Here is a 52333-nt window from a genome sequence, read left to right as displayed (position 1 = left end):
TGTATTCGAATGTCCTTAGACGGCGATGCGCCAACCCTAAGTCCGGATCGCTCAGAACGCTCGGAAGGTCAGCGTCGTCAGCGAGCGGATGATGCCGGGGATATTGGCGATATGGTCGTTGATGAACTTGCCGATATCCTGCTCTTCGGCGATGTAGACCTTCATCAGCAGGTCGTATTCGCCGCTGGTGGAATAGAGTTCCGATACCAGCTCCGTCTGGTAGATTGCGTCGGCGACTTCGTAGGTCTTGCCGGGGGCACATTGGAGCTGAACGAAAATGGGCTTCATGAGATTGTCCTGATTCTGTCGGCGACCGCGATGGCGGCCAGCGTTTCTCTATAATGGTCGAAAGCCCCGTGGCCATGCAAGTTTTTCTCCAGAGCCGGATGTTTTTTGGTCTGTTCGACCTGAAATCCGAATCCGCTCTGGAACCAAAGACGTGGAGCCTGATGTCGTCCGAAAACTGATCACACTTTTCGGCATCATGCTCTGTCCACCGGATGTCGTTCTTCCCGCTTTCGCAATGGCAAGCGTGACGCTAGATTACGCCGATTGCCTCTGTCGATTGGACCGATTTCATGCTGAATGATCCCCGTTCCCACGGTCTCTGGGAAAAGACTGCCCCGCAACCGCCAGCGACGAAGCCGCTCTCAGGTCAAGTTGCTGCCGATGTCGTCGTAGTCGGCGGCGGTTATACCGGATTGTCGTCAGCGCTGCATCTTGCCGAAGCAGGCAGCAGCGTCGTGTTGCTGGAGGCCAATGAGATCGGCTTTGGCGGGGCGGGGCGCAATGTCGGCCTGATCAATGCCGGCATGTGGGTGATGCCGGACGATCTGCCGGGCGAGCTTGGCGCCGTTCATGGCGAGCGGCTCCTCGAGCTTCTCGGCAATGCACCGAAGCTGGTGATGGAGCTGATCGATAAGCATGGCATCGCCTGCGAACTCGAGCGCAACGGTACGCTGCACTGCGCCGTCGGGCCGCAGGGCTTGAAGGAGATCGAGGAGCGCGCTCGTCAATGGAGCAAGCGCGGTGCGCCGGTGACGGTGCTCGATGCGCGGGAGACGGAGCGCCGCGTCGGTAGTTCCGCCTATGCCGGCGCCCTGCTCGACATGCGCGCCGGCACGCTGCAGCCGCTCGCCTATGCGCGCGGTCTCGCCCATGCCGTGGTCAAGGCCGGCGTCGCCGTTCACACCGGCAGCCGTGTGATAGCAACGGAAAAGAGCGGCACGAAATGGATCGTATCCACCGCCGGCGGCAAGGTCAGCGCCAATTGGATCATCGTCGCGACGGACGCATACAGCACCGGCCCCTGGGAGCAGGTGCGAAACGAACAGGTGCATTTGCCCTACTTCAATTTTGCCACCGTGCCGCTCGGCGATAACCTCAGCAAATCGGTGCTGCCGGGCCGCGAGGGGGCCTGGGATACCAAGGAGGTTCTGTCGTCCTTCCGCATGGATCAGGCCGGCCGGCTCGTTTTCGGCAGCGTCGGCGCGTTGCGCAATACTGGCCTTGCCGTGCACAAGAGCTGGGCTCGCCGCTCCTTGAGGAAGCTTTTCCCGCAGCTCGGTGACATTCCCTTCGAATGCGAGTGGTACGGCAAGATCGGCATGACCGACAATGCGCTGCCGCGCTTCCACAAGTTTGCGCCCAATGTCGTCGGCTTTTCCGGCTATAATGGCCGCGGCATCGCGCCGGGCACCGTTTTCGGCAAGGTGCTTGCCGGTCACATCCTCGGGCACATCTCGGAAGCCGATCTGCCGCTGCCGGTGACCGATATCATCGAGCCAAGCTTCAGGACGGTTAAGGAAATGTGGTACGAGGCCGGCGCTCAGGCTGCGCATTTCGTCGGCGCCAGGGTCTAAAAGAATAATCGAGCCAGGAGGAGGAAACGAGATGACCGCGACACTCGATCTTGCCGCTGAAACCAAGGCGATATTGACGGAACTCGGCGTTTCGGCCGATCGCTATACGGGCGGAACGCTCTCCGTCACCTCGCCGGTGACCGGTGCCGAGATCGGCCGGCTCAAGGAGCATTCGACCGCCGAGGCGAAGGCTGCGATCGAGAGGGCGCACGAGGCGTTTCTCTCTTGGCGCAACGTGCCTGCGCCGAAGCGCGGCGAGCTGATACGCCTGCTCGGCGAGGAGCTGCGGGCCGGCAAAGCGGCGCTCGGGCGCCTGGTTTCCGTCGAAGTCGGCAAGATTACCTCCGAAGGCCTCGGCGAAGTGCAGGAGATGATCGACATCTGCGATTTCGCTGTGGGACTTTCGCGCCAGCTCTATGGCCTCACCATCGCCACCGAGCGCTCGGAACATCGGATGATGGAAAGCTGGCATCCGCTGGGGGCGATCGGCATCATCTCGGCTTTCAATTTCCCCGTTGCCGTTTGGTCCTGGAACGCAGCGCTTGCCATGGTTTGCGGCAATTCCACCATTTGGAAGCCGTCGGAAAAGACGCCGCTGACGGCGCTTGCCGTGCAGGCTCTGTTCGAAAAGGCGCTGAGGCGCTACGTCGCCGAGGGCGGCGAAGCACCCGCCAATCTTTCGACGCTCTTGATCGGCGGCCGCGATCTCGGCGAGCTTTTAGTCGACCATCCGCAGGTGCCGCTGGTGTCGGCGACAGGATCGACGGCCATGGGCCGGGCCGTCGGCCCGCGGCTGGCCGGCCGTTTCGCCCGCGCCATCCTCGAGCTTGGCGGCAACAATGCCGCCATCGTCTGCCCGACGGCCGATCTCGATCTCACTTTGCGGGGCGTTGCCTTTTCCGCAATGGGCACTGCCGGGCAGAGGTGCACGACGCTGCGCCGCCTCTTCGTTCATGAAAGCGTCTACGACCAGCTCATACCGCGCCTGCAGAAGGCCTATGGTTCGGTCACGATCGGCAATCCCCTTGAAGCGGGAACCCTCGTCGGTCCGCTGATCGACAAGCAGGCTTTTGATCGGATGCAGTCCGTCCTTGCTGCTGCGAAGGCAGCTGGTGGCAAGGTCACTGGCGGCGAGCGCGTCGAAAACGGCTCTACCGACGCCTTCTACGTTCGCCCGGCTCTGGTCGAAATGCCCGAGCAGACCGGCCCGGTCGAGCAGGAAACCTTTGCGCCGATCCTTTACGTGATGAAGTACGGCGATTTCGACAGGGCGCTGGCGCTGCATAATGCCGTGCCGCAGGGCCTGTCATCCTCGATCTTCACCAACGACATGCGTGAGGCCGAGCTGTTCGTGTCGGCCCGCGGCTCGGATTGCGGCATCGCCAATGTCAATCTCGGCCCCTCCGGCGCCGAGATCGGCGGTGCTTTCGGTGGCGAGAAGGAAACCGGCGGCGGCCGCGAATCCGGGTCGGATGCCTGGAAGGCCTATATGCGCCGGGCGACCAACACCATCAACTACGGCCGCACCTTGCCCTTGGCACAAGGCGTCAAGTTCGACGTGGAATAATAGCACTTTGCTGCATTGCGATGAGGCGGTTGAAGGCGTAGAAAACCTTTATCCGCCTCATCTTTTTCAAGGTCTCCTCTCATGCACCTGTCGCTCGCCGAAGCCGAAACGCTGGTCGTGGAGGCGCTGCAGCGGAGCAAGGTTAGCGCGGAGAATGCCCGCTCCGTGGCTGTCGCGCTCGTCGCGGCGGAGGCTGCCGGGCAGGGTGGTCACGGCTTGCGCCGCGTCCCCGCCTATGCCGGCCAGGCGAAGATCGGCAAGACGGATGGCTTCGCTCAGCCGCAGCTCACTCGGCCCTTTCCGGCGGTCCTGCGCATCGATGCCGGCAATGGTTATGCCTATCCGGCTCTCGATCTCGCCGTTGCCGAACTTCCTGGCATCGCCCGCGAACAGGGGATCGCGCTTGCCGCCATCAGCCGTTCGCATCATGCGGGCGTCATGGGCCTGACGGTTGAGCGTTTTGCCGATCAAGGTCTGGTGGCGCTGATGGTTGCCAATGCGCCGGCGGCCATGGCGCCCTGGGGCGGCAAGGTGCCGGTCTTCGGCACCAATCCTATCGCTTTTGCCACGCCGCTTCCCGGCGAGGATCCGATCGTCATCGATCTGGCGCTTTCGAAAGTGGCGCGCGGCAAGGTGATGGCGGCACGACAGCAGGGCGCTCCCATTCCCGCAGACTGGGCTTTCGACCGCGAGGGAAAGCCGACCACCAGCGCCGAGGAGGCGCTTGAGGGCACGATGGTTCCCTCCGGGGATGCCAAGGGCGCGGCACTTGCTCTCATGGTCGAAATTCTGGCAGCCGGCCTCACGGGCGCCAATTACGCCTTTGAGGCCTCCTCGCTCTTCGACGACAAGGGAGCGCCGCCGGCGCTTGGCCATACGATCATCGCCATCAATCCCGCCGCAACGAGCGCCACCGACACCGCAAAGCGATTTGCGCTGCTCGCTAGCGAGATTACTCGGGATCCCAATGTCCGCTTGCCGGGCCGGCGCGGGCAGACCTCACGCCGTCTTGCGCTAACCGAGGGCATCATTGTCGAGGATGAGGTGATCGAGGCGATCAAGCGGCTCTGAGACGCTGAAGGCGATGGTCGGGTGAGTGATGTTTTTGCCGTGTTGTTAGATATGGCCCCTCACCCCAGCCCTCTCCTCGCAAGCGGGGCGAGGGAGTCACCGTGCAAAACAAGGCACCGCATGTAACCGGTCAGTTGCTTGGCTCGATCGTCCCCTCTCCCCGCCTGCGGGGAGAGGGTTACGGTGAGGGGCAAAGTGCGAGCACCGAGAGACTGACTAATGATCTTCAAATCACGCGACAGCAGGCTTTTCGTCGAGCCAGCCGCCGGTGAAGCCGGCGCGTTCAAGGCCCGTGCGAAGGATCGGCGACTGGCGCATCAGGTTCCAGATCATGCCGGTGCGGGCATTTTCGATCATCATGACGAGCAAACCTTGGTCGAGTGCGACCGAGCGGTCGTCCACCCAGCCTTCGGGGCCGGGACCTTTGACGCTCGGATTGAAGCCACCGGGGAAGCGGCCGTCGAGCAGCAGATTGGGGTAGTTGGAAAGCAGCGCCTTCGTGCCGTCGAGCGCGGCTTGACGGTCGAAGGGCAGGCAGGACAGCGGACCCCAGGGCGCGATCGTGCCGTCATCCGGTCCGAGCGGTGCGCCACGTGCGGCATAACCCAGGAGTTTCGGAGCATATCGCAGGCTATGTTTCGTGCCCGTCTGATTGGGGCCATCGCAGGCTGAAAGGCCCCAGATGTCCTTCCCATAATCGACGAAATGGTTGGGATTGCGATCCGTGTAGTCACGCTGGACTGATATTGCCGTCTGCGTATTGCGGAAATAGTCGATGCCCTTGTCGGCAACGTGCTTGTCGCGGATATCGCGGAAATCGATCCAGGCGTGGGAGAAGAGGTGAATGAACAGCGGCCCGGCATAGAGATAAGGCGTTTCCTGGAACATCATCCAGGTATAGGTCGAAGCGAATGCGTCGTAGCTCGACGACGGGATGGGGTGCGTCGGCGAGCCGAGCGCCAGCACATAGAGGAAGATCGCCTCGTCATAACCCTGATAGCGCCAGCGCAGGAAACCGCTTGCCGGCTTCCAGCCCATGCTGATCGTCGGACCCTTGTTCAGGGCCCAGTGCCAATCGCAGCGTTCGTAGAGGAACTTCGCCTGTTTGCAGATATCACGCTCGGTTTGGCTGTTGCCAGTGAAATAGGCGGCAGCCGTCAGCATGCCGATCAGAAACAAACCGCTGTCGATGGTCGAAAGCTCGCTGTTCCAGGCGCGCTTGCCGGTCTCCATATAGAGGAAGTGATAGTAGAAGCCGCGATGGCCCGTGGCGCCGCGTTCGGTGCCCTGCTGGCTGTCGGCAAGGAAATCAAGCGTGGTCAGCACGCGTTTGGCGGCGTCGGCCCGGCTGATCCAGCCGCGTTCGACGGCAACAGGGTAGCTCGACAGCGCGAAGCCGACTGCGGCGATGCTGCAATGGCTCGTCTTGATCGAAGTATCCGCCACCAGTCCGTTTTCCGGATTGGTATGAAGCATGAAATACTCGAACGCGGATCGTTGCAAGCGATCGATCAGCGCGTCGTCGGTCTCGTTTACTTGCTGCAGCATCGTCTATCCGTCTCCTCGGCCCCTGCTTCCTGCTGAACACAGGAGCTTGGATAGTTGCAAATCAAACATGGTTAATATTGCCATGCATTTATGGAGAATTGTTTAAGATCAGAGCCTTATGCACCATTCGCAGCCAATTCCCATTGTCGGCAATATGGTTTCCGGCGGTCTTCCGCCTCTTTCAGTCAGTGCGAATCATCGGTCCCGGACGGGTTTTACCATGTGAGATGCGCTGATTCGCACTGGTCGGATGGCTTTATCCGAGCGCAGTTTCCAGCCTCCGTTTCAGTCTCGCCAGGGTTCTGCCAAAAATCGTGTCGTCTCCAAGTGCCCTTGCGAGCGTCAATGCACCCTGGATGCCGATAACGGCTTCTTCAGCCAGCGTTTTCGCTTCGGGGCCGGGCAGGCCGGCTTTGACCAGAGCGCCGGCGAGCGCTTCGATCCAGCGATAGAAATAGGCCCGGATGGCGGCAGAAAAACGATCACGCGTTTCGTCCAGCGCAAAGGCGCCGATCAGGCAGATGCGGCGGCCGGAGCGGAAATAGCTGTCGGTCGTCTCCCACATGCGGGCAATGGCCGCGCGGGGCTCACCCTCTTCGAGCGGCCTGAACATCTCCGTCACGAACCAGGCGTCGATATTGGCCATGATCTCCGCCGCCATCTCCTCCTTGCCGCCGGGGAAGAAGTGATAGAGGCTGCCCTTTGACAGCCTCGTGCGGGCGGTGATGTGGCTCATCGACGCCCCCTCGTAGCCGAGCTCGCGAAAGACTTCGGCAACGAGGGCGATGGCATCGGGTTTTTCGAAAACGGTGCGTGCCATCTCAAAGGCCGAGTTCCGACAGGCCGGGATGATCGTCGGGCCGGCGGCCGAGCGGCCAGTGGAATTTCCGGTCCTCTTCCTTAATCGGCATGTCGTTGATGGAGGCGAAACGGCGCTGCATCAGGCCGTCGGCATCGAATTCCCAATTTTCGTTGCCATAGGAGCGGAACCAATGGCCGCTGTCGTCGCGCCATTCATAGGCAAAGCGCACGGCGATGCGATTGCCGTCGAAAGCCCAGAGTTCCTTGATCAGCCGGTAATCCAGCTCCCTTGCCCATTTGCGCGTGAGGAATTCGACGATTTCCTTGCGGCCGCGCGGGAATTCGGCGCGGTTCCGCCATTGGCTATCTTCCGTATAGACCCTGGAAACGCGCTCGGGATCGCGGCTGTTCCAGCCGTCTTCGGCCATGCGGACCTTGGCGATCGCAGTTTCGCGGGTGAATGGCGGGACAAGAGGGGTTGTCATGAAATGCTCCTTCTAAACCTTTTGGTCTTTAATAGACCGATCGGTTTAGAAGGTCAAGTGGCGAGGTTTTGACCCGCTCGATGGCTCAACGTGCGAATTTCCTGGCGCCGGCGACGCAGCCGACGACAGCGATCGTTACGACAAGCATGGACCAGCTGACGCTTTCCTTGAGCAGAGCGGCGGCAAGCGCAAAGCCGAAGAAGGGCTGCAGGAATTGCAGCTGGCCGACCGCTGCGATGCCGCCTTGCGCCAGCCCCCGATACCAGAAGACGAAACCGATCAGCATGCTGAAGAGCGAAACATAGGTGAGGCCGATCCATGCCGGGCCGCCGATGCCGTCGATCGTGTGCGGCATGGTGACGACGCAGAGCGCGATGGTAATCGGCAGCGACAGAACCAGCGCCCAGCAAATGACCTGCCAGCCGCCGAGCCTGCGCGACAACACCGCCCCTTCGGCATAGCCGAGCCCGCAGATGAGAACTGCCGACAGCATCAGCAGATCGCCGGTCGGCGAGGCCGACATGCCTTGGGCGAGGGCATAGCCGCTGACGAGGGCACTGCCGATCGCAGAGAATATCCAGAAGGCGGGGCGCGGCCGTTCGCCGCCGCGCAAGACGCCGAAAATGGCTGTTGCAAGCGGTAGCAAGCCGATGAAGACGATCGAATGCGCCGAGGTGACATGCTTCAGCGCCAGTGCCGTCAGCAGCGGAAAGCCGATGACGCAGCCGAGCGAAACGATCGCCAAGGAGACGATATCGCTGCGGGCCGGGCACTTTTCGCGAAAGGCGAGCAGCAGGACAAGGCCCAGCAGACCGGCGATCACGGCGCGGGCGACGGTCAGGAACAGCGGATCGAAATCCATGACGGCCACCCGCGTCGCCGGCAGCGATCCACTGAAAATCACCACCCCGGTCAGTCCGTAGATCCATCCTGTCGTCGTCTTGTCCATTGCGCACGCTCCTTCTGCCTCACGCGGTATCGGAGAGTTTGTCTGGCCAGACCAGAGACAGTGCAGTACAATTCGTGCAAACTGTTATGGTGAGAGGGGCAGTACGGATGGACGATCTGTCGGTGACGAGCGCCGTCGGCGGCACACGTATCGAAGGGGTCATGGCGGCGATTTCCGATCGCATCGCCACCCGCAGCCTGATGCCTGGCGCGCGGCTGCCGTCCGTGCGCAGCTTTGCCAGGACGATGCAGGTATCGGTCTCCACTGTGGTCGAGGCCTATGAGCGGCTTGCCGCCGAGGGCGTGATCCGCTCCCGGCCGGGCTCGGGATTTTATGTATGCGGTCCGCTGCCGCCGCTGTTGTTGTCCGAGGCCGGTGCTAGTTCGGATCGCAACGTCGATCCGCTATGGATCTCCAGGCAATCGCTCGAGGTGGGCGATGATGTATTGAAGCCCGGCTGCGGCTGGCTTCCGCCATCCTGGTTCCCGCAGGCGGCATTGCGCCGGGCGATGCGGACGCTGGCACGCGGGGATATGGGGGCACTGGCCAATTACGGAACGCCGCTCGGCCTGCCGCCGCTGCGGCAGCTGCTCGCCAGGCGTTTGGCCGAGCACGGCATCACCGTGCCGCCGGACCAGATTCTGCTCACGGAGTCCGGCACGCAGGCGATCGATCTGCTTTGCCGCTTCCTGCTCGAGCCCGGCGATACCGTGCTGGTGGACGACCCGTGCTATTTCAATTTCCATGCGCTGCTGCGTGCGCATCGGGCCAACGTCGTCACCGTGCCGTTCACGCCGAACGGACCGGATGTCGAGCTGTTCGGCAAGGCGCTCGAACGGCACAAACCCCGGCTCTACATCACCAATTCAGCCATTCACAATCCAACGGGCGCCGTGCTCTCGCCGGTGACGGCGCACCGTCTGCTGAAGCTGGCGGATGCTTCCGGGCTGATCATCATCGAAGACGATATTTTCGCCGATTTCGAGGATGTGCCGGCGCCGCGGCTTGCCGCCTATGACGGGCTCGACCGGGTGATCCATATCGGCAGCTTTTCCAAGACGCTTTCAGCCTCGGTGCGTTGCGGCTTCATCGCGGCGCGGCGAGACTGGATCGACGGGCTCGTCGATCTCAAGGTCGCAAGCAGCTTCAGTTGCGGACAATTGTCGGCGGAGCTCGTCTATCTCTCGCTGAAGGACGGAAGCTATCGCAAGCATATGGAGGCGCTGCGCGCGCGGCTCGCCAGGACCATGGGCGAAGTGGCCGCTAGGCTGGAAGCCATCGGCATCGTTCCCTGGCTGAAGCCGCAGGCCGGCATGTTTCTCTGGTGTCGCTTGCCCGAGTGCGTGAATGCCGCCGATGTCGCCCGCGCCTGCCTAGCCGAAGGCATCATCCTCGCTCCGGGCAATGTCTTCAGCATGGCTGAAGAGGCCGGCAGCTTCATGCGCTTCAACGTTGCGCAATCCACCGACGCCCGTATCTTCGGCGTGTTGGAGGCATCCATGCGACGGCTGCGCTAGCCGTCTTGGGCGACCGAACAACGATCGCGGCCCGCTATGTTTCGCGATCCTGGGGCGGCGCTCTTGCCATGCGGAATTGATCCGTCATAGCTTTGCCACAAGGCCGCTCCAATTGCGGCCGCTCAATAATAGAATTTTCGACTGAATGGGGTCGATCGTGCGCGTTTTGCTTGTTGAAGACGACAATATCCTCGGATCGTCGCTAAAAAAGGCCCTGGAGAAGCATGCCTATGGCGTCGACTGGATGCGCGACGGCGAATCCGGCCTCGAAGCTGCCGAGCATTCGCATTTCGCGGCCGTCGTTCTCGATATCAATCTGCCGCGGCTCGGCGGCATGGAGGTTCTGCGCCGCATCCGCCAGCGCGGCAATTCCGTGCCGATCCTGTTGCTGACGGCGCTCGATTCCGTGCGCCAGAAGGTCGAGGGTCTCGATGAGGGCGCGGACGATTATATGGTCAAGCCGTTCGATCTCGATGAATTGCTGGCGCGCCTGCGCGCGCTCATTCGCCGGCGGGATGGCCGCACCGAAAGCGTCATCCGTTGCGGCGACGTGGAGGTCGATCCCTCCGCCATGGTCGCGCGCAAGGGCAGTGCGCAGGTGCATACGACGGCCAAGGAGTTCCATCTTTTGAAGCTCCTGATGGAGCGCAGCGGCCGCTATGTCACGAAGAACGATATTGAATACGCGCTCTACGACGCCGAAAATACCGTCGAGAGCAACACGATCGAAGTAACCATCTACAATCTTAGAAAGAAGCTCGGCACCGATTTCATCAAATCGATCCGCGGCGTCGGGTATATGATCGAGCGATGAACAATTCCACGCTCACTCGCAAGCTGTTTCTCCGCATTGCGCCGGTCGTGGTGGTGACGATCGTCGTGATCGGCGCTTTTGCCTTCAGCAGCGCGACGCGGGAAATCAACAATATCTATGATGCCCAGCTGATCGACGACGCCAATGTGATCTGGAGCCTGCTGCGCCGCCCCCTGGAAAAGACGCCAGGGCATGCGGCAAAGCAGATCGACGACATCGACTTCAACATGGACAATCAGTTGGCCTTCAATGAAGACGCCGACGATTATGCCGATGCGCACATGTTCCGCGCCTGGGTCGACGGCAGTATCCGCTTTTACAGCAGCACGGCTTTCCTTTCCGATGTCCCGCAGCAGAAGGTGGGGTTCACGACACTGACCTATGGCGGTGAGGACTGGCGCATCTATTCGCTGCCGATCCCGAACTCGACCATCGTGATAGAGCTAGGGGAAAAGATCGAGCTTCGCGAAACGCTTGTCTCCAATATTCTGCTCAATCTGTTCTTTCCGCTGCTGATACTCGTGCCGGTCATCGGCTTTCTGATCTGGCTCGGCATCAACAGCGGCCTGCGCACGATTCATGGCTTGGTGCGGCAGATCCGCACTCGCTCGCCCGACGATCTCTCGGCCATTCCCGTAGAAAGCCTGCCGCGCGACCTCCTGCCGCTCGGCCGTTCGATCAATCAGCTGCTGGAGAAGCTTGCCCGCTCGCTGACGCTTGAGCGCCGTTTTTCAGACCTCGCCGCGCATCAGCTGCGTACGCCGCAGGCCAGCGTGAAACTGCTGCTGCAGATGCTCGGAAACAGCGACAACGAGAGTGAACGGCAGGCGATCATCGCCGACCTCGTCGCCAGCAACAACCAGGCCACGCATCTGATAGAGCAGCTGCTGCAGCTGGCAAGGGTGAGCCATCACCCGCTCAATCCAACGCCGGTGACACTTTATCATCTGGTGGCGTCGGTGCTGGCCGAATTCGGCAATATCATCACCAATCGTGAGCTCGACATCGTGCTGGAAGGCGACCAGACGGTTCAGGTCAAGACCGATGAATCGCTGATGCGCATGCTGATCAACAATCTTCTGGACAATGCCATCAAATACACGCCCGTCGGAGGGGAGATCCGGGTTTCGATCACCTCCGAAGATGGCGTCGGCCAGATTTCGATCAGCGACAGCGGGCCGGGCATCCCTCCGCATGAGCGGGATGCGGTGTTCCAGCGATTCTACAGGCTCAACACGCTTCATACCGAAGGTGCAGGCCTCGGTCTTGCCATCGTCGCCGATACGGCAGACCGCCTGTCGGCTACCGTAAAGCTCTCCACGCCGCGGTGGAGCAAGGGTCTGCAGGTAGACCTGAGATTGCTGGCGGGCTGAAAATCAACTTCGCAGCGCTTTTCATTTTCGCTTCATTTTCCCCTCATGCACGGCTCATCCGAGGTTGTTAGAGGCAGCTGGGGATCAGGCGAAAGGGCGTGTTATGCAGGTGTTTTGCGATTTTGATGGAACCATCTCCATCGAAGACGCGACGGATATGGTGTTGACTCGTTTCGCCGGCTCCGAGTGGGAAGATATTGAACAGCTCTGGAAGCAGGGGCTGATCGGCTCCGGCGAATGCATGCGCCGGCAGATCGCTCTTATCGAGGCTAGCAGGGCGGAACTCGACCAGTTTCTCGACACGGTGTCGATCGATCCCGGTTTCGAGGGCTTCCTGTCCTATTGCCGCAGCGGTGAGTTGCCCGTGACCGTCGTCAGCGATGGCGTGGATTATTTCATCCGCCGCATTCTGTCGCGTCACGGTATCAACGGTCTGCCGATCGTTGCCAACGTGCTCACCTGCAGCGTTTCCCAGGGCCGCGAGTCCTATTCGCTGTTTCCGCCATTCCAGGCGACCGGCTGCGTGTCGGGTGCCGGCGTGTGCAAATGCCGTGTTGTCGATAGCAATGACCTGCAGGTCTATATCGGCGACGGGCGAAGCGATTTCTGCGTTTCCGACAAGGTCGACCTCGTTTTCGCGAAGGCCAAACTTGTCGATTACTGCGAGGAAAACGGCATTCCTTATGTCGGTTTCGAAGACTTTTCTGATCTGCTTCCAAAGATGGAAGCCGTTCTCCCGAGCGTCGAGCGACGCTCCCGTGCGCTGCCGCATTTCAAGACAGCGTGAACTAGACCGAGAGGCATAGAATGAAAACGAATGTAGCCGAAGCCTTCAGTGGCCGGACTGAAACGTCCGTCCGCTCCGAAGAAGAATTGCGCGCTCTTGAAGAGGCGTATTGCTCCCATGGCGACACGGTTCACTATACGGACAAGCCGAAATTCTTCGAGGGATGCGAAGGCTCCTTTGTCTATGATCGCACCGGAACGCCGTTCCTCGATCTGCAGATGTGGTACTCCGCCGTCAATTTCGGCTATCGCAACGAGCGCCTGAACGCCGCTGCCCATCGCCAGCTCGACCAGCTGCCGCAGGTCGCCTCGCAGTATCTGCACCGCGAGAAGGTCGAGCTTGCAGCGATGATCGCCCAGGATGCCGAGAGCAAGTTCGGCCATAAGGGCCGCGTTCACTTCAACGTCGGCGGCTCGCAGGCTGTCGAGGATTCGCTGAAGCTTGTGCGCAACTACACCGGCGGCAAGAGCCTCATGTTCGCCTTCGAAGGCGGTTATCACGGCCGCACGCTCGGCGCTTCGGCAATCACTTCGAGCTACCGCTATCGCCGCCGCTACGGCCACTTCGGCGACCGCGCGCAGTTCGTCGAGTTCCCCTATTACTTCCGCGGCCCGAAGGGCATGTCGAAGGAAGAATACGGACATTACTGCGTCCAGAAGTTCGCCCGCCTGTTCGAGAGCGAATATAACGGCGTCTGGGATCCGAAGGCCGGCAAGTCCGAATATGCCGCCTTCTACATCGAGCCGATCCAGGGCACCGGCGGCTACGTCATTCCGCCGATGAACTTCTTCGTCGAACTGAAGAAGGTGCTGGACGATCACGGCATCCTGCTCGTCGTCGACGAAATCCAGATGGGCGTCTACCGTACCGGCAAGCTCTGGTCGATCGAGCATTTTGGCGTCTCGCCGGATGCGCTGATCTTCGGCAAGGCGATCACCAACGGCCTCAACCCGCTTTCCGGCGTCTGGGCCCGCGAAGAGATGATCAACCCGACCATCTTCCCGCCCGGCTCCACGCATTCGACTTTCGCCAGCAACCCGATGGGGACTGCCGTTGCGCTCGAAACGATGAAGATGCTGGAAGAGGAAGATTTCGGCGCGGCCATCATGGAGAAGGGCGCTCATTTCCTCGACGGGCTGAAGCAGCTGCAGAAGCGCCACGCCATTGTCGGCGAGGTCGATGGCCTGGGCCTCGCCCTGCGCATGGAAATCTGCAAGGACGACAGCTATACGCCGGATAAGGCGACGATGGACTGGATGTGCGATGAAGGCATGAAGGGCGACCTTCAGGTCGGTTCCAAGACTTACGGCCTCGTGCTCGACGTCGGCGGCTACCACAAGAACGTCATCACCTTCGCGCCGAACCTGCTCATCACCCGCGAAGAGATCGATCTGGCGCTTGCACTGCTCGATCAGCTTCTGACGCGCGCTGCTCGGAGATAAGACGGTGCAACTCCTGCTTCTTCATCTCGATGACGCATTGGAGTTGCAGCCGGACTTCGTGCGCGCCTGCGAATTTGCAGGCGCGCACCAGTATTTCGACAAGGACGCGGGGCGGGAGGTCCGGCTTTGGGGCAAGCAGAGCGCCCTTGCCGATCTCGGCCGCGAAATCGTCAAGAATACGCCTGCAACCGGCAAGGACTCGCAACTCTGCTTCATGGGGTCCGGCGACTTTCATCATATTACAGCGCTGCTTCTCGATGGTGCGCTCGAGCGGCAGCCCGGACCCGCGACGCTGATCCATTTCGACAACCATCCGGATTGGGTCAACTTCGACGGCGGCATGCATTGCGGCTCCTGGGTCAATAGCGCGCTTGGCAATTCCAACATCCAGAAGGTCATCACGATCGGCGTCTGCAGCCATGATCTTCGCAGCCCCGAGCGCAAGGGTGCGAACCTGCACTGGCTCGGCGAAGGCAAGCTGGAACTTTACCCCTATGAGCACCCGCCGAGCCGTGTTCTTGCCGATTACGGCAATGGCGCCAGCTACCGGCAGGAAAAGGGAGCCCTGCACTGGAAGTCGATCTCGGAGATCGGCGAAGAGAACTTCATCGACCGGATGCTCAGCCGCATTCGCACCGAAGCCGTATATGTGACGATCGACAAGGACGTTCTGGCCGCGGATGACGCCGTGACGAACTGGGATCAGGGCCGCATGCGGCTGCCCTATCTTTTGGCTCTGATCAGCGAAATCGGCAGCCGCCACCGCATCATAGGCGCCGATGTCATAGGCGATTATTCTGTTCCGAGTTATGCTGGCGGCCTGCGGACACGGTTCATGAAGCGAGCTGAGATTTTTATCGATCAGCCTCGCGTCCGGCAGGGGCCCGAAAAGACCAGAAACATCAACAGTGCGGCCAATCACGCGCTGCTGGAAGTTCTGGCGGAGTATATGGAATGACCGGCAGCCTGACCCTTCCCATGCTTGGGCTCATACTCTTCTGCGTGCTGGCGGAAACGGCTCGCGAGGTTTGCTTCAAGCAATCCGCGAGCGCGCATACGCTGGTTGCGGCGATGGGCAAGCCCGTGACCTGGCTGGGTATCATCTTCTGGGCGGTTGAGCTATTTGGCTGGACTGCCGTTCTTGAGAGCGTTCCTCTCACCATCGCCTTTCCTCTCATGGCACTGAGCTACGTCGTCATCGTGTTCGCCGGCGCCGTCATCTTCAAAGAACACATTAACCTGCGTCACGCGACGGGCGTGTTTTTCGTCACTGCCGGCGTGGCTTGCGTAGGAGTTACCGGATTATGAAAATCTTTGCGCATAGCAGATGGGATGTGGCGCCGGTTCTGGCCGCCGTCGCCCATCTCGTTTTCGACGTCTATCTGATCGTCGGTTTCGAAAGCCGCCCGCTGTGGGTTTCGGTCGTTCTCGGCAGCCTTTACGCCGTATCGATTTCCTGGAACATCAACAGCATATCGCATAATTTCATCCATACGCCCTATTTCAAGCCGCGCTGGATGAACTACGGCTTCAGCTTGCTGGAGTCGGTTGCGATCGGCTTCTCGCAGACCTATTACCACTGGGTGCACATGCGCCATCACTCCGGCAACAGCGACCGGCCGGACGAAAAGGGCGATACTATCGATCTGCTGTCGATCTATCGTCATGGTCACGACGGCAAGCCGGAGAATGTGTGGTCCTATACGTTCCTGAGCTTCTTCCGCGACAGCATCGGCGATGTCCACAAAGCCATCGCGCGCAACCGTCCGTTCGATGCGGCCTGGGGCCGGTTCGAGCTCTTCTTCTTCCTGGGGCTTGCAGCGCTTGCGCTTCTTTATGACTGGAAGGCCGTGCTGTTCTTCGTACCCTTCTATTATCTCGGCAATTGCCTGTCGTCGCTCAACGGCTATTACGAGCATCTGAACGGCGATCCGGACGAGCCGATCGCATGGGGCGTTTCCAGCCACAAGCCGTTCTACAACTGGCTCTGGTTCGGCAACGGCTACCATGCCGAGCATCACTATCGCCCGCGCACGCACTGGACGAAGCTGCCTGCCCTTCACGATCAGATCAAGGAAGAGCAGGAAAAGGCCGGAACGCATGTCATCAGCACCTGCCATGCCCTTGGCTTCATGGCCAAGGAGAACCGGCAGGCGGAGCTCTCTCATGAAAGCTGATGACTTGAGCTTCTTCATGGAGGGCTCAAATGGAAAAGGCATACTTCTCGTGCATGGGCTGACGGGTGCACCGGCTGAAATGAAGCTGGTTGCCCGTCATCTCAATCGCAGGGGATATAGCATTTATGCGCCGCTGCTGGCTGGTCATGGCGTCGACGTGAAAACGCTGCGCCGCACCCGCTGGCAGGATTGGCTCGAGAGCGTCGTTGAGGCATCGGCTCTGCTGGCGACGAGGACCCAAGAGGTCTTCGCCGCCGGCATTTGCGTTGGCGGCAAGCTGGCGATGCTGGCCGCCGAGCAGCAGCCCGGCACGATCGGCGCAGCAGCCATCTATTCGCCTTGCTTCAAATATGACGGCTGGGACGTTCCCTTCTATTACCCGCTGCTTTCCTCGCAGATCGGCTGGCTGTCGCGCGTTCCCTTTCTCGATCGCCTGAGTTTCAGCGAGACGAACTCGCTCGGCATCAAGGACGAGCGGATGCGCCGCCTGATCGAGGGCATGGCAAGCGAAGGCGTTCTGGAGAAATTCCCCGGCAAGGGCCTCGTCGAGATGCATCGGCTCGGCAAGGCGCTGAAAGGCGTCCTGCCGAGGATGCAGACCCCGACGCTGATCCTGCATGCCGAGGACGATGATCTCGCCAGCCCGAAACACGCACGCTACATTTCAGAGCATATCGGCAGCCCGCATGAGCTGAAATGGATCAAGGACAGTTATCATATGATCCATGTCGACCGGCAGCACCGTCAGGTGGCCGATTTTACCGCGGATTTCTTCGAGGCGCGTCATGTCGCAGCCGCTGCTTAAACTCGTGCCCAAGCCAGCCGGCAATCCGGTGACGGAAGTTCATTCCAGCATCCGCGCGATCGGCCGCGATGCCTGGAATGGGTGTTCTCAGGGCCAGGTCGAAGACTATGATTGCCTGCTTGCCATCGAGGAAGCGGGGATCGCAGGTTTCGAATGGCGCTATGTCACCGTCGTCGAGGATGGGCGCGTCAGTGCCGCCATGCCGGCCTTCCTGTGCCTTTATGCGCTTGATACGACGCTGGAGGAGGGCTTTCTGCGCCAGTCCGTACGCCGCGTACAGCGCGTCTTCCCGAATTTCCTGAAGCTGCGCCTTGCCTGCCTCGGGTCGCCCTGCACCGAGACCGGCGCCATCGGCTTCCACCCGGACGTTCCGGTGGAACGCCGCAGCGCGCTGTTTACAGAGCTTCTGTCGTTCTTCGAACAGTATGCCGCGACCCAGCGCTGCGCGCTGGTCGGGCTGAAGGACATTCCCGAACCGACCTCGGCGGAGTTCGGCGCGGCGCTTTCCGCGCGCGGCTATGCCTCCATCGGCGGCCTGCCGACAGCCTGGCTCGACGTCGATTTCAAGACGATCGACGAATACCTCGCCAAGCTCTCCTCCGGCACCCGCAAGGACATGCGCCGCAAGCTGAAGTCGTTCGAGCAGGTCAGGGTCGAGATCAGGACCGATTTCGGCGAATTCCTGCCGCAGGTGATGGCGCTCTATCATGACACGCGTAACCGCAGCGACTGGCAATTCGAGGAACTGACCCCTGAGTATTTCCAGGGCGTTCTCACCCGTATGGAAGGACGTTCCTACTGCGCCTTCTATTTCGTCGGAGACACGCTGCTCGCCGCCAATCTGATCGTGCATGACGACCGTGTCGCCATCGACAAATTCTTCTGCATGGACGGTGAAAAGGGGCGGCCCTACAATCTTTACTTCCTCAGCTGGTTCACCAATCTGCGCTATTGCCTGGATCACGGGATCCGCCGTTATCAGAGCGGTCAGGCCTATTATGAAAACAAGGTGCGCCTCGGCAGCAAACTGACCGCCAATGCGATGTTTTTCCGTCATCGCAACCCCGTACTTCAGGGGCTGCTCAGGCTGGTGTCGCCGCTGTTCTCGACAGACGAGGGGGAAGCGTGATGCCGATGCGCCTTTCCTGGCTCGCCGTGCCGGTGCTGAACACGCTGTTCCAGTTTTTCATCAAGCTCGGCGCAGAGCAAATGCATAGCGAAAGCCCGGAGGCCTGGCTCTGGCAGGCGCTCTCGTCCTATTGGATATTGGCCGCCATCGCCGTCGAGATCGTCACCTTCTTCATCTGGATGAACGTGCTGGCCGAACTCGATCTCAGCCGCGCCTTTCCGCTTTCGGGCATCAGCTACGTGCTGATCATCGCGACAGGCTGGTTCATCTTCGACGAGCGGGTGGTCGCGCTGCAGATCATCGGCAGCGGACTGATCCTGACAGGCGTCTGGCTCATCGCCGGCGCCAATGTCGAGACAGGAACTAAAGTCGAGAATGGGGCCAAGGTCGAAACCGAGACCAAGACTGAGACCAGGGCCGAGGCGGGGGATCGCCGCGATTTGGACGTGGGGCAGCGCAAAGAACTGCGCACGGGTACCGGCAAGGATAGATAATGCCTAACTTACAAGCTGAAAATCGCCCCAAGGGCGCATCTCCTGCTGCTTTCTCCAGCCTGGTGGACTGGTGCGTGAAGCGCGCGCTGTCGTCCATCGTCACGCGTGGGGCGCTGACCGTGACGACGGCAAGCGGCCGCGTCCTGACATTCGGCGACGGCACTGGCGAGCCTGTTCACGTCCGCTTTAGCGATAACAGGGCCGAATGGGCGCTTCTGATCGATGCCGACAAGCTGCTCGGCGAACTCTACATGGATGGCCGTTTCATCGTCGAGCGTGGCACGCTTTATGATTTCGTGGCGATGATGCTGCGGGAGGCGCAGAACAGCACCCACCCGCTGATCGCGCGCATCATCGACGGTGTGAGAACCAAGCTGCGGATTTTCCGTCACCGCAACATGCCGGGTCGCTCGAAGGCCAATGTCGCCCACCATTACGATCTCGATGGCCGGCTCTATGAACTCTTCCTCGATCCGGACCGGCAATATTCCTGCGCCTATTTCGAGCATGCCGACCAGTCTTTGGAAGACGCGCAGATCGCCAAGAAACGGCACCTTGCCGGCAAGCTTCTGATCGAGCCCGACAACAGCATTCTCGACATCGGCTGCGGCTGGGGCGGGCTGGCGCTGCATATGGCCGAGCACGCGCCCGGCGGTTATGTCCTCGGCGTCACGCTCTCCGAGGAGCAGCATGAATATGCCACGAAGCGCGTCGCCGAAAAGGCCGGGGGAACGCCGGCGGAGGTGCAATTCGCGCTCAGGGATTATCGCAGCCTGACCGGCCGGTTCGACAGGATCGTCTCGGTCGGCATGTTCGAACATGTCGGCCTGGCATCCTATCGCACCTTCTTCCGCAAATGCGCCGAGCTGCTCGAGGATGACGGCATCATGGTGCTTCACACCATCGGCTGCTCTGCGACGCCCGGCTTCACGACGCCGTGGCTCGACAAATACATCTTCCCCGGCGGCTATATTCCGGCCCTCTCGGAAATCGTGCCTGAAATCGAGGCGGCGGGGCTTGCGATCACCGATGTCGAGGTATTGCGGCTGCATTATGCGAAGACGCTCGAAAACTGGCGGGAGCGCTTCATGGCGCGCTGGGACCAGGTCGCGCAGCTCTATGACGAGCGCTTCTGCCGCATGTGGGAATATTACCTTTCGACGGCGGAAGCGGCGTTTCGCTACGAGGATCTCGTCGTCTTCCAGATCCAGATCGCCAAGCGCAACGATATCATTCCGCTGACGCGGAACTACATCGCCGATCACGAGGCGCGCAACGGCTCAAAAATTAATGTTGAAGGTTCGGTTGAGCGTAAAACCGATAATGTTCTGGTTGGGTGAGCCGAACCGCGAGGTGACAGGGCTATCGGCGGCAGCGCCTATCAGGCGGTTATACTTCCCGTAGACCTGCACGCTCCATTCGGGCGAGATCGAATAGGTGGCGGCCACGGTGACGCCGACGGATTTAAAGCCGCCGTCGGCCTCGAAAGCGCTGATGCGGCCGCTTCTTACCGCCTGGCTATTCGGCGAGACGCCGAAGTTGCTGCGCATATAGGTGGTGTTTGCCAGCGACAGGCGCGGTCCGGCCGATAGCAGCCACCTGTCTCCGACCGGCTGGAACCAATCGAGCGCAAGGTCCGCCACAAGGCCGTCGCCGCCCCAGAGCGACTGACGTATTTCCGTGCGGAACCGGAGCTGATTGTCCTTCAGCCAATATTGTGCGAAGCCGCCGGCATCGAGGTTCCAATGCACGCGGCGCTGGCTCTGCAGGCGCAGATTATCCAGGTCCAGGCGATCATCCCTGAAGCCGACCACAGGCCCGATTTCGAGGCCGCCGAGATCGAAGAGGCCATAGTCGAAATTGTCGTCCGGCGCGCTGTATTCCGGGGCTTCGCCAAGGCGATGGAAGTCGAAGGCGGGCAAGACGCCGAAGCTGTAATGCTTCGATCCTTCGTAAGTCGGGCCATACTCCACGGTGGCGCCGAGCGTCACGACCCAGGTGTCGGAGGTCTTGGACGTATCGGAGGAGGTTTTTTCGGAGCCCTGCGCCATGGATGACGCGGGAAACGCCATGAGTGCGGATGTTACCAGCAGGCCCGTTCCAGCCGCTGCCATCAACCGGGCGGCGAATGATGTCCCAACACTTAACACTATGACAATATCCGATCCCTGGTCGCCCTCACGGCAGTCTTATCACAGCCCAAGGTTCCGAAAATAGCGAAAATTTCAAATGCGGTTCGTGCATGCGGCCGACGGCCGGAACGCTTTGCGCGGTTTGCGGAAGATCGGCGGTCACCTCCGTCGGGCTGCACAGGCCGCAGCCGCGGGGACGCTTCTTCCGGGTCTCGGCGACGGCGCGGGACGATGGCGTGTTCACTTGCTGGCAATCGAGATGCTCTCCGTCCCGGACGAATGGAACCTCTGCCGCCGTCCATGTTCGCAAAGGGTGTCGACGAGAATAGGGGCATAACATTTCATGAACCTGAAAACCTCGCATCGTGCACAGGCTGATTGTGCGTTCTTTGCGGTTGGATTGCGCTGTTTTTATCACTAGATAGCGGTTGTCCTCATTTCGGACGGAACTCCGGGCGACGACAGATCCCTTTCCGGTCGCGGAAGTGGCGACCTGGAGCAATTCCAGCAAAAGTGCGAAGCAGTTTTGCTGGAATTGCGTGAGAACAAGAAGACAGGGCAATCTCGTGACTCCGCTTAGAACGGAAATGCTCTAGACAAACGGGCGAAGGCATGAAGGATCAAGGATCTGGCAACGCGGGCATCATGGCACGGCTCAGCCGCTACGAGCCGTTGTTGCTCTTTATGTTTGCTGCTCTTTCGGGTGGAATTTTCCTGTTCGTCTATCTGACGGGCGAGGTTCTGGAAGGAAGCACCAAGAGATTCGACGACGCCATATTGCTGGCGCTTCGCCAGCCGAGCGATCTGTCCGTTCCGATAGGGCCTGCGTGGCTCACCCATGCCGTCAAGGACATCACAAGCCTCGGCGGGACCACCGTGCTTGCGATGATGACGGCGCTGGTAACGGTCTACCTGCTGCTGGACCGTCGGCGCGCGATCGCCATTTTCGTGCTTGCCTCGGTGCTCGGCGGATGGGCGCTCAGCTCTCTGCTGAAGCTCAGCGTCGCGCGGCCGAGGCCGGATATCGTGCCGCATCTGGTCGACGTGAACGATCTGAGTTTTCCAAGCGGCCATGCGATGGTGTCGGCGGTCACCTATCTGACGCTCGCGGTCCTGATTTCCGGCACCCGCCGCTATCGGTCGACGCGCATCTTCGTCGTCGCGACCGGTATTCTGCTGACGCTGTTGATCGGCATGAGCCGCGTCTATCTCGGCGTGCATTATCCGACCGACGTGCTCGGCGGCTGGTGCGCCGGAGCGACCTGGGCGCTCGGCTGCTGGATCGTTGCCCGGCGCTTCATATCGCTGTCACGAGGCGTCGATGGGCCGGCGCGGGTCGATTCCCCGCCGCCGGAGTGAAAGAGGCGTCAGAGCGCCGGTTCACGACGTCGCGAGATCAGCACTGGACTTCCAGCCGCGTTGCCACCAGCAGCGAATAGTCCGTGCCCTTCGGATCGCTGAAGAACATGCTGGTCAGCGCCGCCTGGTTTTCCGCCATGACTTCCTTGGGGTTGGGCCTGATCACCTTGCGCTTGCAGCGGCTCAGAGCCGCTCCCGAGATGGTCATGTCGTTGTCGGTGGCGAAATCGACCGCGGTGTAGAGCGTCTTGTCGTAAATTCCGAAAATCGTGGTGCCCTTGAGGAAGGTCTTCTGCTCGGGCTTCAGCGAAAAGGATAGGGTCAGCGAGCCGTTCTTGTAATCGGCCTTGACGTCATCCGGCTTGGCCATCGGCACCGCTTTGCCGTCGATGGTGACGTTCGTATAATAGCCGTACTGTGCAAGCGAATCCCTGACCGTCTTGCCGACCGCCTTCAGTTCGCTCGCGGTGAGCGCCTGGTTGCCGGCCTTGCCGAAATCCATGAGAACCGACGAGGAAAACACCTCGTCGAAGCTCCAGACATTGCGCAATTCGCCGATCGAGCCGTCGGGCGCTGCCGCGACCTCGAACTTGGCGTCGATGAAGATATGCGGATGAGCGAGCGCCGGCACGGGCAAAAACGACAGAATCGCAAGCAGCAGGGGCGTCTTTTTTCTCATGCGCGCAATACCGCGTTCCGTTCGTCAGGTTGATATGCAGCCCTGGACGTCAATTGGGACTGATTTGAGACCCGGAGAATTTCCGTAGAGCATTTCCAGGAAAAGTGCGCAGCGGTTTTCCGTCCGGAATGCGTAAACAAGCAAGAAGATAGAGCATTTTCGCGATTCGAAGAAAAGCGAAAATGATCCAGCAATCGACCGCTCCGATTCGTGACATGCCGGTCATGGCTGAGTGCCGCGACAAGCGGCATCCACACAGCACCACGGCTGCAGCCTGCTGCGAAAAAGATGAAGGCCGTTGCCGACCTATCCATCGAAAGCTCATTTCTGAGTGCCCGACCTGAGAGATAGGTGACATTTTGTACCGGAGACATGGGTAACACTTCTGGCTTTTTGGCGGGAGGTGTTGATGCCGTGGAGAGAGGCTTCGGTGATGGAGGAACGTCTACGATTTGTCGCCCGGCTGCTTGAGGGCGAAGGCATGAGCGATGTGTGCCGGGAGTTCGGCATTTCGCGCAAGACCGGCTACAAGATCTTCAATCGCTATAAGGACGACGGCCTGGAGGCGCTGACGGATCGGTCGCGCCGCCCGGTTCGCTACGCCAATCAGTTGCCCGTGCCGGTCGAGGCGATGATCGTGCGGCTCAAGAAAGACAAGCCGCATTGGGGTGCGCGCAAGATCCGCGAGCTGTTGGTGAAGCGGCTTGCCGGCGATGTGCGCATCCCCGCCAAAAGCACGGTGCATGCCATTCTCGACCGCCATGGACTGGTCGCCCATGCGCGCAAACGACACCGACATCGAGCCGAGGGAACGGCGTTGTCACAAGCACCGATGCCGAACGATCTGTGGTGCGCCGACTTCAAGGGCGAGTTCAAGCTCGGCGACGGACAGTACTGTTACCCCCTGACGGTCACCGACCAGGCCTCGCGCTTTCTGCTTGCTTGCGAAGCCTTCGAATCGACAAAAGAGGTGGGCGTCTTCGAGGCGTTCCGCCGGCTGTTTGCCGAGCGTGGCCTGCCGCTCGCGATCCGCAGCGACAATGGCTTGCCCTTTGCCAGCCCAAACGGGCTCTACAATCTCTCGAGGCTGTCGGTGTGGTGGCTCAGACTCGGCATCACGCTGGAGCGCATCAGGCCGGGCCGTCCACAAGAAAACGGCCGGCATGAGCGCATGCACCTCACGCTGAAGAAGGAGGCGACCAAGCCGTCTGGCAAAAACACTCTCCAGCAGCAGGCTCGCTTCGACGCTTTCGTCAGCGAATTCAATCAGCAGCGGCCGCACGAGGCGCTCAACATGAAGGTGCCCGCAGATCTCTACGTCACTTCCTCGCGCCCCTATCAAGGCCTGCCGGAGATCAACTACCCCTTCCATGATCGAGAGGCGCTGGTGACCAATTGCGGCCGCATCTGCATCTACCGCAAGAAGATCAACATATCGACCGTAATGGCCGGCCAGAAACTCGGAATCACGGAAGTCGACGACGGCATTTGGCTCGTCAGCTTCATGCATTATGATCTGGGATATATCGACTTGGAACAGAGAACCTTGCAAACCATCGACAATCCGTTCGGCTCGAGATTGTCACCCATGTCTTAGGTACGTTTTGTTACCTATGTCTCCGGGCTGGACAAGAGGAAAACTGGAGCGGGCGAAGGGATTCGAACCCTCGACCCCAACCTTGGCAAGGTTGTGCTCTACCCCTGAGCTACACCCGCTCATTCCCGTCGCGATCCGGGGTAGTGTGTTGGACCGCTGGGCGTCGTCTTGCGGCGACGGGCGGTATATGGCCTAACCACTTTTCAAATGCAACAGGGAAATGACGAGTTCGCCAAGAAAAATTTCGAGTTTTTTGTCCGGCCCTTCGAAAAGCCCTGAAACGTCGGCCTTTGGCGTCTGAAAGATTGCAATGAAATTGTGGGCGACGTATCAGGGGCGAACTATTTGCACTGCGAGATCCCATGACAGAGACCAGCCCGAAAACACGCGACGATCTTTTCCGATTCCTTGATGGGCTTGGCATCAGCCATAGCACCAAGGATCATGCGCCGGTCTTCACCGTCGCCGAATCGGTGTCGCTGCGCGACGAGATTCCCGGCGGCCACACGAAAAACCTGTTCGTGAAGGACAAGAAGGACAACTTCTTCCTGCTGACCGTCGAGGAAAACGCGAGCGTCGATCTGAAGACGGTACATACGCTGATCGGTGCGGCGAGCAAGGTCTCCTTCGGCAAGCCGGAAAAGCTGATGGAATATCTCGGCGTCATCCCAGGCTCGGTCACTGCATTCGGCGCGATCAACGATACCGGCCGGAACGTTACCTTCATCCTCGATGCCGAACTGATGGCGCATGACATCGTCAACTGTCATCCTCTGTCGAACGATGCGACGACGTCGATTGCCAGCGCCGACCTCGTGCGCTTCATGGAGGCGACGGGTCATGCGCCGCTAGTCTTGAAAGTCACGGGCTAAGGTACGATTTTAGCGCTGAGATTATCGCGAACGGGGCGTCTTCGGATTGTCCGATCGCTTTGACGACTTCATTGGGCGTGTTGCCATCCGGACCTGTTCGGTTCGTTTGGAAGACATGCTCTTCAAAAGATCACGGATGCCGGCAGGCGGGAGACACTCATGAGCGGTCCGAACAATCCCTATAACGCTTCCTTTGGTGGGCAGATGTCGGCCTCGGCATCGTTTGGCGCAGCACCTGCCGCATCCGGCGCTTCGCCGATCAAGGACACGACGACCGCCAATTTTGCCAAGGATGTGATCGAGGAATCGCGCAAGCAGCCGGTGCTGGTCGATTTCTGGGCACCCTGGTGCGGTCCGTGCAAGCAGCTGACGCCGGTTCTGGAAAAGGTCGTCACCGAGGCCCAGGGCCGCGTCAAGCTGGTCAAGATGAATATCGACGACCATCCGTCCATTGCCGGCCAGCTGGGCATCCAGTCGATCCCGGCCGTCATCGCCTTCGTCAACGGCCGTCCGGCCGACGGCTTCATGGGCGCGGTTCCGGAAAGCCAGGTTCGTCAGTTCATCGATCGCCTCGGCGGTCCCGCAGGCGGCACAGACGACCAGGCAGCGGAGATTGCCGCCGTTCTGGAAGAGGCGAGCGGCCTCTTGGCAGCCGGCGACGTCAATGGTGCCGCCGAGCTCTTCGGCGCGGTGCTGCAGGCCGACCCGGAAAACGCCAAGGCGCTTGCCGGCATGGCGGAATGCATGATTGCCGCCGGCCAGAGCCAGCGCGCCCGCGAAGCGCTTGCCGACCTGCCGGAGACACTTGCCAACGATGCCGGCATTCAGGCCGTGGTCAAGAAGCTCGATCAGATCGATGAAGCCCGCAAGCTCGGCGATCCCGTGGCGATCGAGCAGGAGCTGGCCGCCAATCCCGACAATCACGAGCAGCGCATCAAGCTCGCCAAGATCCGCAATGTCGAAGGCAAGCGGGAAGAGGCGGCCGATCATCTTCTGACTGTCATGCGCAAGGATCGCAGCTACGACGATGATGGCGCGCGCCGCCAGCTGCTGGAATTTTTCGAAGTATGGGGTCCGAAGGATCCCGCCACGATCGCGGCGCGGCGCAAGCTTTCCTCGATCCTGTTTTCCTGAGCGAGCAAGCGCAGCGCCCGGCATCGTCCGGGATCGCTCGCCGAAAGGCGGGCGATCACAAAAGCGAAGGGGCGCATCGACGCTCTGAAGCAAAATACTCTTGTGTTTTTGGCAGACGAGCCCACATTGTCGGTTGCGCGGCATAAGATGGGCAACGGCCGCGACGGTGTGTCGTTCCTGCGCGCCCGTGGCGGCGAGGCGCAGCGATCTAGCGGGATGGAAAACATGCAAGTGGGTAATGCCAGATACCTGAAGCCGGGCGATCTGCCCGAAACTGTGGTCGTCTTTCCCTTGTCGGGCGCCTTGCTATTGCCCGGCGCGCAACTGCCGCTCAATATCTTCGAACCGCGCTACCTCGCCATGATCGATGCCGCCATTGCCGGCAACCGCCTGATCGCGATGGTGCAGCCCGCGCTTGGAGAGCCGGCTGATTCGCCAAATCTGTCGCGTGTCGGCTGCCTCGGCCGTATCACCTCCATGTCCGAAACCGGTGACGGGCGTTATATCATCGCGCTGACGGGCATTTGCCGCATCCGGCTGATGGAGGAAGTGACCGCTCATCAGCCCTATCGCATTTTCCGCATCACGCCCTTCATCTCCGACCTCAAGTCGCACCATGAGGAGGGCACCGTCGATCGGCCCGCACTGCTTTCGGCCTTCAGGGCCTATCTGGAGGCCAACAAGTTGGAGGCGGATTGGGAGAGCGTTGAGCGCGCCGACAATATGATGCTGGTCAATTCGCTGTCGATGATGGCGCCCTTCGATCCCGCCGAGAAGCAGGCGCTTCTCGAGGCTCATGATCTGAAGACGAGGGCGGAAACCTTCATCGCCATCATCAAGATCGTGCTGGCCGGCTCCGGCGACACCGGCTCGGTCCTGCAATAGGAGTTTGCCCATGGATGTCACGGTCAGCAAAGTGGATCCGAAACTGCTCGATCTGCTCGTCTGCCCGCTCACCAAAGGGCGGCTGAGCTACGATCGGGAAAAGAACGAGCTGATTTCGGAAAAGGCCCGCCTTGCCTATCCGATCCGCGACGGCATCCCGATCATGCTGATTTCGGAAGCGCGCCGCATCGAAGACTGAGACTCTTTTTCAGGATCCGGGCATTGAAGGCTATCGAGTCTCTTGAGCGCGGCGCCGCCGTGATTTCGCCCGGCCAAGCGCTTCAATCCGGCATTCGCGAACCCAGATCCCGGTCATGCGCCGCCCCCTCGATCAGGTGGGTCAGTTCGTCCACCAGGCTGATGCGATTTCCGCGGAACTGATAGTAGGCGATCACCTTGAGACGAATACGCTCGCCGGTGATCTTCACGGCTTCGGCGACATGAACCGTTGCCGCGGAAACGCCGTCGGTCACCACATGCTCGAAGCTGACGCTACTTGAGGCAAGACCGGCCTGAAGCGCTTGGCTGTGGCGGAGGAAGCCCTCGTAATCGAGCTGCTTTCCGTCGACACGCTGGATGTAGTCGGGTGTCAGCAGCTCGGCGAATTGCTCCGGCTTGGTGGCCGGATCGGTGAATGCGGCAAACATGCGGTCGAGCAGTTCATGAACTTCGCCCTGTGTCATGGCAGTTTCGGTCGCCATCGGTATCTCCGTCGTGTTTCTCAGGTTGGGAACACCTTTCACCTAGCTCGCCCGTCTTTGCCTTGCTAACGTATCCATGCCATTCAATAGGGCTTTGAGGCCATGCATGATTTCCTTGTCGATCCTCTCCGCCTCGATTCGGCGGCAGAACCGGTAATCCTGGCCAGCCGCCGCCGGCAGGCTGAAATGCGGCGCACGGAGCGACATAGCCATGCGCGAGGCCAATTGCTCGGTACCATGCAGGGCTTGGTCACGATCGGCACGGATCACGGTCGCTGGCTCATCCCGCCCATCAACGCAGTATGGCTTCCGCCGCATATCGAGCACGATTTCACATCACACGGCGCTTTCCACGGCTGGAGCGTCTATGTGGCCGAGACCGCCTGCGCTGCCCTGCCGAAGACCCCGCGCGTGATCCGCCTTTCAGGTCTGCTGGATGAGGCGGTGGCTCGAGCTGCGAGTTGGCGGGAGGGGCCGCTATCCCAAGCGCAGGAACGGATCGCGGGCGTCATTCTGGACGAAATCGCTGCGATACCGGGGGAAGCCCTTGATCTGCCGATGCCTGCCGATCCTCGGCTGCAAAGAATTGCGCGCGCTATCGCGGATGATCCGGCCGAGCGGCAGCGCATGGAAGATTGGGCTGCCTGGGCAGGCATCGCGCCGCGTACGCTGAGCCGGCGGTTCGTGCTGGAGACGGGCCTTACATTCAGCACCTGGCGCCAGCGCGCCCTGCTGCTGCGATCTCTGGAAATGTTGGCCGCCGGCAATTCCGTAACCACGGTCGCCTTCGACCTTGGTTACGAAACGGTCAGCGCCTTTATCGAATTGTTCCGCGCACATTTCGGTACAACGCCGGCGCGATATTTCAGGCAATCGGCCTGACTGAACCTGAGCCCGAGGTCAGGTACACTCGCTCCCGCTGCCGTCCGTTCAAATCGCCTCACCCGCGAGGAGCCGCGGATTATCCCGAGCGGTCGTACCCGCGGCCTGGCCGATGAAGAAGGATTTGAGGCTCGGCAGGCGGTCGACGATGCCGAGGCCGAAATCGCGGGCGATGCGCAAGGGCGAGATATCGTTGGAGAACAGCCGGTTCAGCACGTCGGTCGTCACCCCCATGCGGAAGGTATCGAAACGCCGCCAGGTCTGGTAGCGCTCGAGGATATTGATCGAGCCGATGTCGAGGCCGAGGCGATCGGCTTCCACGATGGTTTCGGCGAGCGCCGCCACATCCTTGAAGCCGAGATTGAGGCCCTGGCCGGAGATGGGGTGGATGCCGTGTGCGGCATCGCCTGCCAGCGCAAAACGCGGCGCGACGAAGGCGCGGGCGAGCGTGAGGCCGAGCGGGAAGGCGCGCCGCTCGCCGACGGCGTGCAAAGTGCCGAGCTTGTGGCCGAAACGGCGCTCCAGTTCTTCCTCAAAGACGAGGTCGTCCGAGGCGACCAGTCGCTCGGCGTCGAATGTGCGCTCCGTCCAGACCAGCGAAGAGCGGTTGTTCTTCAGCGGCAAGATGGCGAAGGGGCCGGAGGGCAGGAAATGTTCTTCGGCGCAGCCGCCATGCGGCCGCTCATGCTCGACGGTGACGACGATGCCGGACTGGCCGTAGTCCCAGTTGACGGTCTTGATGCCGGCCATGTCGCGCAGCTTCGAACGCACGCCGTCGCAAGCGACCAGCAGCCGCGCTTCCAGCGTGCTGCCGTCCGAAAGCGTCAGTGTGGTCTTGGCATCGTCGGTCACGAAGCCGGTGGCGCTGAGGCCGTGGCGGATGGTGACGCCCAGGCGCTCGCAGGCGCCGCGCAACGCGCCGACCATGGCAAGATTCGGCACCATATGGGCAAAAGGCTGGCCCTCGGCCACCTCGCCGTCAAAGGTGAGGAAGACCGGGCGCACGGGATCGCTGGTGCGCGAATCGGTGACGATCATGCGGGTGATCGGCTCGGCCTCCGGCGCGATCTCGTCCCAGACATCAAGCACATCCAGCATCTTGGAAGCTGCGGCGATGACCGCCGATGCCCGCATATCCTTCTTCCAGGCGCTTTCGGGAGCCGCCTCCACGACCATGACGTCGAGATGGGGAGCCGCTTGCTTGACGGCGACCGCGGCGGCAAGGCCCACATATCCGCCACCCACTACCAGCATGTCCAACATAGCGCTTCCCTGTGTCTTACTGTTACTTCCTGCTTTATATAGAACATCCTGTTCACGGTTCCTACCATCGGAGTTCAAGCAAAATGTCGCGAGAGACGGAAAAGCCCACCCCCATGGAAACCGTGCTGGCGACGCTTGATCTGGAAACGATCGAGATGAACCTGTTTCGCGGCAACAGCCCGCAGGTGGGCTGGCAGCGTGTGTTCGGCGGGCAGGTCATCGGCCAGGCGCTGATGGCGGCGCAGCGCACGGTCGAGGGCGATCGCTTCGTGCATTCGCTGCATGCCTATTTCATGCTGCCGGGCGATCCCTCCGTTCCGATCCTCTATCAGGTGGATCGGCTTCGCGATGGATCCAGCTTCAACACGCGGCGCGTGCTGGCAATCCAGCACGGCAAGGCGATTTTTGCGCTGACGGCCTCGTTCCAGATCGACGAGCCCGGCTTCGAGCATCAGGAGGAGATGCCGCAGGTGCCGATGCCTGAGGAGCTGATGGATGAGGAGCAGATCAAGGCACGCTATCTCGTGCACGCGCCCGAGAATGTGCGCCGCTACTGGGCGGGCAGGCGAGCGATCGAAATCCGGCCGGTCTCTATCGACAGCTACTTTTCCCGCTCTCAGCCGAGCAGGCTGCAGAATATCTGGATTCGGCTCACCGGCCCCATGCCGGATGACCGGCTCTATCAAAATGCCGTGCTCGCCTATCTCTCAGATATGACCCTGTTGGACGTTGCCCTGAACGCCCACGGTACGTCGGTCCTCGATCCGCGCATCCAGGTGGCGAGCCTCGACCACGCCATGTGGTTTCATCGCCCATTCCGGCTCGATGACTGGCTGCTCTATAGCCAGGAAAGCCCCAGCGCTTCCGGCGCGCGCGGCTTTACGCGCGGCAGCCTGTTTACGAGATCCGGTGTCCTGATTGCGTCAGTGGCGCAGGAGGGCCTGATTCGTAAAAAGGCAAATGATTAAATAAATGGCAAAATTATAAATTTGCACTTTTTTTGTGCCATTCTCGCGGCGAGAAATGCCGCTTTATTGGGTATTGTCAATAAATCTTTTATATTTCAACGCGTTATAAATGTGTCACGAATCTGGCACGTCCTTTGAATGTGTATGCCCAGTCGCTGCTGAAACATTCGTCGGCGGCAAGGAGAGTCGGCTCCATGCCGAGGCTAAACAAAGGATGGGAAACCAGATGAAAATTGTGATGGCCATTATCAAGCCGTTCAAGCTCGATGAGGTCCGCGAGGCACTCACTGCTGTCGGTATTCAGGGCCTGACTGTGACCGAAGTGAAAGGCTACGGGCGCCAAAAGGGGCACACCGAGATCTATCGCGGCACCGAGTATGCCGTCAGCTTCCTGCCGAAGCTGAAGATCGAGGTCGCGGTCGCAACCGAGATCGTCGACAAGGCCGTCGAGGCCATCGCATCGGCCGCCAAGACCGGCCAGATCGGCGACGGCAAGATCTTTGTCTATTCGATTGACCATGCCGTGCGCATCCGTACCGGCGAAACCGATTCTGAAGCTCTGTAAGACACGGCTGATCAGGGAGTTATTTGCATGTCAATTTCCAAGCTTTCCTCCGCCCTGACACGGGTGGGTATGCTTTCTGCGGCCCTGCTTGCGCCGGCTATCGCCTTCGCACAGGAAGCCGCTCCGGCGGCGGCCGCCGCCGCCACTGCTGCAGCGCCGGTGCCGGACAAGGGCGACACCGCCTTCATGTTCATCTCCACCATCCTCGTGCTGTTCATGCTCGTGCCGGGTCTTGCGCTGTTCTATGGCGGCCTCGTGCGCTCGAAGAACATGCTTTCCGTCCTGATGCAGTGCACCATGATCGGCGCGGTCGTGATGCTCCTCTGGGTCATCTATGGCTATTCCTTCGCCTTCGGCGGCGGCACCAGCCCCTATTGGGGCGGCACGGCGAAGATGTTCCTCTCGAGCGTCTCGACCTCGACCACGGCGCCGACTTTCTCCAAGGGCGTCGTCATTCCTGAATTCATCTTCATGCTGTTCCAGATGACTTTCGCCGCCATTACGCCGGCCCTGATCATCGGCGCTTTTGCCGAACGCATCAAATTCGGCGCAGCCGTGCTCTTCTGCGCGCTGTGGGCGACCTTCGTCTACTTCCCGATCGCCCATATGGTCTGGGATTCCAACGGCATGCTGTTCAAGATGGGCGCCCTCGACTTCGCAGGCGGCACCGTCGTTCACATCAATGCCGGTATTGCCGGCATCGTCGGCGCCCTGCTCGTCGGCAAGCGCGTCGGCTTCGGCAAGGACATGATGGCCCCGCATTCCATGACACTGACCATGGTCGGCGCCTCCATGCTCTGGGTCGGCTGGTTCGGCTTCAATGCCGGCTCGAACCTTGAGGCTTCCGGCGGTGCGATGCTCGCCACCGTAAACACCTTCATCGCAACCGCAGCCGCCATCATCTCCTGGTCGCTGGTCGAAACCTTCACCCGCGGCAAGGCCTCCATGCTCGGCGGCGCTTCGGGCATGGTTGCCGGTCTCGTCGCCATCACGCCGGCTGCCGGTATCGCCGGTCCGATGGGCGCGATCATCATGGGCCTCATCGTCTCGCCGCTGTGCTACTTCTTCGTCTCTGTCGTGAAGAACAAGTTCGGCTATGACGATACGGCCGACGTCTTCGGCGTACACTGCATCGGCGGTATCTTCGGAGCCATCGCAACCGGCATCTTCGCCAGCGCCTCGCTCGGCGGCGTCGGCTACGCCGATGGCGTCACCATGGGCAGCCAGGTCACGGTGCAGCTGACCGCCGTCATCACCACCATCCTGTGGTGCGGCATCGGCTCGGCGATCCTCTACAAGGTCGTCGATGTCATCATCGGCCTGCGTGTCGCTCCGGAAGCCGAGCGCGAAGGCCTCGACCTCGCCTCGCACGGCGAAGCCGCCTACCACAATTCCTGATCCGAGCTTGCGATGCCGGGGCAAAGTACCCGGCATCGCTGAACATCCCGTCGCAGCCTGTTTCATCGCAAACGGGTTGCTTTTGGCCCGAACCCCGGTTCGGGCCCTTTTTGTATGTGCAGCGCCATTTGCGCGCCAAGGCCGGCGATTCGCCAGGCTGGCGCGCATGGTTAACATGCCATTAACCCTCCTCTGATTAGGTAGAGCTAACCTGCCGGCGAGTGGGCATCGACCGATTCGCCTGCGCTTTCGATAAGGAACGGGGCTGAATACCATGGGCAGAAGCAATTCGGCGGCGTTGAGCGGTCGCCCCGACCGCTTGTCGCTATCGAGTGTCGTTTGGCGTCAGATCAGGGGTCTGGCGGGCTTTGCGCTGCTGTTTCTGTTGGCGCTGGCGGTCGCTGCGCTGGCGACCTGGAACGTCATGGATCCCAGCTATTCCTACGCCACGGCCAATGCTCCGACCAACCTGCTCGGTTTTCCAGGCGCCGCATTCGCCGATATCCTGATGCAGGCCCTTGGCCTTGCCTCCCTTGTTGCGATGCTGCCCGTTGCCGCCTGGGCTTTCGCGATGATTTCCAACCGCAAGCTCAATCGCGTGCCGTCGCGCCTTGGCGCGTGGCTCGGTGGCTGCATCGTCGCGGCCGGTTCCATGGCCTGCTTCCCCGCGCCGCCCACCTGGCCGATCCCGAACGGTATCGGCGGCGTGATCGGTGACATCCTGCTGCGCTTTCCCGCCCTTTTCATAGGCACTTATCCGAGCGGCGTTGTCGCCATTGTGATCGGCTGCGTCCTCGCCGTTCCCGCGGGCTGGCTCATGCTCTTTGGCGCAGGCGTGATCGGGGAAGGCCCCGTTGAGGATGAGGAGGATGAAGACGATTACGAGGAAACGCGCAGCCGTGCGCGCCGTGTCGGTGATGAGGACGAGGATGACGACCGCGGCAGTTTCCTGAGCAACTTCATGGCCTTCGGTGCGGTCATGCATGCCTGGTACAACACCCAGGCTCGCCTTCGCCGCCTGTTCGGCATGGGCCCGCGCAAGCGCCGCGACCATGCCTTCGATGCTCCTTACGATTTCAATGATGACGAATTCGGTACGCTGAACGAGCCCGCGCGCGCCAAGGTGCCGATGGCGCGTGTCGAGCCGTCGCTCGAAGGCTCGGCTGCGCGTCGCGTCGTGTCTGCCCCATCGATCAGTCTCGGCGACGACGAGGATGAGGACGAGGATTCGTCCTACGACCGCGACCCGCCGCGTCCGGCCGGCATTCTGCCCGACGATGAAGACGACGAATGGCCGTTGCGTCCAGCCTCGCCGAAGGCTGCGGCCGGTCAGCGCGTGATTCCTGCTGCAGCCCGCCCGAAACCGGGTGCGCGGGCGGAGCGCGAGGCGCAGACGTCCTTCATCCGCCCCTATGGCTTCCAGCTTCCCGCCGTGCATCTGCTTGCCGAGCCGAAGGCCGTTACCCGGGATGCGACGCTTTCTGCCGATGCGCTCGAGCAGAATGCCCGCATGCTTGAAGGCGTGCTGGAGGATTTCGGCGTCAAGGGCGAGATTATCCATGTCCGTCCCGGTCCGGTGGTCACGCTCTACGAGCTGGAGCCGGCGCCCGGCATCAAGTCTTCCCGCGTCATCGGCCTTGCCGACGATATCGCCCGCTCGATGAGCGCCATCGCCGCGCGTGTCGCGGTTGTTCCCGGCCGCAACGCCATCGGTATCGAACTGCCGAATTCGACGCGCGAAACGGTCTATCTGCGCGAACTCATTGCCAGCCGCGACTTCGAGACGTCCAAGGCCAAGCTCGCGATGTCGCTCGGCAAGACGATCGGCGGCGAGCCCGTCATCGCCGATCTCGCCAAGATGCCGCATCTGCTCGTCGCCGGCACCACCGGCTCGGGCAAATCCGTCGCCATCAACACGATGATTCTGTCGTTGCTCTATCGGATGACGCCGGAACAGTGCCGCCTGATCATGATCGATCCGAAGATGCTGGAACTCTCCGTCTATGACGGCATTCCGCACCTGCTGTCGCCCGTCGTCACCGATCCCAAGAAGGCCGTCGTCGCGCTCAAATGGACCGTCCGCGAGATGGAAGAGCGCTACAAGAAGATGTCGAAGATCGGCGTGCGCAACATCGACGGTTTCAATACGCGCGTCGAGCAGGCAGTCGCCAAGGGCGAAGCCATCAGCCGGACGGTGCAGACCGGTTTCGACCGCCATACCGGCGAGGCGATCTACGAGACGGAAGAATTCGATCTGAAGCCGATGCCCTATATCGTCGTTATCATCGACGAAATGGCCGACCTGATGATGGTCGCTGGCAAGGATATCGAAGGTGCGGTACAGCGTCTGGCGCAGATGGCGCGTGCCGCCGGCATCCATGTCATCATGGCAACGCAGCGTCCGTCGGTCGACGTCATCACCGGCACGATCAAAGCGAACTTCCCGACGCGCATCTCCTTCCAGGTAACGTCGAAGATCGACAGCCGCACCATCCTCGGCGAACAGGGCGCGGAACAGCTCCTTGGCATGGGCGACATGCTCTACATGGCCGGCGGCGGGCGCATTCAGCGCGTGCACGGCCCCTTCGTCTCCGATGGCGAGGTGGAGGATATCGTCGCCTATCTGAAGACGCAGGGCGCGCCGCAATATCTCGATGCGATCACCGAAGATGACGGCGAGGATGAAGATGGCCATGGCCCGGCGGGCACTTCCAATCTTGCCGATTCGGAAGATCCCTACGACCAGGCGGTTGCAATCGTTCTGCGCGACGGCAAGGCTTCTACCTCCTACATTCAGCGCCGCCTTGGCATCGGCTACAATCGCGCCGCGTCGCTGATAGAGCGCATGGAGCAGGAGGGCGTGATCGGCCCGGCCAACCATGCCGGCAAGCGTGAAATTCTCGTTCCCACCGAGGCGGATATTCTGGATCGCTGAGGCGAGCCGCCTTTCCGTGTCATATATCCCGCCTATGGTCAGGCAAATTTGATCGCGGCCCCTAGCCAGCCATGGGCCGCTGCGCCATGAAGACGCCGACTTTGCGCGCCATGGACGAAGCATGAAGGAGAATTCGATGACGAAATTTGATGCGCAGCCGTCCCACCGGCTTTCCCTGAGCCGCCGGCATTTTCTCGGCGTGGCGGTTGCGGTCGGTGCGGCAGGCGCTCTGCCGGTTTCGGCCTTAGCGCAGGCCCAAGCACAGGCGCAGGCAGCCCCAGCAACCCTCAATCCGAACATTGCCCAGGCGATCGCCGATCATTTCTCGTCCATCAAGACGATGAAGGGCGGCTTTCTGCAGATCGGGCCGCGCGGCGATCAGATGAGCGGCGCCTTTTTCATTCAGCGTCCCGGCAAGATGCGCTTCAACTACGATCCGCCGTCCCGCATGCGTGTGATCTGCGACGGCAACAACGTGCAGGTCATCAACGACCAGACGCAGACGCGCAACATGTATCAGCTGTCGAAGACGCCGCTGAGCCTGCTGCTCGCCAACAAGATCGACCTTTCCGCCGACATGGTGCGCGATGTCGATTCAAAACCGGACCTGACCAAGATCACGCTCGGCAATCGCACTATCTTCGGCGATTCGACGATTACGATGATCTTCGATTCGAAGACCTACGATCTGCGCCAATGGACCGTCATCGACCCGCAGGGCAAGACGACCGATGTCATCATCAACAACGTCAAGACCAACATAGCCTTCGACGACAGCGTTTTCCGTATCGATTATACGCGCTGATATCAGCGTTGAACGGCATCTCCGGCGCGCCGGCCGGGAACGTACCCGAATGGCCTTTTCTTTCCGTTGCAGCCGGTCTAAAGCCTAACGCTGATTAGAGCGATTCAGCGTTTCGCCGAATCGACTTAGCTGTCTGTTTTGACGCAACTCCGGACGGAAATCGCTGCGCAATTTTCCTGTAATTGCGCCAGTGGGAAGGGCTTGGGCATGGGATTTTCGATTGCGACGTGGAACATCAATTCGGTGCGGCTGCGCATGCCCATCGTCGAGCAGTTCGTCATGCAGGCCCGGCCCGATGTTCTCTGCCTGCAGGAAACCAAGGTTCCGAACGAACTCTTCCCCTATGCGCCGCTGAGGGCGCTTGGCTATGAGCACATCATCATCCATGGCCAGAAGGGCTATCATGGCGTCGCGATCGCCTCGCGTTTTCCGCTGACCGAAGATCACCGGCAGGATTACTGCAATGTCGGCGACAGCAGGCATATCTCGGCGATCTTCGAGCGCGGCGGCCGGCGCATTCGCCTGCATAATTTCTACGTTCCGGCCGGCGGTGACGAGCCGGATCGGGATATCAACCCGAAATTCGGCCACAAGCTCGATTTCATCGAGGAGATGAAAAAGCTGCATGCGAATGCCGAGCAGAACACCTCCGCCATCCTCGTCGGCGATCTCAACATCGCGCCGCTCGAGCATGATGTCTGGTCGCACAAACAGCTTCTGAAGATCGTCAGCCACACGCCGGTCGAGACCGATGGGCTGATCGAGGTGATGAAGCGCGGCGCCTGGCTCGACCTGATGCGCCAGCACGTGCCTGCCAGTGAGAAGCTCTATACCTGGTGGAGCTACCGCGCCAAGGATTGGGAGGCTGCCGATCGCGGCCGCCGCCTCGACCATATCTGGTCGTCATCCGATCTTGGCCCGCACCTGCAGCGGATCGATATCCTCAAGGCGGCGCGCGGCTGGGATCGTCCGTCCGACCATGTGCCTGTCACGGCGCATTTCAACCTCTGAAGAGGCCCAAGACAGATTTAGAGCGGTTCAGCTTTTCACGGAAGCTCTGAACCGCTCCATCTCCTTGTTTTCTAGCAATTCCGGACGGAAAACCGCTACGCACTTTTCCTGGTATTGCTCTAGGAAAAGCGGCCTAGAAGCGCCGCCGCCTGCTTCGCAAGGGCGGCAAAGTTTTCACGGATGCGGTTCTGGATCAGCAGGCCGGCGTCAGGGTATTCCTCGATCAGCCGGTGGAAGAGGGCGCGGGTGATGCGGATCACGTCCGACTCTTCGGCGGCGACGGCCGTGTATTTCCGCTCCACCAGCGTCACCATCGCGAGTTCCGAAAGCATGGTGCCGGCCTGGACGACCGCTTCCACCTGCTTCTGCCCGGCCGCATCGGCCGTGCTGAGCTCGAAACTGCCGCGCGTGACGACATAGGCGCATTCGGCTGGCGATTTTTCCCTGAAAAGCGTCTGACCTTCGTTCACGTGCCGGCGATCGGCGCCGAAGGCGATCAGCCGCAGTGGCTCATCGCCCATGCCGTGGAAGAGCGGCAGTTGCGACAGCAGTCGGATATCGTCGTTCAGCGCCATGTCTGTCGCCTACGGGATGATCTTGTAGCCGCCGTTTTCCGTCACCAGAATCTCGGCATTGGATGGGTCGCGCTCGATCTTCTGGCGCAGGCGGTAGACGTGGGTCTCGAGCGTATGGGTGGTCACGCCGGAATTGTAGCCCCAGACCTCTTCGAGCAGGATATCGCGGGTCACCACCTTCTGGTCGGCGCGATAGAGATAGCGGATGATGGCGGCTTCCTTTTCCGTAAGGCGGATCTTCTGCCCGTCCTCGGTGGTCAAAAGCTTCTGGCTCGGCTTGAAGAGATAGCGTCCCACAGTAAACGTCGCGTCCTCGCTTTGCTCATGCTGGCGCAGCTGCGCGCGGATGCGGGCGAGCAGAACGGCGAAACGGAAGGGCTTCGTCACATAATCGTTCGCGCCGGCTTCGAGGCCGAGGATGGTGTCGGAATCGGTGTCGTGGCCGGTCAGCATGATGATCGGCGGCTTGAAGCCGTTCTTGCGCAGCAGCTTCACGGCTTCGCGACCGTCCATGTCTGGCAGCCCGACATCCATGATAAGGAGATCCACAGGCACGGTGCGCGCGGTCTGCACGCCCTTTCCGGCCGTCACTTCCTGCAGGACGTTGAATTCCTCGTAAAGCGATAATTGCTCGACCAGCATCTCGCGCAGGTCGTTGTCATCGTCCACCAGAAGAATGGTGCGTGCGGTCATGCCGTTCGGATCCTCGTTTCAGAGCGCCCCGCTTTTCTTCGAATCGCGAAAGCGCTCTAGCTTTGTTTCTATACGCATTCCGGACGGAAAACCGCTTCGCACTTTTCCTGGAAATGCTCCTAGTCCCTCCTAAGTCCTACGCCAAATTGCATTTTTAGCAAGTCGCGACGCAGCCCAGGCTTGGTCGTTTGGTTGAAACTGCTATGATTTCAAACGAAATCACGCGCAAAGCAAAAACATGTGAGCGAAATGGAAAAGGCAAGGACGGCGCTGCATGGGTCGCTGCCGCATTCGTCGCGAGTGCTGCGCCGGGTAAAAATCGCGCGCCGTCGCGGCGCGATTTCTTGATCATTTTTGCCTTGGTATTGGGATGACGCAGAGCGCCGCCCCGCAGATGCAGCGGATGCTTGCTCTGCTTGCGAAAAGCTTGACGGTTGCGTTGTCTCAATCGCCGTGTGGGGTTAAAATCCCAATATTCTCTACTATATAGCTCTCCTATCGGCGCGCCCGCACGGGCCTGGCCCAAATCGTTTCTTTCAAAATTTAAATCACCGTTTTACTCCACCCACATCCCATCCTTGGAGACTTATCGTGACCACGCAAACGACGATCACTTTCAATGACGGCAATTCCATTCCGCAGGTCGGCCTCGGCGTCTGGCAGACGCCGGAAAACGTCGCGCCGATGGCCGTCAGCACGGCTTTGAAAGCCGGCTATCGCCATGTCGATACCGCAGCCATCTACGCCAACGAGGATGGCGTCGGCGAGGGTATGCGCCAGTCCGGCGTTGCCCGCAAGGATATCTTCCTGACGACCAAGCTCTGGAACGAGGCGCAGGGCTTCGATTCCACGCTCAAGGCTTTTGACGAGAGCCTGAAGCGGCTCGGCACCGACTATATCGACCTCTATCTCATCCATTGGCCGTCGCCGCATCGGAACCGTTACCTCGATAGCTGGAAAGCCTTCGTGCGCCTGAAGGAAGAGGGCCGCGCCCTCTCGATCGGCGTGTCCAACTTCGCCAAGGAACATCTCGACCGCATCATCGGCGAGACCGGCGTCACGCCTGTGATCAACCAGATCGAGCTGCATCCGACTTTCCAGCAGAAGGCTCTGCGCGAAGTGCACGACAAGCTCGGCATCAAGACGGAGTCCTGGAGCCCGCTCGGCCAGGGCAAGCTTCTGGAGAATGCCACGATCGGCAAGGTCGCCGCCAAGCACGGCCGCACGCCGGCGCAGGTCATTATCCGTTGGCATATCGACAACGGCCTGGTGGTCATCCCGAAATCGGTGACGCCGAGCCGTATCGAAGACAATCTCAAAGTTTTCGACTTCAAGCTCGATAGCGACGATCTGGCTGAAATTGCCAAGCTCGATTCGGCCAGCGGCCGGATCGGCCCGGATCCCATGACCGCGACGTTCTGACATCGAACTTGCGCGGATGATCTGCGATTTCAAAGGAAAGCCCGGTGCGGCCGCATCGAGCTTTCTTCTTTTCAGCGGCATCTCCTAGCGCTTTAGGCTATCCGCATCGCTGTCGCTAAGCTGCAAACCTCTTGCGAGAAACTCGACAACGGCGCGCACGCCCGGCAACTGGCCGCGGCGGTGTGTGGTCAGGATCGTGGTCGTGACGCAGCCTGCCGTCCAGCCCGGCAGAACCCGAACGATCTGGCCGCTCTCGATTGCCGCCTTGCAGCTCGCTTCCGGCAGGCAGGCGATACCGAGGCCCGAGATCGCAGCCCGCAGCAAGACAAGCGTCTCGTCGGCGACGAAACGTGAGCGAGGAGAAATGGCGAGAGAGCCGCGTTCGGGGCGCTGAAGCTGCCACGTCTTCGCCGCCTGCGAGACGATTAGGCCGTCATGATCCTGCAGTGCCTGCGGATCGGCCGGCAAACCATGCCTTTCGAGATAGGCGGGGGCTGCCACCAGGATCACATTGTCAACCGAAACCTGCCTTTGAACCAGTTCGGAATCCGGCAGGGGCGAGAAATGACTGCGCACGGCGATGTCGAAGCCTTCCTGGACAAGGTCCACGAAGCGGTCGGTGGCGTGGAGCTGCAAAGTCAGCTTGGGATAGGCGGCGGCGAGCGACGGAAGATGATCCGAGAGCACGAATTGCGCCGCGGGCACGGAGGCCGTGATGCGAACGATGCCGCTCGGCTCTGCGTGACGCCGCCGCACTGCGCTTTCGGCCGCCTCAGCTTCAACCAGAGCAGCCGTCGCGTGCTCATAGAAGTCCCGCCCCGGATCGGTCAGCACGAAGCTGCGCGAGGTGCGATGCAGCAGGCGGGTGTTGAGATCGGCCTCCAGCGCGGCTATGCGCTTGCTGATCGTCGATTTCGGCATGCTCAGCCGCCGTGCTGCCGCAGCGAAGCCGCCGTTGTCGACCGCTTGGACGAAGATCTGCAGATCGTTGAGGTTCAGTGCCATCGCGCAATGTCCATGCAGGGAGACTTTTGGTTCTGATTTACCGGTCTGTCAGATCAAAGTCCACAAATCCATATTGCTGGTATCGAGGTTTCGCCTCGTTACATCAGGAGAAAAATATGGAACCGATACTGTTTTACGGTGTCCCCTCGGGATGCTCCTTCGGATCGATCGTCGCGCTCGAATGGCTGGGAAAGCCCTACAGGCTGTCCCGCGTCGAGATGGTCAAGGAGGATTTCATGAGCGGCGGCTATCGCTTCATCAATCCGGTCGGCGAGACGCCCGCCTTGATTACCGGCAGCGGCGCACTGCTGACGGAAAGCATCGCAATTCTCAACCACCTTGGCGCAGGCGGCACGGATACGGGCTTGGCGTTTGCACAGGGGACCGCGGAGTTCGACCGGCTCAACCGGATGCTCGCTTTTCTCAACACCAGCTTCTTCAGCTCGTTCGCGCCGCTTTGGTATGTGTATGAGCATGGCGGAGACGAGGCGGCAAAGGTGGCCCTGCGCGAATATGGGAGCTTCAAGGTGCGCAAGGCGCATGCGGATCTCGACAGGATGCTGGGCGACAAGCCATGGCTGCTGGGGGATCAAAAGACGCTGGCCGACGCCTATTTCATCGGCATCGCCCGCTGGACGGACTACCACGATGTCGTGGATCGCGCCGACTATCCCAATATCGCGCGGCTATGCCGACAGCTGGAGGAAGATCCGGCCGTCAAATTCGCCCATGCAATCGAGGACGAGAAGCCGGCGCAGTCGGCCGGCGGCTATCTCGGCAGCATCAGTGTCGACGACGCGCTGAAACGCGTCCGGCCGAACGCCTGAATTTTGAAAGCCGGAAATCGATGTTTCCGGCTTTTTCTCTGATCGTCGATTCAGGTTGGAAGAAGGAGCACGCGCTTCCATCCCAGTGGAGCAAATCGTCGCCACACGCTCCCTGACATTGCCGAACTCGATGGTCGCGGCCGAACTCGAACCGGGCGGCGGGTCTGCACTCGCCACCCAGTCTCCGTTTCCTCTCATGATATTTCTTCGAGGAGATTGGCGCGCCGCGCAAAGGCAAGTCCAGCCAGTGCGATGCCAAGCGTCGCAGCGATCAGAAGAGCGGCGACGATGAAGGTTATCTGCATTCCGGCCGCCACCGCCTCGGCATGCGCCGCTGTGATGTCTGCAGCTCCGGAGGCGAATGTGAAGACCGCGCCCATGACGGAGGCGCCGGTGACCAATCCGAGGTTCCGCGACAGGCTCAGCATTCCGGAAATGACGCCGCGTTGCTCGGAGGCGATGTTGCTCATGATCGTGGTGTTGTTGGCGGCCTGAAACAGCGCATAATTCGCCGTGACGACGACGAGCGGGCCGATATAGCCGGCGGCACCGAACCTGCCTTGCAACGCTACGAGCAAGGAGAGGCCGGCAATCATGCCGATGAGGCCTGTAACGGTCATGCGGTGGGCGCCGAAGCGATCGACGATCCGGCCGGCGGGCACGCCCGTCAGGGCCGACACCAGCGGGCCGGCGGACATGATGGCGCCGACATGGGCGGCGTCGAAGCCGAGGGCGCTTGAGAGATAGAAGGGCCCGACCACCAGTGTCGCCATGATGACCGTGGAAACCAGGGCGCTCATGGCAAGACCCGTGCTCAGCGAGGTATCGCGGAACATCGAAAGGCGTAGCAGCGGCGACTTCACTCTCGTCTCGGTGAATGCAAAGAGGGCAGCGCCGAAGGCTGCGGCTAGAAGCAGGCCGATGTTCACGGCACCGAAGCTGCCGTGCCCCATCGTCATTGCGAGTGCATAGGCGGCCAATGTCAGGACCAGCAGCAAGGTGCCGAGCGTGTCCAGGCGCCTTTGGGTGGTTTTCCGGTCCGGACGATCCGCCGGCAGGAAGCGGGCAGCCAGCAGGACGTTCGCGATCCCGAGCGGAATATTGACGAGGAAGATGGTTTCCCAGCCGAAGCCGGCGATCAGGATGCCGCCGAGCGATGGGCCGAGCGTGGTTCCGATGGCGGACATGGTGCCAAGCAGGCCCATGGCGCTACCCGTCCGTTCTTTCGGCACGGTTTCACCGACCATGGCGACGGTCAGCGCCATCATCATGGCGGCGCCGAGGCCCTGCAGCGCTCTGGCCGCGAGCAGGAGCCAGAGCGTCGGGGCGATGCCGCAGAACAGCGAGGCGATGGTGAAGAGGGTGATGCCGATCAGCAGCAGGCGCCGTCGGCCGAAAATATCCCCCAGCCTTCCGACGCTGACGATCAGCGTCGTGATGGCGAGCAGATAGGCAAGCACGATCCACTGCACCTGCTGGAAGGAAGCGCCGAATGCCTGAGCGAGTGTGGGCAGGCCGACATTGGCGATGCTGGTGTCGAGCGAGGGCATCAGCATGGAAAGCGAGAGGCTGGCGAGCGCCCAGCGGATGGAGGGTTTTGGCTGCGCACGCCTCGCTTCGCCCGCGCTTTCGATGATTGGCTTCAAGATGAGCTCCATTTCTGGCGACGTAAAAAGTCCCGGCAGAATAGTAGCCATCAATATCATATGGCGGAATGCGCAGCATTTGCACTTTATTCGTGCATTTGGCGCTATATATCGGAAAAACCGTGCTATGGTCGCGTCATGCTCACACCTGATCTCAACCTGCTCGTCACCCTGAATGTCCTGCTTGCCGAAGGTAGTGTTGCGCGTGCTGCCCGGCGGCTGCGGCTGAGCCCATCGGCGATGAGCCGGCAGCTGGCCCGCCTGCGCGAGACGACGGGCGATCCGTTGCTGGTCAGGGCAGGTCGCGGGCTTGTGCCGACGCCGCGGGCGCTGGAATTGCGCGAGCGTGTCGGCCAGCTTGTTCAGGACGCGGAGGCGGCGCTACGGCCTGCCGAGACCCTCGATCTGAAGCAGCTTGTGCGGATTTTCACGCTGCGCACCCGCGAGGGCTTCGTGGAGAATTTCGGAGCTGAACTGATTGCTCGCATCGCGGAACAGGCGCCCGGCGTGCGGCTCTATTTCACGCAGAAGCTGGACAAGGACAGCACGCCGTTGCGCGATGGTACGATCGATTTCGAGACCGGCGTCGTGGGTGACGATACCGGGCCGGAGCTGCGTGCGCAGGCGCTGTTTCATGATCGCTTCATCGGCGTGGTGCGAGGCGGGCATTCGCTGAGCGTGGGCGAGATGACGCCCAAGCGTTATGCCGCCGGCCAGCACATCCTCGTCTCGCGGCGCGGTTTACAGAAGGGGCAGATCGACGAGGCACTGGAAGGGCTCGGACTGGAACGACAAATCGTCACGATCGTAGGCAGCTTTTCCGCGGCGCTGGCTTTGGCGCGCGCCTCCGACCTGGTCGTCAGCGTGCCGGAGCGCTACACGGGCAACCTTCGGACCGATATGCATAGTTTCGCGCTGCCGGTGCCGACGTCGGATGTAACGATCTCGCTGCTCTGGCATCCGCGGATGGACGCGGATCCGGCACATCGCTGGCTGCGTGGCTGCATCCGCGATGTCTGCGCCGAGCGGCGCGCCGGTTTAGCTGCGAGGCTCGAAGTCGGCTAAGTAGTTACGCAGCAGGCCGTCCAGTGCCATGCGTTCTTCGTCCGAAAGTGTTGAAACCAGCCGCGCCTGCGTTTCGACATGCGCCGTCACTGCCGCATCGATGAGTTCGAAGCCCTTCGGTGTCAGGGATATCAGGAAACTGCGACCGTCGTTCGGATTCTGGCTGCGCGCGACGAGGCCTGCCTTTTCCAGCTGATCGATGCGGTTGGTCATCGTGCCCGATGTCACCATCATCGTGTCCATCAAGTCGCTCGGGGAGAGTGTATAGGGTTCGCCCGAGCGGCGCAGGGTCGCCAGCATGTCGAAGTTTGCCGAATTCAGGTCGAAGCGGGCGAAGGTCTTTTCCATCTCGCGGGAGAGATGGAGCGTGAGATTGCGCATGCGCCCGAAGAGGCCCATGGCCGTCGTGTCGAGATCCGGCCGTTCGCGGCGCCACTGAGCGAGAATTTTGTCGATGCGATCCATGCCGAGACCACGCCATGAATTTATCTTGACGTCAAGGTATTTTGGATTATCTTGAGGTCAAGATAAATTTCGAGGCCAAGGCCATGAACCGTAATTTCGACCTTTTGCTGACCGCCATCGCGCCGGCGATCTGGGGCAGCACCTATCTGGTGACGACGCAACTTTTGCCGGCCGGCTATCCCCTTACGGTTGCCATGCTGCGCGCCTTGCCGGCGGGGTTGCTTCTGCTTGCCATCGTCCGGCGTTTGCCGCACGGCGTCTGGTGGCTGAAGTCGTTCGTTCTCGGGGCGCTGAATTTCTCCGTGTTCTGGTGGCTGCTCTTCATTTCCGCCTACCGCCTGCCTGGAGGCGTGGCGGCGACTGTCGGCGCCGTCCAGCCGCTGATCGTCATTGTGCTGGCGCGATTGCTTTTGGGATCACCGATCCGCAGCCTCTCTATCGTCGCCGCCATTGCCGGCATCGGCGGTGTCGCGCTGCTGATTCTGACGCCGAATGCGACGCTCGATCCGATCGGCATCGTCGCCGGCATTGCTGGTGCCTTTTCGATGGCGGCCGGAACCGTGCTCAGCCGCCGCTGGCGCCCTGCTGTCTCACCGCTGACCTTTACGGCATGGCAGCTGACGGCAGGCGGCTTGCTGCTGCTGCCGGTCGCGTTGCTGCTTGAGCCGCCGCTGCCGCACCTGACCGGAGCCAACATTCTCGGCTTCACCTATCTCGGACTGATCGGCGCGGCACTCACCTATATTCTCTGGTTTCGCGGCCTGTCGCGGCTCGAGCCTTCGGTGGTCTCGCCGCTCGGTTTCCTCAGCCCGACGACCGCCGTGATTCTGGGTTGGGTCGTGCTCGGCCAGCAGCTGAGCCCGATGCAGATGTTCGGTATCGTCATCGTGCTCGGCAGCGTCTGGCTCAGCCAGAGGGCGCAGCAGGCTCCGGCAGCAGGAAATCCCATGCTCGGCGGGAACCAAGCCGTCACACCGAAGCGATAGAGCAGCCGGCGAGTTTCCCCTCGACAAACAAAAAGGGCGGCCATCGGGCCGCCCTTTGTCATTCATGCCTTTAGGCAGATCAGTTCCACTCGCGGATATCGACGAAGTGACCGGCGATCGCGGCGGCGGCGGCCATGGCCGGCGAGACCAGATGCGTGCGGCCCTTGAAGCCCTGGCGGCCTTCGAAGTTGCGGTTCGAGGTCGAAGCGCAACGCTCGCCCGGCTTCAGGCGGTCGTCGTTCATGGCGAGGCACATGGAACAGCCAGGCTCGCGCCAGTCGAAGCCGGCAGCCTTGAAGATCTTGTCGAGACCTTCGGCTTCCGCCTGCTCCTTCACCAGGCCGGAGCCCGGAACGATCATGGCGTCGACCGTGGAAGCCACGGTCTTGCCTTCGACGACCTTGGCGACGGCGCGCAGGTCTTCGATGCGGCCATTGGTGCAGGAGCCGATGAAGACGCGATCGATGTTGATCTCGGTTATCGGCGTGCCCGGCTTCAGGCCCATATAGTCAAGCGCACGCCACTTGGAGGTACGCTTGGTCTCATCCTGGATTTCGTCCGGGTTCGGAACGATGCCCTGAACGGAGATGACATCTTCCGGCGAGGAGCCCCAGGAAACGATCGGCGGCAGGCTTGCGGCATCGAGCTTGACTATGCGGTCGTAATGCGCGCCTTCGTCCGACTGCAGCGTCTTCCAATAGGCGATTGCCTGCTCCAGCGCTTCACCCTTCGGCGCGCGCGGCTTGCCCTTGATGTATTCGAAGGTGATCTCATCCGGAGCGATCAGGCCGGCGCGGGCGCCGCCTTCGATCGACATGTTGCAGATGGTCATGCGGCCTTCCATCGACAGCGAGCGAATGGCTTCGCCGGCATATTCGATGACGTAGCCGGTGCCGCCGGCGGTGCCGATCTCGCCGATGATGGCAAGAATGATGTCCTTGGCGGTGACGCCGGGCGGCAGCTGGCCGTCGACCTGCACCAGCATGTTCTTGGCCTTCTTCTGGATCAGCGTCTGCGTGGCGAGCACGTGCTCGACCTCGGAGGTGCCGATACCATGGGCGAGCGAGCCGAAGGCGCCGTGCGTCGAGGTATGGCTATCACCGCAGACGATGGTCATGCCGGGCAGAGTGAAGCCCTGCTCAGGTCCAATGATGTGGACGATGCCCTGGCGCTTGTCGTTCTCGGAATAGTACTCCACGCCGAATTCGGCGGCGTTCTTGGCGAGCTGCTCGACCTGGATGCGGCTTTCCTCGTTCTTGATGCCGAGGTGGCGATCGGGCGAGGTCGGAACGTTATGGTCGACGACAGCCAGGGTCTTCTGGGGAGCGTGAACCTTTCGACCGGTCATGCGCAGGCCTTCGAATGCCTGCGGCGACGTCACCTCATGGACGAGGTGGCGGTCGATATAGAGAAGACAGGTGCCGTCGTCTTGCGCGTCGACCAGATGGTCATCCCAGATTTTGTCGTAAAGTGTGCGTGGAGCGCTCATGGCTACAGATCCATATTGGCATTGTCGAAAAAGGGATTGACGGATCAGGACCGCCGGCCTCGGGTGTGATCAGCGAAGTCGGCTGTTGAGCGCGCCCGAAATCATCGCAAAGAAGCGTGCCGGCAGGCGCTTGTGGTCCTGCAGCACGAAAGCCGTGACGTATTGTCCGTCTTTGCTCATGATCTTATTCATGGGCATGCTCATATCAATTTTCAAAACCTTCGGCAATGGCGACGATGGGGTGCGTCGGTACGGCCGGCATTTGGCCGCACCGATCACACTTGTCTCGTTCACACCTGCGCGCCCGGCGGCTGAGCCGCTGCCATGCGGGGGAAGGCGGAGCGGTCGCTGCCGGAGCGGCGGCGCATCCAGGCTTCGAGCTGCCGGAGCAACAGAGACAGGCCGATCGTCAGCAGCAGGTAGATGAAGGCGAGGATCGACAGCGTCTCGAAATAGCGGAAATTGGCCGAGTAATAGAGCTTGGCGAGCTGGCTGATATCGGCAACCCCAAGCACTGATACCAGCGAGCTATCCTTGACCATGGCAATAAAGTCGTTGGAGAGCGGCGGCAGGATGACGCGGATCGCCTGCGGGAAGACGACGAGGCGAAAGCGCTGGAAGCGGGTGAGGCCGAGCGCCTTTGCCGCTTCGATCTGCCCCTGGTCGACCGCCTGGATACCGGCACGGAAGATCTCGGCGATGAAGGACGAATAGCCGATCGTCAGCGCAATGATGGTGCGCCAGACGAACGGGACGTCGCGGGTGACGAGCGGGCCTGTCCAGCCGATGGAGGCGAGCGGAGAGGTGAGGAAGTTATAGACCGCCACGAAGGCCGGCGTGCCGACGAAGGCGACGTAGGAGAGCAGCACGAGCATCGGGATGCCGCGCACGATCTCGATATAGAAACGCCCAACCTGCCGCAGCACGAGGAAATCCGACAGGCCGAGCAGCGCGAGCCCGAGGCCCAGCAGCATGGCAAGGGTAAAGGCCACCAGCGTCACGAAGATCGTGACGCCGATGCCGTTGAGCAGAAGGGAGAAGATCTGGGCGTAGAGGCCATTCGCCGCGATTGCGAGCGAGGCGACGATGCCGAGAATTGCAAGGGCAACCAGCCACCAGGGAAAGTCATCCTTGCCACGGTGCCCGCCCGGGCCTGCCAAAGGTGCCATCAGAGCGGGCTTCCAGTATGTCGATCGTCAGAGTTCATTGGCCCATCTTGTAGTCGAGGAACCACTTCTTGTTCAGCGCGTCGAAGGTGCCGTCGGCCTTCAGGCTGGCAATCGCCGCATTGACCGGGGCGACGAGATCGGAGCTCTTCTGGAAGATGAAGCCGAAATCCTCGGAGCCGAGCGGACCGCCGATCAGCTTCAGGCCGCCATTGGAGGCATCGACATAGCCCTTGCCGGCGGTGCCGTCGGTCAGCACCGTGTCCACGTCGCCGGTCTTCAGAGCCTGAACGGTGGCGCCAAAGGTTTCGAAGGTCTTGATGCGCGGGTTCTGTTCATTGCCGTCGAGTACCGAATAGACGGCGGTGTAGAAGGGGGTCGTGCCGGGCTGCGCGCCGATCAGGGTATCCTTGACGGCTGCGAAGCTCTTGGCGTCGGTGAAGCGCTTCTCGTCGCCGCGCACGAGCATGAACTGCTCGGAGCGCATGTAAGGATCGGAGAAATCGACCTTCTGCTTGCGCTCATCCTTGATGGTGATGCCGGTCATGCCAATGTTGTACTGGCCTTCCGAGACTGCCTGGATCATCGCGTCCCAGCTGGTGTTCTGGTACTCGACCTTGAAATTCAGGCGCTTGGCGATCTCGTTCATCGCGTCATATTCCCAGCCGATCGCCTTGCTCGTCTTCGGGTCGATGAACTGGAGCGGCGGATAGGCATTCTCAGTGACGACGACGACGGTCTTGCCGTTGAGGTTCGGAAGATCGGCCGCGAAGGCAGCAAAAGGTGCAAGCACAAGGGCGCTGAGGCCCAGAAGGAACGAACGACGGAATGCCATGGAAATCTCCCCGATTAGAGCATGATGCCGAAAAGTGTCAGCGGTTTTCGGACGACATCATGCTCTCCCTATTTGATTCTGACGCGGATTCAGATTTCAGGTCGATTTGACCTGAAATCATCCGACGCCGGAGCGGCGGAAAAGTGTCATATTTGTGAAGGGGATGGCAAGGCTATTGCCACGGCCGCGATCATAAAAATGGAAAAGCAACTCTAAAGTGGACAGCGAATTGAGGAATATTCTCTTCGCCCGATGCATACCCGCCCTGTGCATGCGGCAGTCAGCAAAAAGGCGACCCGAGGGCCGCCTTCAAGCTTTGCGATCCGTGTGGATCGAAAATTATTCTGCTGCCGGCTCGGCCGCTGCGGCTGCAGCAGCTTCTGCAGCTGCCTTTGCTTCTGCGGCTTCTGCAGCTGCCTTTTCGGCTGCGAGAGCCTGAGCGGCTGCAACCTTCTCGGCTTCGATGCGTGCCTTCTCCTCGGCCAGAGCCTGACGCTCGGCGTCGTTGAGCTTGCGGGCGCGGGTGCCGGTGTTCTCGACGATACGGGCAGCCTTACCGCGCAGGTCGCGCAGGTAGTAGAGCTTGGCGCGACGGACCTTACCGCGGCGAACGACTTCGACGCTTTCGATCATCGGCGAGTAAACCGGGAATACGCGCTCGACGCCTTCGCCGTAGGAAATCTTGCGGACCGTGAAGTTTTCCTGCAGACCGCCGCCGGAGCGAGCGATGCAAACGCCTTCATAGGCCTGAACGCGGGTACGGTTGCCTTCCGTGACCTTCACGTTGACGCGAAGGGTGTCGCCAGCGGAGAATTCGGGAAGCGTGCGTTTGGCTTCGATCTTGGCAGCCTGTTCGGCTTCCAACTGCTGAATGATGTTCATAATATCAACCTCGTTGTTGCTTCAACAGCCAGAGCGCCCGAACGATCTATCCTTGGTCGGACCCGAAGGTCTCGCCGCGCGATATATGCCTGTTACGGCAAGGGCGGATACGTCTGCTTTTCTTTGGTGGTTGATGGGAAATTTCCCATGCCGGGCGCGCACATACCCTATTGTCGCGTCCTTGTCACCCCTTGCGGCGGAATTAAGTGGTCTTTATCGCCGTGCAAGCGGCTTGGGACGGCATTTTACCATACATCGTATTGTCTGGGCATCGTTCAGGCCTTCTTTGGCTTTTTCCGCGTGGAGGCATTCAGGGCAGCCGCAGCGCGAATGAGCGCCTTCAGTGCCTCTTCATCGATATCCTCGTTCTCACTTATATCGATGGCGCGCCGCGTATTGCCTTCGAGGCTGGAATTGAAGAGAGAAGTGGGATCCTCCAGCGAAGCGCCCTTCGCAAAGGTCAGCTTCACGACACTCTTGTAGGTCTCGCCGGTGCATATGATGCCCTCATGCGACCACACCGGCACCCCACGCCATTTCCATTCCTCGACCACATCAGGCTCGGCCTCTTTGATGAACGCACGGACTTTGGCCAAGGTCTTGCCGCGCCAGTCGTCCAGTTCCCGGATTTTGTCGTCGATCAGCTGAGATGCGGAGCCTGCCTGTTCCGCTTCCGTTGCGTTATCCTTTGCCATCCTCCGGAGCCTCCTCGCTCTTTTGTACCCGCCGCGCTGGTCGAGGCGACTATTTTTCGGCCTTTTTGCCGAGCAGATCCGGCCGGCGTTCGCGCGTCAGCTGTTCAGCCTGCTCCCTCTGCCATTTGGCGATCGCCGCGTGGTTGCCCGAGGTGAGGATGGCCGGGATCTCGCGGTCTTCCCAGATCTGCGGGCGAGTATAATGCGGATGTTCCAGCAGGCCGCCTTCGAAGCTTTCGTGCAGCCCGGAGAGGTCGTTGCCCATGACGCCGGGCAGGATGCGCACGATGGCATCGAGCAGGATGAGCGCGGCCGGCTCGCCGCCCGAGAGAATATAATCGCCTATCGAGACTTCCTCGAGGTCGCGGCCGTCGATGACGCGCTGGTCGACGCCTTCGAAGCGGCCGCAGACGATGATGATGCCGCTGCCATTAGCGAGTTCGCGTACACGCTTCTGCGTCAGCGGCTTGCCGCGCGGGCTCATCAGTAGCCGCGGGCGGCTGTCGTTTTCGCTGGCATGGTCGATGGCGCGGGCAAGCACGTCAGGCTTCAGCACCATGCCGGCGCCGCCGCCG

General features: G+C 60.9%; 53 protein-coding genes and 1 tRNA gene. 33 read left to right on the top strand and 21 right to left on the bottom strand.

Annotated elements, in window-relative coordinates; genetic code table 11:
• Positions 1 to 51 precede the first annotated feature (51 nt).
• On the bottom strand, positions 52 to 288 hold the full coding sequence (locus RHSP_RS26435) for an Lrp/AsnC ligand binding domain-containing protein (protein WP_004125824.1): 237 nt from the start codon (positions 286 to 288) through the stop codon (positions 52 to 54).
• Between the two features lie 290 nt (positions 289 to 578).
• Between RHSP_RS26435 and RHSP_RS26430 the strand changes: the two genes are divergently transcribed.
• The 3 genes from RHSP_RS26430 (at position 579) to RHSP_RS26420 (ending at position 4500) form a co-directional block, all read left to right on the top strand.
• Positions 579 to 1862, top strand: a complete 1284-nt coding sequence (locus RHSP_RS26430; RefSeq protein ID WP_004125821.1) for an NAD(P)/FAD-dependent oxidoreductase — start codon at positions 579 to 581, stop codon at positions 1860 to 1862.
• Between the two features lie 31 nt (positions 1863 to 1893).
• Complete coding sequence (amaB, locus tag RHSP_RS26425) at positions 1894 to 3429, top strand: L-piperidine-6-carboxylate dehydrogenase (protein WP_004125818.1); 1536 nt, start codon at positions 1894 to 1896, stop codon at positions 3427 to 3429.
• An 81-nt stretch (positions 3430 to 3510) separates the two neighbouring features.
• Positions 3511 to 4500: an Ldh family oxidoreductase gene (locus RHSP_RS26420; protein ID WP_004125816.1), complete on the top strand. Its 990-nt coding sequence runs from the start codon at positions 3511 to 3513 to the stop codon at positions 4498 to 4500.
• Positions 4501 to 4731: 231 nt separating this feature from the next.
• Here the strand turns inward: RHSP_RS26420 and RHSP_RS26415 are convergent, their stop codons facing one another.
• The 4 genes from RHSP_RS26415 to RHSP_RS26400 all read right to left on the bottom strand — a co-directional run bounded on the left by RHSP_RS26415 (position 4732) and on the right by RHSP_RS26400 (position 8283).
• The gene (locus RHSP_RS26415; RefSeq protein ID WP_004125814.1) at positions 4732 to 6048 is read right to left on the bottom strand and encodes a glucoamylase family protein; all 1317 of its coding nucleotides are present in this window, start codon (positions 6046 to 6048) and stop codon (positions 4732 to 4734) included.
• 256 nt (positions 6049 to 6304) lie between these two features.
• The gene (locus tag RHSP_RS26410) at positions 6305 to 6868 is read right to left on the bottom strand and encodes a TetR/AcrR family transcriptional regulator (RefSeq protein WP_004125811.1); all 564 of its coding nucleotides are present in this window, start codon (positions 6866 to 6868) and stop codon (positions 6305 to 6307) included.
• Position 6869: 1 nt separating this feature from the next.
• The gene (locus RHSP_RS26405) at positions 6870 to 7334 is read right to left on the bottom strand and encodes a nuclear transport factor 2 family protein (RefSeq protein ID WP_004125809.1); all 465 of its coding nucleotides are present in this window, start codon (positions 7332 to 7334) and stop codon (positions 6870 to 6872) included.
• Between the two features lie 85 nt (positions 7335 to 7419).
• Positions 7420 to 8283: a DMT family transporter gene (locus tag RHSP_RS26400; protein WP_004125807.1), complete on the bottom strand. Its 864-nt coding sequence runs from the start codon at positions 8281 to 8283 to the stop codon at positions 7420 to 7422.
• Between the two features lie 107 nt (positions 8284 to 8390).
• Here RHSP_RS26400 and RHSP_RS26395 point away from each other — a divergent pair, with 107 nt between their 5' ends.
• From RHSP_RS26395 to RHSP_RS26340, 12 genes are all read left to right on the top strand, one after another.
• Entirely contained in the window at positions 8391 to 9800 is a 1410-nt protein-coding gene (locus RHSP_RS26395; RefSeq protein WP_037154726.1) for an aminotransferase-like domain-containing protein, read from the top strand.
• 157 nt (positions 9801 to 9957) lie between these two features.
• Positions 9958 to 10614 (top strand): response regulator transcription factor, encoded by a 657-nt coding sequence (locus tag RHSP_RS26390; protein ID WP_004125805.1) that lies wholly within the window; start codon positions 9958 to 9960, stop codon positions 10612 to 10614.
• A complete protein-coding gene (locus RHSP_RS26385; RefSeq protein WP_004125802.1) occupies positions 10611 to 11987 on the top strand; it encodes a sensor histidine kinase in 1377 nt (458 codons plus the stop codon). The genes RHSP_RS26390 and RHSP_RS26385 overlap by 4 nt, the downstream gene beginning before the upstream one ends.
• Before the next feature lie 103 nt (positions 11988 to 12090).
• Complete coding sequence (locus RHSP_RS26380; protein ID WP_004125800.1) at positions 12091 to 12774, top strand: MtnX-like HAD-IB family phosphatase; 684 nt, start codon at positions 12091 to 12093, stop codon at positions 12772 to 12774.
• Positions 12775 to 12794: 20 nt separating this feature from the next.
• Positions 12795 to 14216 (top strand): aspartate aminotransferase family protein, encoded by a 1422-nt coding sequence (locus RHSP_RS26375; RefSeq protein WP_004125797.1) that lies wholly within the window; start codon positions 12795 to 12797, stop codon positions 14214 to 14216.
• 4 nt (positions 14217 to 14220) lie between these two features.
• On the top strand, positions 14221 to 15174 hold the full coding sequence (locus RHSP_RS26370; RefSeq protein ID WP_004125792.1) for an arginase family protein: 954 nt from the start codon (positions 14221 to 14223) through the stop codon (positions 15172 to 15174).
• Complete coding sequence (locus RHSP_RS26365) at positions 15171 to 15524, top strand: DMT family transporter (protein ID WP_004125789.1); 354 nt, start codon at positions 15171 to 15173, stop codon at positions 15522 to 15524. Before RHSP_RS26370 ends, RHSP_RS26365 begins: the two co-directional genes overlap by 4 nt.
• Positions 15521 to 16393 carry a fatty acid desaturase family protein gene (locus RHSP_RS26360; RefSeq protein ID WP_004125786.1) on the top strand — a complete coding sequence of 291 codons (873 nt, stop codon included), beginning with the start codon at positions 15521 to 15523 and terminating at the stop codon, positions 16391 to 16393. Before RHSP_RS26365 ends, RHSP_RS26360 begins: the two co-directional genes overlap by 4 nt.
• Positions 16383 to 17198 carry an alpha/beta hydrolase gene (locus tag RHSP_RS26355; protein WP_004125784.1) on the top strand — a complete coding sequence of 272 codons (816 nt, stop codon included), beginning with the start codon at positions 16383 to 16385 and terminating at the stop codon, positions 17196 to 17198. Before RHSP_RS26360 ends, RHSP_RS26355 begins: the two co-directional genes overlap by 11 nt.
• The gene (locus tag RHSP_RS26350; protein ID WP_004125782.1) at positions 17179 to 18327 is read left to right on the top strand and encodes a GNAT family N-acetyltransferase; all 1149 of its coding nucleotides are present in this window, start codon (positions 17179 to 17181) and stop codon (positions 18325 to 18327) included. Before RHSP_RS26355 ends, RHSP_RS26350 begins: the two co-directional genes overlap by 20 nt.
• Entirely contained in the window at positions 18327 to 18821 is a 495-nt protein-coding gene (locus RHSP_RS26345) for an EamA family transporter (RefSeq protein ID WP_004125780.1), read from the top strand. The genes RHSP_RS26350 and RHSP_RS26345 overlap by 1 nt, the downstream gene beginning before the upstream one ends.
• On the top strand, positions 18821 to 20161 hold the full coding sequence (locus RHSP_RS26340; protein WP_037154722.1) for an SAM-dependent methyltransferase: 1341 nt from the start codon (positions 18821 to 18823) through the stop codon (positions 20159 to 20161). Before RHSP_RS26345 ends, RHSP_RS26340 begins: the two co-directional genes overlap by 1 nt.
• On the opposite strand, the gene RHSP_RS26335 is transcribed toward RHSP_RS26340, so the two are convergent.
• Positions 20102 to 20971: a MipA/OmpV family protein gene (locus tag RHSP_RS26335; protein ID WP_037154719.1), complete on the bottom strand. Its 870-nt coding sequence runs from the start codon at positions 20969 to 20971 to the stop codon at positions 20102 to 20104. The genes RHSP_RS26340 and RHSP_RS26335 overlap by 60 nt on opposite strands.
• A 594-nt stretch (positions 20972 to 21565) precedes the next feature.
• Between RHSP_RS26335 and RHSP_RS26325 the strand changes: the two genes are divergently transcribed.
• Positions 21566 to 22312, top strand: a complete 747-nt coding sequence (locus RHSP_RS26325) for a phosphatase PAP2 family protein (protein WP_004125770.1) — start codon at positions 21566 to 21568, stop codon at positions 22310 to 22312.
• A gap of 37 nt (positions 22313 to 22349) precedes the next feature.
• On the opposite strand, the gene RHSP_RS26320 is transcribed toward RHSP_RS26325, so the two are convergent.
• Entirely contained in the window at positions 22350 to 22991 is a 642-nt protein-coding gene (locus RHSP_RS26320; protein WP_004125767.1) for a DUF1007 family protein, read from the bottom strand.
• A gap of 409 nt (positions 22992 to 23400) precedes the next feature.
• Here RHSP_RS26320 and RHSP_RS26315 point away from each other — a divergent pair, with 409 nt between their 5' ends.
• Entirely contained in the window at positions 23401 to 24588 is a 1188-nt protein-coding gene (locus RHSP_RS26315; RefSeq protein ID WP_004125765.1) for an IS481 family transposase, read from the top strand.
• A gap of 44 nt (positions 24589 to 24632) precedes the next feature.
• On the opposite strand, the gene RHSP_RS26310 is transcribed toward RHSP_RS26315, so the two are convergent.
• Positions 24633 to 24707 (bottom strand) — tRNA-Gly (locus tag RHSP_RS26310).
• A 243-nt stretch (positions 24708 to 24950) separates the two neighbouring features.
• Between RHSP_RS26310 and RHSP_RS26305 the strand changes: the two genes are divergently transcribed.
• From RHSP_RS26305 to RHSP_RS26290, 4 genes are all read left to right on the top strand, one after another.
• The gene (locus RHSP_RS26305; protein WP_004125762.1) at positions 24951 to 25460 is read left to right on the top strand and encodes a prolyl-tRNA synthetase associated domain-containing protein; all 510 of its coding nucleotides are present in this window, start codon (positions 24951 to 24953) and stop codon (positions 25458 to 25460) included.
• A gap of 159 nt (positions 25461 to 25619) precedes the next feature.
• Entirely contained in the window at positions 25620 to 26594 is a 975-nt protein-coding gene (trxA, locus tag RHSP_RS26300) for a thioredoxin (RefSeq protein WP_004125760.1), read from the top strand.
• Between the two features lie 225 nt (positions 26595 to 26819).
• Entirely contained in the window at positions 26820 to 27479 is a 660-nt protein-coding gene (locus RHSP_RS26295) for an LON peptidase substrate-binding domain-containing protein (protein WP_037154735.1), read from the top strand.
• Between the two features lie 10 nt (positions 27480 to 27489).
• The gene (locus tag RHSP_RS26290; RefSeq protein ID WP_037154712.1) at positions 27490 to 27678 is read left to right on the top strand and encodes a Trm112 family protein; all 189 of its coding nucleotides are present in this window, start codon (positions 27490 to 27492) and stop codon (positions 27676 to 27678) included.
• A gap of 82 nt (positions 27679 to 27760) precedes the next feature.
• On the opposite strand, the gene RHSP_RS26285 is transcribed toward RHSP_RS26290, so the two are convergent.
• Positions 27761 to 28180, bottom strand: coding sequence for a nuclear transport factor 2 family protein (locus RHSP_RS26285; protein ID WP_004125756.1), 420 nt, complete (start codon positions 28178 to 28180; stop codon positions 27761 to 27763).
• A gap of 102 nt (positions 28181 to 28282) precedes the next feature.
• Between RHSP_RS26285 and RHSP_RS26280 the strand changes: the two genes are divergently transcribed.
• On the top strand, positions 28283 to 29062 hold the full coding sequence (locus tag RHSP_RS26280) for an AraC family transcriptional regulator (RefSeq protein ID WP_004125753.1): 780 nt from the start codon (positions 28283 to 28285) through the stop codon (positions 29060 to 29062).
• A gap of 48 nt (positions 29063 to 29110) precedes the next feature.
• Here the strand turns inward: RHSP_RS26280 and RHSP_RS26275 are convergent, their stop codons facing one another.
• Positions 29111 to 30325 carry a ubiquinone biosynthesis hydroxylase gene (locus RHSP_RS26275; RefSeq protein WP_004125750.1) on the bottom strand — a complete coding sequence of 405 codons (1215 nt, stop codon included), beginning with the start codon at positions 30323 to 30325 and terminating at the stop codon, positions 29111 to 29113.
• A gap of 83 nt (positions 30326 to 30408) precedes the next feature.
• Here RHSP_RS26275 and tesB point away from each other — a divergent pair, with 83 nt between their 5' ends.
• The 6 genes from tesB (at position 30409) to RHSP_RS26245 (ending at position 38007) form a co-directional block, all read left to right on the top strand.
• Positions 30409 to 31293, top strand: a complete 885-nt coding sequence (gene tesB / locus RHSP_RS26270; protein WP_037154709.1) for an acyl-CoA thioesterase II — start codon at positions 30409 to 30411, stop codon at positions 31291 to 31293.
• A 214-nt stretch (positions 31294 to 31507) separates the two neighbouring features.
• Complete coding sequence (locus tag RHSP_RS26265) at positions 31508 to 31858, top strand: P-II family nitrogen regulator (RefSeq protein WP_037154706.1); 351 nt, start codon at positions 31508 to 31510, stop codon at positions 31856 to 31858.
• Positions 31859 to 31885: 27 nt separating this feature from the next.
• Entirely contained in the window at positions 31886 to 33256 is a 1371-nt protein-coding gene (locus RHSP_RS26260) for an ammonium transporter (RefSeq protein ID WP_037154703.1), read from the top strand.
• Positions 33257 to 33530: 274 nt separating this feature from the next.
• Entirely contained in the window at positions 33531 to 36191 is a 2661-nt protein-coding gene (locus RHSP_RS26255) for an FtsK/SpoIIIE family DNA translocase (protein WP_004125738.1), read from the top strand.
• Positions 36192 to 36327: 136 nt separating this feature from the next.
• A complete protein-coding gene (locus RHSP_RS26250; protein WP_004125736.1) occupies positions 36328 to 36996 on the top strand; it encodes an outer-membrane lipoprotein carrier protein LolA in 669 nt (222 codons plus the stop codon).
• A gap of 207 nt (positions 36997 to 37203) precedes the next feature.
• Positions 37204 to 38007, top strand: a complete 804-nt coding sequence (locus tag RHSP_RS26245) for an exodeoxyribonuclease III (protein WP_004125734.1) — start codon at positions 37204 to 37206, stop codon at positions 38005 to 38007.
• 119 nt (positions 38008 to 38126) lie between these two features.
• On the opposite strand, the gene RHSP_RS26240 is transcribed toward RHSP_RS26245, so the two are convergent.
• Together RHSP_RS26240 and RHSP_RS26235 are read right to left on the bottom strand one after the other, a co-directional pair.
• Positions 38127 to 38582, bottom strand: a complete 456-nt coding sequence (locus RHSP_RS26240; protein ID WP_004125732.1) for a cyclic nucleotide-binding domain-containing protein — start codon at positions 38580 to 38582, stop codon at positions 38127 to 38129.
• Between the two features lie 9 nt (positions 38583 to 38591).
• Positions 38592 to 39275 carry a response regulator transcription factor gene (locus RHSP_RS26235; RefSeq protein ID WP_004125729.1) on the bottom strand — a complete coding sequence of 228 codons (684 nt, stop codon included), beginning with the start codon at positions 39273 to 39275 and terminating at the stop codon, positions 38592 to 38594.
• 203 nt (positions 39276 to 39478) lie between these two features.
• Between RHSP_RS26235 and RHSP_RS34880 the strand changes: the two genes are divergently transcribed.
• Positions 39479 to 39649 (top strand): hypothetical protein, encoded by a 171-nt coding sequence (locus RHSP_RS34880; protein ID WP_157385441.1) that lies wholly within the window; start codon positions 39479 to 39481, stop codon positions 39647 to 39649.
• Between the two features lie 217 nt (positions 39650 to 39866).
• On the top strand, positions 39867 to 40697 hold the full coding sequence (locus tag RHSP_RS26230) for an aldo/keto reductase (RefSeq protein ID WP_004125726.1): 831 nt from the start codon (positions 39867 to 39869) through the stop codon (positions 40695 to 40697).
• Between the two features lie 84 nt (positions 40698 to 40781).
• Here RHSP_RS26230 and RHSP_RS26225 read toward each other — a convergent pair whose 3' ends face one another.
• Positions 40782 to 41702: a LysR family transcriptional regulator gene (locus RHSP_RS26225; protein WP_004125722.1), complete on the bottom strand. Its 921-nt coding sequence runs from the start codon at positions 41700 to 41702 to the stop codon at positions 40782 to 40784.
• A gap of 116 nt (positions 41703 to 41818) precedes the next feature.
• Here RHSP_RS26225 and RHSP_RS26220 point away from each other — a divergent pair, with 116 nt between their 5' ends.
• Entirely contained in the window at positions 41819 to 42529 is a 711-nt protein-coding gene (locus RHSP_RS26220; RefSeq protein WP_004125719.1) for a glutathione S-transferase family protein, read from the top strand.
• Positions 42530 to 42723: 194 nt separating this feature from the next.
• Here the strand turns inward: RHSP_RS26220 and RHSP_RS26215 are convergent, their stop codons facing one another.
• Complete coding sequence (locus RHSP_RS26215; RefSeq protein ID WP_037154730.1) at positions 42724 to 44175, bottom strand: MFS transporter; 1452 nt, start codon at positions 44173 to 44175, stop codon at positions 42724 to 42726.
• Between the two features lie 138 nt (positions 44176 to 44313).
• Between RHSP_RS26215 and RHSP_RS26210 the strand changes: the two genes are divergently transcribed.
• Positions 44314 to 45240 carry a LysR family transcriptional regulator gene (locus tag RHSP_RS26210; protein ID WP_004125713.1) on the top strand — a complete coding sequence of 309 codons (927 nt, stop codon included), beginning with the start codon at positions 44314 to 44316 and terminating at the stop codon, positions 45238 to 45240.
• Here the strand turns inward: RHSP_RS26210 and RHSP_RS26205 are convergent.
• On the bottom strand, positions 45214 to 45705 hold the full coding sequence (locus RHSP_RS26205) for a MarR family winged helix-turn-helix transcriptional regulator (RefSeq protein ID WP_004125710.1): 492 nt from the start codon (positions 45703 to 45705) through the stop codon (positions 45214 to 45216). The genes RHSP_RS26210 and RHSP_RS26205 overlap by 27 nt on opposite strands.
• 83 nt (positions 45706 to 45788) lie before the next feature.
• On the opposite strand from RHSP_RS26205, the gene RHSP_RS26200 reads away from it, so the two are divergent.
• Complete coding sequence (locus RHSP_RS26200) at positions 45789 to 46691, top strand: EamA family transporter (protein WP_004125707.1); 903 nt, start codon at positions 45789 to 45791, stop codon at positions 46689 to 46691.
• A 79-nt stretch (positions 46692 to 46770) separates the two neighbouring features.
• Here RHSP_RS26200 and leuC read toward each other — a convergent pair whose 3' ends face one another.
• From leuC to trmD, 6 genes are all read right to left on the bottom strand, one after another.
• A complete protein-coding gene (gene leuC / locus RHSP_RS26195; RefSeq protein WP_004125704.1) occupies positions 46771 to 48180 on the bottom strand; it encodes a 3-isopropylmalate dehydratase large subunit in 1410 nt (469 codons plus the stop codon).
• A 290-nt stretch (positions 48181 to 48470) separates the two neighbouring features.
• On the bottom strand, positions 48471 to 49349 hold the full coding sequence (locus RHSP_RS26190) for an amino acid ABC transporter permease (RefSeq protein ID WP_004125701.1): 879 nt from the start codon (positions 49347 to 49349) through the stop codon (positions 48471 to 48473).
• A gap of 34 nt (positions 49350 to 49383) precedes the next feature.
• Entirely contained in the window at positions 49384 to 50181 is a 798-nt protein-coding gene (locus RHSP_RS26185) for a transporter substrate-binding domain-containing protein (RefSeq protein ID WP_004125697.1), read from the bottom strand.
• Positions 50182 to 50520: 339 nt separating this feature from the next.
• Positions 50521 to 51063 (bottom strand): 50S ribosomal protein L19, encoded by a 543-nt coding sequence (gene rplS / locus RHSP_RS26175; RefSeq protein ID WP_037154696.1) that lies wholly within the window; start codon positions 51061 to 51063, stop codon positions 50521 to 50523.
• Between the two features lie 275 nt (positions 51064 to 51338).
• Positions 51339 to 51758: a DUF1801 domain-containing protein gene (locus RHSP_RS26170; protein ID WP_037154693.1), complete on the bottom strand. Its 420-nt coding sequence runs from the start codon at positions 51756 to 51758 to the stop codon at positions 51339 to 51341.
• A 49-nt stretch (positions 51759 to 51807) separates the two neighbouring features.
• Positions 51808 to 52333 (bottom strand): tRNA (guanosine(37)-N1)-methyltransferase TrmD (gene trmD, locus RHSP_RS26165; RefSeq protein ID WP_037154691.1); only part of this gene is annotated, 526 nt, incomplete at its 5' end.

It is taken from the genome of Rhizobium freirei PRF 81 (assembly GCF_000359745.1).
Classification (GTDB): Bacteria; Pseudomonadota; Alphaproteobacteria; order Rhizobiales; family Rhizobiaceae; genus Rhizobium; species Rhizobium freirei.
The sequence above is the reverse complement of the archived record's forward strand: the minus strand, read 5'-3'. Positions and strand labels throughout refer to the sequence as shown.

Coding starts and splice junctions, on each gene's coding strand:
- RHSP_RS26435 (WP_004125824.1), bottom strand. CDS start 288: ATGAAGCCCATTTTCGTTCAGCTCCAATGTGCCCCCGGCAAGACCTAC.
- RHSP_RS26430 (WP_004125821.1), top strand. CDS start 579: ATGCTGAATGATCCCCGTTCCCACGGTCTCTGGGAAAAGACTGCCCCG.
- amaB (WP_004125818.1), top strand. CDS start 1,894: ATGACCGCGACACTCGATCTTGCCGCTGAAACCAAGGCGATATTGACG.
- RHSP_RS26420 (WP_004125816.1), top strand. CDS start 3,511: ATGCACCTGTCGCTCGCCGAAGCCGAAACGCTGGTCGTGGAGGCGCTG.
- RHSP_RS26415 (WP_004125814.1), bottom strand. CDS start 6,048: ATGCTGCAGCAAGTAAACGAGACCGACGACGCGCTGATCGATCGCTTG.
- RHSP_RS26410 (WP_004125811.1), bottom strand. CDS start 6,868: ATGGCACGCACCGTTTTCGAAAAACCCGATGCCATCGCCCTCGTTGCC.
- RHSP_RS26405 (WP_004125809.1), bottom strand. CDS start 7,334: ATGACAACCCCTCTTGTCCCGCCATTCACCCGCGAAACTGCGATCGCC.
- RHSP_RS26400 (WP_004125807.1), bottom strand. CDS start 8,283: ATGGACAAGACGACGACAGGATGGATCTACGGACTGACCGGGGTGGTG.
- RHSP_RS26395 (WP_037154726.1), top strand. CDS start 8,391: ATGGACGATCTGTCGGTGACGAGCGCCGTCGGCGGCACACGTATCGAA.
- RHSP_RS26385 (WP_004125802.1), top strand. CDS start 10,611: ATGAACAATTCCACGCTCACTCGCAAGCTGTTTCTCCGCATTGCGCCG.
- RHSP_RS26380 (WP_004125800.1), top strand. CDS start 12,091: ATGCAGGTGTTTTGCGATTTTGATGGAACCATCTCCATCGAAGACGCG.
- RHSP_RS26375 (WP_004125797.1), top strand. CDS start 12,795: ATGAAAACGAATGTAGCCGAAGCCTTCAGTGGCCGGACTGAAACGTCC.
- RHSP_RS26365 (WP_004125789.1), top strand. CDS start 15,171: ATGACCGGCAGCCTGACCCTTCCCATGCTTGGGCTCATACTCTTCTGC.
- RHSP_RS26360 (WP_004125786.1), top strand. CDS start 15,521: ATGAAAATCTTTGCGCATAGCAGATGGGATGTGGCGCCGGTTCTGGCC.
- RHSP_RS26355 (WP_004125784.1), top strand. CDS start 16,383: ATGAAAGCTGATGACTTGAGCTTCTTCATGGAGGGCTCAAATGGAAAA.
- RHSP_RS26350 (WP_004125782.1), top strand. CDS start 17,179: ATGTCGCAGCCGCTGCTTAAACTCGTGCCCAAGCCAGCCGGCAATCCG.
- RHSP_RS26345 (WP_004125780.1), top strand. CDS start 18,327: ATGCCGATGCGCCTTTCCTGGCTCGCCGTGCCGGTGCTGAACACGCTG.
- RHSP_RS26340 (WP_037154722.1), top strand. CDS start 18,821: ATGCCTAACTTACAAGCTGAAAATCGCCCCAAGGGCGCATCTCCTGCT.
- RHSP_RS26325 (WP_004125770.1), top strand. CDS start 21,566: ATGAAGGATCAAGGATCTGGCAACGCGGGCATCATGGCACGGCTCAGC.
- RHSP_RS26320 (WP_004125767.1), bottom strand. CDS start 22,991: ATGAGAAAAAAGACGCCCCTGCTGCTTGCGATTCTGTCGTTTTTGCCC.
- RHSP_RS26315 (WP_004125765.1), top strand. CDS start 23,401: ATGCCGTGGAGAGAGGCTTCGGTGATGGAGGAACGTCTACGATTTGTC.
- RHSP_RS26305 (WP_004125762.1), top strand. CDS start 24,951: ATGACAGAGACCAGCCCGAAAACACGCGACGATCTTTTCCGATTCCTT.
- trxA (WP_004125760.1), top strand. CDS start 25,620: ATGAGCGGTCCGAACAATCCCTATAACGCTTCCTTTGGTGGGCAGATG.
- RHSP_RS26295 (WP_037154735.1), top strand. CDS start 26,820: ATGCAAGTGGGTAATGCCAGATACCTGAAGCCGGGCGATCTGCCCGAA.
- RHSP_RS26290 (WP_037154712.1), top strand. CDS start 27,490: ATGGATGTCACGGTCAGCAAAGTGGATCCGAAACTGCTCGATCTGCTC.
- RHSP_RS26285 (WP_004125756.1), bottom strand. CDS start 28,180: ATGGCGACCGAAACTGCCATGACACAGGGCGAAGTTCATGAACTGCTC.
- RHSP_RS26280 (WP_004125753.1), top strand. CDS start 28,283: ATGCATGATTTCCTTGTCGATCCTCTCCGCCTCGATTCGGCGGCAGAA.
- RHSP_RS26275 (WP_004125750.1), bottom strand. CDS start 30,325: ATGTTGGACATGCTGGTAGTGGGTGGCGGATATGTGGGCCTTGCCGCC.
- tesB (WP_037154709.1), top strand. CDS start 30,409: ATGTCGCGAGAGACGGAAAAGCCCACCCCCATGGAAACCGTGCTGGCG.
- RHSP_RS26265 (WP_037154706.1), top strand. CDS start 31,508: ATGGGAAACCAGATGAAAATTGTGATGGCCATTATCAAGCCGTTCAAG.
- RHSP_RS26260 (WP_037154703.1), top strand. CDS start 31,886: ATGTCAATTTCCAAGCTTTCCTCCGCCCTGACACGGGTGGGTATGCTT.
- RHSP_RS26255 (WP_004125738.1), top strand. CDS start 33,531: ATGGGCAGAAGCAATTCGGCGGCGTTGAGCGGTCGCCCCGACCGCTTG.
- RHSP_RS26250 (WP_004125736.1), top strand. CDS start 36,328: ATGACGAAATTTGATGCGCAGCCGTCCCACCGGCTTTCCCTGAGCCGC.
- RHSP_RS26245 (WP_004125734.1), top strand. CDS start 37,204: ATGGGATTTTCGATTGCGACGTGGAACATCAATTCGGTGCGGCTGCGC.
- RHSP_RS26240 (WP_004125732.1), bottom strand. CDS start 38,582: ATGGCGCTGAACGACGATATCCGACTGCTGTCGCAACTGCCGCTCTTC.
- RHSP_RS26235 (WP_004125729.1), bottom strand. CDS start 39,275: ATGACCGCACGCACCATTCTTCTGGTGGACGATGACAACGACCTGCGC.
- RHSP_RS34880 (WP_157385441.1), top strand. CDS start 39,479: ATGATTTCAAACGAAATCACGCGCAAAGCAAAAACATGTGAGCGAAAT.
- RHSP_RS26225 (WP_004125722.1), bottom strand. CDS start 41,702: ATGGCACTGAACCTCAACGATCTGCAGATCTTCGTCCAAGCGGTCGAC.
- RHSP_RS26220 (WP_004125719.1), top strand. CDS start 41,819: ATGGAACCGATACTGTTTTACGGTGTCCCCTCGGGATGCTCCTTCGGA.
- RHSP_RS26210 (WP_004125713.1), top strand. CDS start 44,314: ATGCTCACACCTGATCTCAACCTGCTCGTCACCCTGAATGTCCTGCTT.
- RHSP_RS26205 (WP_004125710.1), bottom strand. CDS start 45,705: ATGGATCGCATCGACAAAATTCTCGCTCAGTGGCGCCGCGAACGGCCG.
- RHSP_RS26200 (WP_004125707.1), top strand. CDS start 45,789: ATGAACCGTAATTTCGACCTTTTGCTGACCGCCATCGCGCCGGCGATC.
- leuC (WP_004125704.1), bottom strand. CDS start 48,180: ATGAGCGCTCCACGCACACTTTACGACAAAATCTGGGATGACCATCTG.
- RHSP_RS26190 (WP_004125701.1), bottom strand. CDS start 49,349: ATGGCACCTTTGGCAGGCCCGGGCGGGCACCGTGGCAAGGATGACTTT.
- RHSP_RS26185 (WP_004125697.1), bottom strand. CDS start 50,181: ATGGCATTCCGTCGTTCGTTCCTTCTGGGCCTCAGCGCCCTTGTGCTT.
- rplS (WP_037154696.1), bottom strand. CDS start 51,063: ATGAACATCATTCAGCAGTTGGAAGCCGAACAGGCTGCCAAGATCGAA.
- RHSP_RS26170 (WP_037154693.1), bottom strand. CDS start 51,758: ATGGCAAAGGATAACGCAACGGAAGCGGAACAGGCAGGCTCCGCATCT.